The 57,671-nt window shown below is 33.0% G+C and carries 46 protein-coding genes and 1 tRNA gene (1 of these 47 cut by a window edge); 30 read left to right on the forward strand and 17 right to left on the reverse strand.

Annotated features, from left to right (window positions below; genetic code table 11):
- The 3 genes in view from infB to rimP are tightly spaced (at most 44 nt apart) and all read right to left on the reverse strand, a layout consistent with a single transcriptional unit that may run on beyond the window.
- Positions 1-943: the 5' portion of a translation initiation factor IF-2 gene (gene infB, locus ABD816_RS10570; RefSeq protein WP_344927166.1), read on the reverse strand. It extends 1,835 nt beyond the left edge of the window; 943 of the gene's 2,778 nt are visible here — the first part of the coding sequence; the start codon lies at positions 941-943; the stop codon falls past the left edge of the window.
- A 44-nt stretch (positions 944-987) separates the two neighbouring features.
- On the reverse strand, positions 988-2,220 hold the full coding sequence (nusA, locus tag ABD816_RS10575) for a transcription termination factor NusA (RefSeq protein WP_344927167.1): 1,233 nt from the start codon (positions 2,218-2,220) through the stop codon (positions 988-990).
- Positions 2,221-2,232: 12 nt separating this feature from the next.
- Positions 2,233-2,697 (reverse strand): ribosome assembly cofactor RimP, encoded by a 465-nt coding sequence (rimP, locus tag ABD816_RS10580; protein ID WP_344927169.1) that lies wholly within the window; start codon positions 2,695-2,697, stop codon positions 2,233-2,235.
- Positions 2,698-2,888: 191 nt separating this feature from the next.
- Here rimP and ABD816_RS10585 point away from each other — a divergent pair, with 191 nt between their 5' ends.
- Positions 2,889-3,722: a universal stress protein gene (locus tag ABD816_RS10585; protein ID WP_344927171.1), complete on the forward strand. Its 834-nt coding sequence runs from the start codon at positions 2,889-2,891 to the stop codon at positions 3,720-3,722.
- 62 nt (positions 3,723-3,784) lie between these two features.
- Here ABD816_RS10585 and ABD816_RS10590 read toward each other — a convergent pair.
- Positions 3,785-3,857 (reverse strand) — tRNA-Gln (locus tag ABD816_RS10590).
- 241 nt (positions 3,858-4,098) lie between these two features.
- On the opposite strand from ABD816_RS10590, the gene ABD816_RS10595 reads away from it, so the two are divergent.
- Together ABD816_RS10595 and ABD816_RS10600 are read left to right on the forward strand one after the other, a co-directional pair.
- The gene (locus ABD816_RS10595) at positions 4,099-7,725 is read left to right on the forward strand and encodes a glycosyltransferase family 117 protein (protein ID WP_344927173.1); all 3,627 of its coding nucleotides are present in this window, start codon (positions 4,099-4,101) and stop codon (positions 7,723-7,725) included.
- 15 nt (positions 7,726-7,740) lie between these two features.
- Positions 7,741-8,379 (forward strand): polysaccharide deacetylase family protein, encoded by a 639-nt coding sequence (locus ABD816_RS10600; protein WP_344927174.1) that lies wholly within the window; start codon positions 7,741-7,743, stop codon positions 8,377-8,379.
- A gap of 74 nt (positions 8,380-8,453) precedes the next feature.
- On the opposite strand, the gene ABD816_RS10605 is transcribed toward ABD816_RS10600, so the two are convergent.
- Together ABD816_RS10605 and ABD816_RS10610 are read right to left on the reverse strand one after the other, a co-directional pair.
- A complete protein-coding gene (locus ABD816_RS10605; RefSeq protein WP_344927176.1) occupies positions 8,454-8,750 on the reverse strand; it encodes a thioredoxin family protein in 297 nt (98 codons plus the stop codon).
- A 79-nt stretch (positions 8,751-8,829) separates the two neighbouring features.
- Complete coding sequence (locus tag ABD816_RS10610; RefSeq protein ID WP_344927177.1) at positions 8,830-10,068, reverse strand: metallophosphoesterase; 1,239 nt, start codon at positions 10,066-10,068, stop codon at positions 8,830-8,832.
- A gap of 373 nt (positions 10,069-10,441) precedes the next feature.
- On the opposite strand from ABD816_RS10610, the gene polA reads away from it, so the two are divergent.
- From polA to ABD816_RS10625, 3 genes are all read left to right on the forward strand, one after another.
- Positions 10,442-13,276: a DNA polymerase I gene (gene polA / locus ABD816_RS10615; RefSeq protein WP_344927179.1), complete on the forward strand. Its 2,835-nt coding sequence runs from the start codon at positions 10,442-10,444 to the stop codon at positions 13,274-13,276.
- A gap of 47 nt (positions 13,277-13,323) precedes the next feature.
- Positions 13,324-14,154, forward strand: coding sequence for a TerC family protein (locus tag ABD816_RS10620; protein ID WP_344927180.1), 831 nt, complete (start codon positions 13,324-13,326; stop codon positions 14,152-14,154).
- 226 nt (positions 14,155-14,380) lie between these two features.
- Positions 14,381-16,741 (forward strand): T9SS type A sorting domain-containing protein, encoded by a 2,361-nt coding sequence (locus ABD816_RS10625; protein ID WP_344927182.1) that lies wholly within the window; start codon positions 14,381-14,383, stop codon positions 16,739-16,741.
- 69 nt (positions 16,742-16,810) lie between these two features.
- Here ABD816_RS10625 and ABD816_RS10630 read toward each other — a convergent pair whose 3' ends face one another.
- A complete protein-coding gene (locus ABD816_RS10630; RefSeq protein ID WP_344927184.1) occupies positions 16,811-18,007 on the reverse strand; it encodes a serine hydrolase domain-containing protein in 1,197 nt (398 codons plus the stop codon).
- 97 nt (positions 18,008-18,104) lie between these two features.
- Complete coding sequence (locus ABD816_RS10635; protein WP_344927186.1) at positions 18,105-20,834, reverse strand: DUF5916 domain-containing protein; 2,730 nt, start codon at positions 20,832-20,834, stop codon at positions 18,105-18,107.
- Positions 20,835-21,165: 331 nt separating this feature from the next.
- On the opposite strand from ABD816_RS10635, the gene rplM reads away from it, so the two are divergent.
- The 9 genes from rplM (at position 21,166) to asnS (ending at position 33,040) form a co-directional block, all read left to right on the forward strand.
- Positions 21,166-21,621, forward strand: a complete 456-nt coding sequence (gene rplM / locus ABD816_RS10640; RefSeq protein WP_344927188.1) for a 50S ribosomal protein L13 — start codon at positions 21,166-21,168, stop codon at positions 21,619-21,621.
- Positions 21,622-22,008, forward strand: a complete 387-nt coding sequence (gene rpsI, locus ABD816_RS10645) for a 30S ribosomal protein S9 (protein ID WP_344927189.1) — start codon at positions 21,622-21,624, stop codon at positions 22,006-22,008.
- Between the two features lie 129 nt (positions 22,009-22,137).
- Positions 22,138-22,995 (forward strand): 30S ribosomal protein S2, encoded by an 858-nt coding sequence (gene rpsB / locus ABD816_RS10650; protein WP_344927190.1) that lies wholly within the window; start codon positions 22,138-22,140, stop codon positions 22,993-22,995.
- Between the two features lie 176 nt (positions 22,996-23,171).
- Positions 23,172-24,140 (forward strand): translation elongation factor Ts, encoded by a 969-nt coding sequence (tsf, locus tag ABD816_RS10655; protein WP_344927191.1) that lies wholly within the window; start codon positions 23,172-23,174, stop codon positions 24,138-24,140.
- 479 nt (positions 24,141-24,619) lie between these two features.
- Positions 24,620-25,327, forward strand: a complete 708-nt coding sequence (pyrH, locus tag ABD816_RS10660; protein WP_344927193.1) for a UMP kinase — start codon at positions 24,620-24,622, stop codon at positions 25,325-25,327.
- Between the two features lie 46 nt (positions 25,328-25,373).
- The gene (frr, locus tag ABD816_RS10665; protein WP_344927195.1) at positions 25,374-25,937 is read left to right on the forward strand and encodes a ribosome recycling factor; all 564 of its coding nucleotides are present in this window, start codon (positions 25,374-25,376) and stop codon (positions 25,935-25,937) included.
- A gap of 87 nt (positions 25,938-26,024) precedes the next feature.
- Positions 26,025-28,448, forward strand: coding sequence for a DUF5686 family protein (locus tag ABD816_RS10670; RefSeq protein ID WP_344927198.1), 2,424 nt, complete (start codon positions 26,025-26,027; stop codon positions 28,446-28,448).
- A gap of 84 nt (positions 28,449-28,532) precedes the next feature.
- Positions 28,533-30,932 carry an efflux RND transporter permease subunit gene (locus ABD816_RS10675; RefSeq protein ID WP_344927200.1) on the forward strand — a complete coding sequence of 800 codons (2,400 nt, stop codon included), beginning with the start codon at positions 28,533-28,535 and terminating at the stop codon, positions 30,930-30,932.
- A 665-nt stretch (positions 30,933-31,597) separates the two neighbouring features.
- On the forward strand, positions 31,598-33,040 hold the full coding sequence (gene asnS / locus ABD816_RS10680; RefSeq protein WP_344927201.1) for an asparagine--tRNA ligase: 1,443 nt from the start codon (positions 31,598-31,600) through the stop codon (positions 33,038-33,040).
- A gap of 6 nt (positions 33,041-33,046) precedes the next feature.
- On the opposite strand, the gene ABD816_RS10685 is transcribed toward asnS, so the two are convergent.
- The 3 genes from ABD816_RS10685 to ABD816_RS10695 all read right to left on the reverse strand — a co-directional run bounded on the left by ABD816_RS10685 (position 33,047) and on the right by ABD816_RS10695 (position 35,015).
- Entirely contained in the window at positions 33,047-33,628 is a 582-nt protein-coding gene (locus tag ABD816_RS10685; RefSeq protein ID WP_344927203.1) for a hypothetical protein, read from the reverse strand.
- The gene (locus ABD816_RS10690; RefSeq protein ID WP_344927205.1) at positions 33,625-34,092 is read right to left on the reverse strand and encodes an ankyrin repeat domain-containing protein; all 468 of its coding nucleotides are present in this window, start codon (positions 34,090-34,092) and stop codon (positions 33,625-33,627) included. Before ABD816_RS10690 ends, ABD816_RS10685 begins: the two co-directional genes overlap by 4 nt.
- Positions 34,093-34,256: 164 nt before the next feature.
- On the reverse strand, positions 34,257-35,015 hold the full coding sequence (locus ABD816_RS10695; RefSeq protein ID WP_344927206.1) for a helix-turn-helix domain-containing protein: 759 nt from the start codon (positions 35,013-35,015) through the stop codon (positions 34,257-34,259).
- A 343-nt stretch (positions 35,016-35,358) separates the two neighbouring features.
- On the opposite strand from ABD816_RS10695, the gene ABD816_RS10700 reads away from it, so the two are divergent.
- The 15 genes from ABD816_RS10700 (at position 35,359) to ABD816_RS10770 (ending at position 53,408) form a co-directional block, all read left to right on the forward strand.
- Positions 35,359-35,754 carry a type III secretion system chaperone family protein gene (locus ABD816_RS10700; RefSeq protein WP_344927207.1) on the forward strand — a complete coding sequence of 132 codons (396 nt, stop codon included), beginning with the start codon at positions 35,359-35,361 and terminating at the stop codon, positions 35,752-35,754.
- Between the two features lie 3 nt (positions 35,755-35,757).
- Positions 35,758-36,465: a PspA/IM30 family protein gene (locus ABD816_RS10705; RefSeq protein WP_344927209.1), complete on the forward strand. Its 708-nt coding sequence runs from the start codon at positions 35,758-35,760 to the stop codon at positions 36,463-36,465.
- A 132-nt stretch (positions 36,466-36,597) separates the two neighbouring features.
- The gene (locus ABD816_RS10710) at positions 36,598-37,296 is read left to right on the forward strand and encodes a hypothetical protein (protein ID WP_344927210.1); all 699 of its coding nucleotides are present in this window, start codon (positions 36,598-36,600) and stop codon (positions 37,294-37,296) included.
- A 26-nt stretch (positions 37,297-37,322) separates the two neighbouring features.
- Complete coding sequence (locus tag ABD816_RS10715; protein WP_425549114.1) at positions 37,323-39,410, forward strand: flotillin family protein; 2,088 nt, start codon at positions 37,323-37,325, stop codon at positions 39,408-39,410.
- Positions 39,411-39,647: 237 nt separating this feature from the next.
- The gene (locus ABD816_RS10720) at positions 39,648-39,887 is read left to right on the forward strand and encodes a hypothetical protein (RefSeq protein WP_344927212.1); all 240 of its coding nucleotides are present in this window, start codon (positions 39,648-39,650) and stop codon (positions 39,885-39,887) included.
- 148 nt (positions 39,888-40,035) lie between these two features.
- A complete protein-coding gene (locus tag ABD816_RS10725; protein WP_344927214.1) occupies positions 40,036-45,021 on the forward strand; it encodes a DNA repair ATPase in 4,986 nt (1,661 codons plus the stop codon).
- A 3-nt stretch (positions 45,022-45,024) separates the two neighbouring features.
- Positions 45,025-45,597, forward strand: a complete 573-nt coding sequence (locus ABD816_RS10730) for a hypothetical protein (protein WP_344927216.1) — start codon at positions 45,025-45,027, stop codon at positions 45,595-45,597.
- Between the two features lie 152 nt (positions 45,598-45,749).
- Positions 45,750-46,232: a MarR family transcriptional regulator gene (locus ABD816_RS10735; protein WP_344927218.1), complete on the forward strand. Its 483-nt coding sequence runs from the start codon at positions 45,750-45,752 to the stop codon at positions 46,230-46,232.
- A 7-nt stretch (positions 46,233-46,239) separates the two neighbouring features.
- Entirely contained in the window at positions 46,240-46,713 is a 474-nt protein-coding gene (locus ABD816_RS10740) for a GNAT family N-acetyltransferase (RefSeq protein WP_344927219.1), read from the forward strand.
- A gap of 466 nt (positions 46,714-47,179) precedes the next feature.
- Complete coding sequence (locus tag ABD816_RS10745) at positions 47,180-47,551, forward strand: endonuclease domain-containing protein (protein ID WP_344927221.1); 372 nt, start codon at positions 47,180-47,182, stop codon at positions 47,549-47,551.
- Positions 47,552-48,038: 487 nt separating this feature from the next.
- Positions 48,039-48,740 (forward strand): hypothetical protein, encoded by a 702-nt coding sequence (locus ABD816_RS10750; protein ID WP_344927223.1) that lies wholly within the window; start codon positions 48,039-48,041, stop codon positions 48,738-48,740.
- A 632-nt stretch (positions 48,741-49,372) separates the two neighbouring features.
- Entirely contained in the window at positions 49,373-50,155 is a 783-nt protein-coding gene (locus ABD816_RS10755) for a sensor histidine kinase (protein ID WP_344927224.1), read from the forward strand.
- A 55-nt stretch (positions 50,156-50,210) separates the two neighbouring features.
- Entirely contained in the window at positions 50,211-50,849 is a 639-nt protein-coding gene (locus ABD816_RS10760; RefSeq protein WP_344927225.1) for a response regulator transcription factor, read from the forward strand.
- A gap of 493 nt (positions 50,850-51,342) precedes the next feature.
- Positions 51,343-52,803, forward strand: coding sequence for an RNA polymerase factor sigma-54 (gene rpoN / locus ABD816_RS10765; RefSeq protein ID WP_344927226.1), 1,461 nt, complete (start codon positions 51,343-51,345; stop codon positions 52,801-52,803).
- Positions 52,803-53,408, forward strand: a complete 606-nt coding sequence (locus tag ABD816_RS10770) for a hypothetical protein (RefSeq protein ID WP_344927228.1) — start codon at positions 52,803-52,805, stop codon at positions 53,406-53,408. Before rpoN ends, ABD816_RS10770 begins: the two co-directional genes overlap by 1 nt.
- On the opposite strand, the gene ABD816_RS10775 is transcribed toward ABD816_RS10770, so the two are convergent.
- The 6 genes from ABD816_RS10775 to ABD816_RS10800 form a co-directional block, all read right to left on the reverse strand.
- Positions 53,403-54,113: a porin family protein gene (locus tag ABD816_RS10775; protein ID WP_344927230.1), complete on the reverse strand. Its 711-nt coding sequence runs from the start codon at positions 54,111-54,113 to the stop codon at positions 53,403-53,405. The genes ABD816_RS10770 and ABD816_RS10775 overlap by 6 nt on opposite strands.
- Before the next feature lie 154 nt (positions 54,114-54,267).
- The gene (locus ABD816_RS10780) at positions 54,268-54,750 is read right to left on the reverse strand and encodes an ExbD/TolR family protein (RefSeq protein WP_344927231.1); all 483 of its coding nucleotides are present in this window, start codon (positions 54,748-54,750) and stop codon (positions 54,268-54,270) included.
- Positions 54,751-54,753: 3 nt separating this feature from the next.
- Positions 54,754-55,377 carry an ExbD/TolR family protein gene (locus ABD816_RS10785; protein ID WP_344927232.1) on the reverse strand — a complete coding sequence of 208 codons (624 nt, stop codon included), beginning with the start codon at positions 55,375-55,377 and terminating at the stop codon, positions 54,754-54,756.
- A 603-nt stretch (positions 55,378-55,980) separates the two neighbouring features.
- Positions 55,981-56,463, reverse strand: a complete 483-nt coding sequence (locus ABD816_RS10790; protein ID WP_344927233.1) for an ExbD/TolR family protein — start codon at positions 56,461-56,463, stop codon at positions 55,981-55,983.
- Positions 56,464-56,484: 21 nt separating this feature from the next.
- Entirely contained in the window at positions 56,485-57,093 is a 609-nt protein-coding gene (locus tag ABD816_RS10795; protein WP_344927235.1) for an ExbD/TolR family protein, read from the reverse strand.
- Positions 57,094-57,097: 4 nt separating this feature from the next.
- Positions 57,098-57,589 carry a hypothetical protein gene (locus tag ABD816_RS10800; protein WP_344927236.1) on the reverse strand — a complete coding sequence of 164 codons (492 nt, stop codon included), beginning with the start codon at positions 57,587-57,589 and terminating at the stop codon, positions 57,098-57,100.
- Between the last annotated feature and the right edge of the window lie 82 nt (positions 57,590-57,671).

Here is a 57,671-nt window from a genome sequence, read left to right on the forward strand (position 1 = left end):
ATTTACTAGACTTTCCTTGTAGTTTTTCTAGTGTTTCTCTTACTTGTTTTTGTACTTCTTCTTCGCTAGGCTCTTCCTTCACAACTGCAGCAGGTCTTCTTCCCTTTGCAGATCCACGTCCTCCGCCCTTATTACCAGGGCCTCGGTTTCCTCCAGGTCCTCTAGAGTTCCTATTGGCTGTTGTTCCGGGCTTGGTACCTTCTTTACTGATTCTGCGACGACGTTTCTTAGGATCTCCTGTCTTGTCGTCTTTCTTTTTAACTGGCTTTTTAAACTTAGTTAAATCTATTTTTTGTCCTGTGAAATTAGGACCATCTAATTTTTTATATTGCGTTTCAACCTTAACAGGTTCTGCAGGCGCTTCAGGCTCTTGCGATGTAGCTTGCGTTTCCTCTTTAGCAGCAGATGCAGATTGTTCCTGTGATTTCGCTTTTTTCTGCTCTAAATCGATAGGAGCTACTTTAGATATCTTAATTCCTTTTTTAACAGGTCTGTTTGAAACCACCTCTGGTTCAGGATTTTTCGCAACCTCTTTTACAGGAGGCGTCTCCTTTTCTTCCTTTGGTTTTTCCTCTTTGACAACAGGTTTTTTATCTAAATCGATTTTACCTACCTGTTTAGGACCACTTAATTGCGTTTTTGCTTTTATGACTTCACGAGCCTCAATACGCTTACGCTTTTCCTCCTGCTCTGTCTCAATCTGCACACGCAATGCTTCTTTTTCCTTTTTCTTCTCTTCACCCACCTCTTTTGAAGCGACCTTTTTACTCTTATCTGTTTGGAACTCGTCAAACAAGAGTTGATAAATCTCTGAAGAAATTTTTGTGGTAGGGCGTGAATCGATCTCATGACCTTTTGAATTCAAAAAGTCAACAGCCCGATCCAACGATATGTTAAATTCACGCAATACCTTATTTAATCTCATTGTTTTTGCTTCAGCCATAAATGCCTCTTATTTTGTGCTCAAATATAAATTAATTGAAGTTATTAATCCTCAAATTCTGATTTTAATATCTTCATAACATCACTTACAGTCTCTTCTTCAAGATCTGTTCTTTTTACTAAATCTCCGATTTCCTGCTCTAAAATACTCTTTGCAGTATCTAATCCAATCTTAGCAAACTCTTCTATAACCCAAGATTCTATCTCATCTGAAAACTCAGATAACTCTACATCCTCTTCTACTCCTTCTCTAAATACATCAATCTCATAACCAGTTAACTGACCTGCCAATCTAATATTGTGACCACCACGACCAATTGCTTTAGAAACCTCTTCTGGCTTTAACATTACTTCTGCGCGACTTTTCTCCTCATCAATCTTGATCGAAGTTACCTTTGCAGGACTTAACGCTCTGGTTATAAACAACTGTAGATTATTTGTGTAATTAATCACGTCAATGTTTTCATTACCTAATTCTCTCACAATTCCATGGATTCTAGAACCTTTCATTCCGACACAAGCACCCACAGGATCAATCCTATCGTCATAAGAATCAACCGCAACCTTAGCTTTCTCACCAGGTATTCTAACAACTTTCTTAACAGTAATTAAACCATCAAACACTTCAGGAATCTCTGATTCAAATAATTTCTCCAAAAATAAAGGAGAAGTTCTAGACATTATAATCGCAGGCTTATTACCTTTTAATTCCACTGATTCTATAATTCCACGTACATTTTCTCCTTTTCTAAAAAAATCAGTTGGAATTTGTCTTTCTTTTGGAAGAATAACTTCATTCCCTTCATCATCTAACAATATAATAGCTCTGTGTCTAATATGATGTACTTCTGCTGTATATATTTCTCCCTCTAATTCTTTAAATTGCTTATATATATTAGTGTTATCGTGCTCATGAATTTTAGAAATCAAATTTTGACGTAACGCCAAGATTGAACGTCTTCCCAAATGAATTAACTTAACCTCCTCAGACACATCCTCTCCGACTTCAAAATCCGGTTCTATTTTTCTAGCCTGTGTTATGGAAATCTCTTGATTATCATCTTCTACCTCACCATCACCAACTACGACACGATTTCTCCATATCTCTAAATCACCCTTATCTGGATTTATAATAATATCAAAATTATCGTCACTTCCGAACTTTTTCTTTAATGCATTTCTAAATACATCCTCTAAGATCGCCATTAGTGTCACACGATCGATTAACTTGTCATCTTTAAATTCTGAAAATGATTCTATTAAAGCGATATTTTCCATATCAATTTATAATTAAAATGTTATCATAACTTTTGCTTCTTCTATATCATCATATGAAATAGAAGCTTCTTTGGTTACTGTTATTTTTCCTTTTCCTATTGGTTTTGGCTCTCTGGCTTTCCACACCAAATTAATATCTTTATCCGTTACAGAAATTAATTTACCTTCTATTACTTCATCTTTTGTATGAACCTTTAACGTTCTACCTACATTTTTTTTGTATTGCCTCCTATGTCGTAAACCTTCAGAAACGCCTGCTGACATAACTTCGAGCGCAAAATCTTCTTCTTCTCGATCTAAATTGTGCTCTACAGCCCGACTAACCGCAATACAATCTTCCACAGTCACTCCCGCATCACCATCAATGACAATCTCTATCCGATTACCAGGGAAAACAGTATAATCGATAAGAAACAATGATTCCCTCTCTTCTAATGCGGCTTCTAATAAACTATGTGCTTTTTCTTTTAACGACATACCTAGATAAAAAGAGGGGACTTTAACGTCCCCTCAATTTGGTTTTTTAATTTCAACGGTGCAAAGATAGTAATAATATCTTATATTCAAAACGTTGATAAGAATGATTTTATTTGTAACTTTAAGTAGTTCAAAAAAATAATCTCTATTTTATCATAACTACACAACCTCTTTAAAAAACACAAATCACCATGGCAAAAAAAATTTTAGTTCCAACTGACTTCTCTCATCAAGCAGAAAGCGCATTAAAAGTAGCAGCACAGATAGCTAAAAAAAATGACAGTCAAATATACCTGCTTCATATCATAGAACTCCCAGTGCATTTAGTTGATTTAATGTCTTCTAACCGAACTCCTCCGGGTCCCGAGGCTGTATTATTTATGAAACAAACTCATAAAAAGTTTGAAGAAATCATGGCAAGCGATTACCTAGATGGTATTGAAGTTATTGAGACTGTAAGTTTTGAAAATGTACTCGATGGAATTATGAATTCTTGTGAGAAAAACAATATTGACATGATCATAATGGGATCTCACGGATCCTCAGGTTTTGAAGAATTATTTATAGGGTCTAATGCAGAAAAAGTCGTACGAACAGCTAAGCAGCCTGTACTTGTGATAAAAGAAGATTGTGATATTTTTGCTGTAGATGACATTGTCTACGCTACAAATTTTGATGACGAAGACAAGCCTTCTTTAATCAATGCACATGAGTTTGCTAAGCAATTAAATGCAAAACTTCATCTCGTATGGATTAATACTTCAAACAATTTTAAAACAACGACACAGACTGAGGTAAAAATGAACGCAATGCTATCAGGTCTTACAATTGAAAATTATACACTCAATATCTATAATGACATCAACGTAGAAAAGGGGATATTTAATTTCTCTAATTCAGTTAAAGCTGGCATTATAGGAATCAGTACTCATGGAAGGAAAGGAATATCTCATTTTATTAACGGAAGCCTGGGTGAGGATGTAGTAAATCATGCAAAAAGACCGGTATTAACCTTCAAAATTTAACAAAAACACATCATTATAAAAACAATAACCCCTTAATCAAAGTAGAATAAGGGGTTATTAAGTTGGTCTACTAGGGCTCGAACCTAGACTCTTCTGTACCAAAAACAGACGTGTTGCCAGTTACACCATAGACCAATACGCGTTAGCGGATGCAAATTTAAAACTTTCTTTTACGTATACAAACATTTTCTTTACTTTTTTAATCACTATTTAAAAAAAGTCCCGAGTTTTGATTTCCGAAATCAGTTCTATGATCTCTTAATACAATTTTAAAAGATCATAAAATATAAACTTCTGTTAAGCGTTTGCTAAAAAAACTAAAGAGAACGTATTTTTATTACTAAATTCGCCACACTTTATATAACAGAAAGATTTTATGAGTTCATTCAACTTCACTAAGTGGAATAAGATATTAGGATGGGTAGTTTTTGGAATTGCCCTTTGCGTATACGCACTCACTGTAGAACCCACAGCTAGTTTTTGGGATGCTGGTGAATATATAGCAACTTCCTCAAAACTTCAGGTAGGGCATCCACCAGGTGCTCCTTTATTCCAGATGATCGGTGCATTTGCTTCTATTTTTGCATCTGATCCTACTCAAATTGCCCTTGTAGTTAATATGACCTCAGCTTTTGCCAGCGCATTAACTATTCTTTTTATGTTTTGGTCTATTACCATTTTGATTAGAAAACTAATTCTTCAAGACGAAAAATTAACCGAAGGAAAAGCAATAGCGGTTTTAGGTAGTGCTTTTGTCGGCTCATTGGCCTTTACATTTACCGATAGTTTCTGGTTTAATGCAGTAGAGGCAGAAGTATATGCTATGGCTACTTGTATCCTATCTGTTTTATTTTACCTAGGTCTTCTATGGGAAAGAGATATGCATAAACCCAGAGGGAATAGATGGCTCATCTTAATTGCTTTTGTTGCCGGACTTTCTTTTGGAATTCACTTTATGGGGTTATTATCAATTCCTGCTATAGGACTCCTTTATTATTTCAAAAATTATAAGAAAATAACATTTCTGAATTTTATTATTGCTAATGTCGTTGTTGTAGCTATTCTACTGTTTATTTTTAAATTACTACTTCCTTCTACTTTAAAACTTTTTGGAAATGCTGAAGTTTTCTTTGTAAATAGCTTGAATCTTCCATTTAATTCAGGTACAATTATTGTCGGGCTTGCTATTGCCGCCGCATTTTATTTTGGAATTAGAAGAACAAGAAGAACAGGAGAGGCAAGAATGCATATAGCTACAATTCAGCTTCTATTAGCCCTGATATCTATAAAAATTATAATTTATGACATTATATATGGATTATTGATTTTGAACGATTTTAGTATTCCTTATTTATTCTCAATGTCTATCCTTATTGTTATTGCAACTATTACTTTTAAATTTCCTTTATGGAATAAAGAAATTAAGGATTCTACACTTATCATAAATATACTTTTTATCGCACTAGGTTTACATTTTAACTGGACACTTATATTATTAGCCATAATAGTCATTACCATATCATTTATTTTTGATAAGTACGGCTTTCGTATTAAATTCTCACAATTAAATACACTACTTCTTTGCGTTACGTTTATTCTAATTGGCTTTTCTTGTTGGATTATGCTGCCAATCCGAGCCAATGCAGGTACAGTGATTAATGAGAACAATCCTAACAATGCCAGAGAACTTCTGGCATACTACAACCTGGAACAATATCCTGAAACTCACCTGTTCTATGGTCCTCAATTTACAGAAATATACGCTGGCCTCGATAAAGATGATCCTTATGATGATGATAAGAAGAAATATGAAAAGGATGTTGAAGCTGGAAAATATATCGTCGTTAACGACTGGAAAAATGCAAAACAGAATATTGACAAAAACCATAGAGCAATATTACCCAGAATGTGGAGCACAGAACACATTGCTAATTATATGGACTTTACCGGGCCTATTAAATTTACTATTAAACCAGAATTTAGTGATGAACCAGAATTGCTAGAAGCAGTGACCCAATTTAGAAGAGAATATGCTGTTGGAAAACTAGATAATGATGATTATAACAAATTCTTAAAATCATTTGGTGATTATATTGATGTTCAGAAACCTTCACTAGCATCCAATCTTTCTTATTTATTCGAATATCAAATGGGCTATATGTACTGGCGTTATTTTATGTGGAATTTTACCGGGAGACAAGATGACAATCAAGGTCAATACACCAATCTGGAAGGAAATTGGTTAAGTGGAATTAAGTTTATCGATGAGATGCACTTAGGCTCACAAGATAATTTACCATCGGATGTAACAAAAAATAAAGCTCGTAATACCTATTACTTCTTACCCCTACTACTTGGGCTTATAGGCTTTGTTTTTCAAATGCAACGGGATAAGAAAAACTTCTGGGTATTGTTAGTATTCTTTTTATTTACCGGATTAGCATTAAAAATCTATCTTAATGAAAGACCTTTTGAACCTAGAGAACGTGACTATGCATTAGTGGGCTCTTTCTATATTTTTGCTATATGGATAGGATTTGGTGTCTATGCTCTGTTTGATATGTTAAAAACTTATCTAAAGCCTAAAATATTGGCACCTATGATCACGGCAATATGCTTTTTAGCAGTTCCAATGCTATTAGCAGCAGAAAATTGGGATGACCATGACCGCTCCAATAGATATACGGCACAAGCTATGGCAAAAATGTATCTCCAATCCTGTCAGGAAGATGCTATTTTATTTACTATCGGTGATAATGACACCTTTGCCCTATGGTATGCACAAGAGATTGAAGAATACCGTACAGATGTGCGTACTGTTAATACGAGTCTTTTTGCTACAGATTGGTATATAGACCAGATGAAGAAGGCTGCTTATAATGGAAAACCTATTCCATCACAATTGACACACGATTTTTATCGTTTTGGCAATAATGACGCCATTTATTATAAGCCAGTCACTAATGACACTATGCTCATTAAAAACTGGATGCGCTGGATAGAATCGAGCGACAACAGAACCAAAGGTGATTTATCTAATGGAAAGAAGGTGAATACATTTCCAACCAAACACATCAGAATACCTGTTGATAAGGAGGCAGTATTAAGAAATGGTATCGTACCTAAAGAAGACGCAGATCTTATTGTGCCTTATATAGACATACATCTCAAAGGAGATTTAGTATTTAAAAATCGTCTTTTAATGCTGGATATTATTGCTAATAATAATTGGGAACGACCCATATACTTTACCGGAGGTAGTTTTGGTGATGACGATTATTTATGGATGAAGGATTACCTTCAATTAGATGGTGTAACTTATAAATTGGTTCCTATACGAACTCCGATAGATAAACAAAATCCATATGAAATGGGTAGAATAGATACGGATGTTATGTATAAAAATGTAACTAGTTGGGACTGGGGTAATAGCGAAGACCCTAATATCTACCACGATCCAGAAACACGTAAAAATTCGATTACCTATAGAAGTAATTTAGCGAGACTGGTTAACACATTAATTGAAGAAAGAAAATTAGTTAAAGCCAAAGAAATTCTAGATTTAGGTATGGAAAAAATGCCCATAGAATACTATGAGTTCTATACGTTATTAGAACCCTATGTGAGCGGATACTATCAAGTGGGAGAAAAAGAAAAAGCCAGAAATTTATGGAATAAAATAGCCGAAAAATATCAAGAACAACTCACTTATTTTGGTAGTTTAAGTTTAAAAGAGCAACGAGATTATGCAAGCGAAATATATAGTAATGCAGAACGTTACCGAAGTATTGTAAATTTATTACTTATCAATGGAGACCGAGAAATTATTGAAGAAAAAGCAGATGAATTCAATAGATATCTTCGATTATTTACTGACCTATACTCTAAGGATGAAGAGTATGACAAGAACGAAAACAATGACACCTTAGAAAATAATTTGCCAGAGGAAATTCTAGACAATATAAAAGTACAGGATAGTTTTGATAGTGTTCCTAAACTATAAATTGATTACATCATTTTGAAATTAATCCCCACCAAAACACCTAGATTACTTAAAACGTGGTATCAAGGTTATCGGTGGGATTTTTATGAAACAAATGAAAAAGCAATTTATCTTACTTTTGATGATGGTCCTATACCTGATGTTACAGAATTTGTATTAGATCAGCTCAAAAAGTTTAATGCATTAGCTACATTCTTTTGTATCGGCGATAACATTAAAAAGCACCCTAATATCTTTAATAAAGTAGTTTCTGATGGCCATGCTATAGGAAACCACACTATGAATCACCTAAAGGCTTGGAAAAATAGTCAAGAACAATACCTGAACAATATTATTGAATGTGATAGGGAAATATCTAAACATATTGATGTACATCATAAAATTTTCAGACCACCTTATGGACAAATAAGCCAATCCAAATTAAAAGCCACAAAAGAACTAGGATACGAAATAATATTATGGGATATATTAGCAAAAGATTGGAGTAAAAAAACCACTCCAGTAGAATGTCATCATAACGTGATTAATTACACTAAAAATGGAAGTATTGTAGTTTTACATGACAGCATCAAAGCTTCAGAAAACCTCAAATACTCATTACCAAAAATATTAAGTCATTTTACAAAAAAAGGATATGTATTTAATAAAATATAAAATTAAAACCAGAGGAAAGACACACAACTTATTTAATGCAGTAATTGATTTATGACTTTAAACAGTGATTGTTACTAAATATATTCTTTAATAATACCAATCAAGGTGTTAGCATCTTGCTCCCCACTTTGTCTCCAGACCATTTCTCCTTTCTTATAGATCATTAAAGTCGGTAAACCCTTAACGCGTAATGCTGTAGCTAATTCCTCATTTTTATCAACATCAATTTTTATTACCTTAGCTTTATCTCCAAGAGCTGCCGCAACATCTCTTAACACAGGATGCATTGATGCTGATGGCTCATTCCAATCTGTATAAAAATCTAACAAAACCGGAACTTCAATACCTATTAATTCCCCAAACTTTGACATTTTCTAAAAATTTTATGATGTATACCTATATTGTAACATACAACCTTTAAGTAATTGTAAATATAACATTTTCTTCTAATTATGTTTGCCTAGACCCTTTTCTCAGTTCAATGACACTAATTTCAGGCCAGATTCCTACTCTACCAGGAAAGGCATGAAAACCAAAACCTCTATTTACATTCAGATACTTTCCCATATTCTCATAAATACCCGCCCATTGCTTATAAACGTATTGCACGGGACTCCATTGTATAAAACCAGGGATTTCTATACCAAACTGAAAACCATGTGTGTGACCGCTTAGTGTAAGGTGATAATGATGATCATTATTTTTAACTTCATACTCCCAGTGGGAAGGATCATGACTCAATAAAATCTTAAAATCTTTTTTATCAACACTTTGAGAAGCCTTATTGAGATCTCCGGCTTTCTTAAAATTATGCCCCCAATTTTCTACCCCTATTAATGCGATTCGTTCTCCATCTTTTTCAATAAAGACATGTTCATTTAATAACAAATCGAAATTAATTTTAGAATGAACTTCTTTTATTGCGCGAAAATTAGCTTCTTTTTCGTGCTGATTATTCCAGGTGACATACTCACCATAATCATGATTCCCTAAAATAGAATACTTACCATAAACAGGTGTTTTTAACTTTTTAAAAACAGGTATCCATTCATCCATTTCACTAGCCACCGTATTCACAATATCCCCAGTAAACACAAATAGATCTGTCTCTTGTTTATTAATTAAATCTACTGCATATTCAATTTTTGCTACTTCATCAAAACTACCAGAATGAATATCTGATATCTGTGTCAGGCGAAAACCATCAAATGCATTAGGTAAATCTTCAAAATATAGTACATGCTGTACAACTTTAAAATTATATTTCCCTCTAAAAATACCATGCAAAAGCCCTGTAAAAGGAATAGCAGCGACTCCTAATGCTAATTGACTTATAAATTTTCTGCGATCAGGTAAATATTGAGTAGCACTTTCATCGCAACAAGTATTAGTGATATAAATGTATCCTGCAATGCAAAGTCTTATGATATCTTCACCAAACATAAATAACACCAAAATTAATTTTGGCACTAGGGTGACAAGTAGCAAACCACTTGCTCTAAGTGTGTATTTTGTAGGACCAACACTTCTATCATAATTTGCAAATATATACACAGCATAGCAAATAACTGCTACCGAAATAATCCAGTAAACTATATGAATCCAATAATTTTTAAAAAGTGTTCTAAAAACCTGATATGCATATATCTCAATTAATACACTTATTAAAATAAGCAGTATCCATCTCATTTTCTAATTCTATTTTAATGATAAAACAAAGCTATTCTACCTTTTCATAATTTACTTAGGTTTAAGTAAACATTAACGTATAAAAGAACTCAATCCCCTGAAATCAACTGTACAAGAATCTGCAAACCCAATAACCCATAAATATTATTAATTCCTTTCCTAGGTAAATTTTTTATTCGTACATTCGTTTTTAGAATTTAATTATTATTTATAAGACAATATAACCGTATATAAAGTAATTGATAACATTGTTATCAATTTTATTTTGGGGCGAAATGCCGTCATTTTTGACGGCATTTCTTATTTCTAAAATTTGACGCTATTTTCACCAATCTTCTTTTTATATTGCATTTTTTAAAAACTAATTCCTGTTATGTCACAAAAACGTCTTTTCCTTCTAGATGCCTACGCTTTAATTTTTAGAGGTTATTATGCGCTCATAAAAAATCCAAGAATAAATTCTAAAGGACAAGATACCTCTGCCATTCTAGGATTTGTAAATTCTCTTTTTGATGTTATTAAAAGAGAAAAACCAGATCATCTTGCGGTGGCATTTGATAAAGAAGGGAGTAAAGATCGTTTAGAAATTTTCCCAGAATATAAAGCAAATCGGAACGAAACTCCAGAAGCTATCAAAATTGCAATACCAATTATTCAGGAGATTTTGAAAGCAATGCATATTCCCATTATTGAATTAGCAGGGGTTGAGGCAGATGATCTAATTGGAACTATTGCTAAGCAAGCTGAAAAAGAAAACTATAAAATATATATGGTGACTCCAGATAAGGATTATGCTCAATTGGTGTCAGAAAACATTTTCATGTACCGTCCTGCCAGAATGGGTAACGGTATAGAGATTTTAGGAATCCCAGAAGTACAAAAGAAGTTTGAAGTAGCACGACCAGAGCAGGTGATTGACTATCTCGGGATGATGGGAGATGCTGTTGATAATATTCCTGGATTGCCTGGTGTAGGGGATAAAACTGCTAAGAAATTCATTGCAGCTTATGGTTCTATGGAGGGTCTTCTTGATAATATAGATAAGCTAAAAGGTAAAATGAAAGAAAAAGTAGAAGCCAATGCAGCTCTAGGATTACTTTCTAAAAAATTAGCTACAATAATCACTGATTGTGATGTGACTTTTAACGCAAAAGACTATGAAATCTCTGAACCCAATAGCAAAGAGGTATACAAGATCTTTCAAGAGTTAGAGTTTAGAAGACTCACCGATCAATTTAATAAAATCTTCATTCCTTCTCATAGTAATGATTCAAAATCAAGCACAAGCTCCTCTTCATCTAAAAAACAAGAAAACGCAGCAGGTGCAGGTCAATTCTCATTATTTGGGAGTAATGAAAAAACTGCAACAACGGATGCAACTGATTTTTCTGGCAGAAATACTATTGAAAATACGGAGCATTTTTATCAGAGTATTGCTCCAGGAATGGCAATGAATCTTTTTTTTCAGAATCTGATGAAACAAGAACATGTATGTTTTGACACAGAAACTACGGGTCTGGATGCATTGACTGCAGAACTTGTAGGGATTGCTTTTTCCTGGGAAAAAGGAAAAGGATTTTATGTTCCATTTCCCGAAGATCGACAGGAAGCCCAGAAATTAATTGAACAACTAAGAGCATTTTTTGAATCAGAAAGTAATACTAAAATTGGTCAGAATTTAAAATACGACATTAAAGTATTGGCAAAATATGACATCGAAGTAAAAGGAACCTTATTCGATACCATGCTAGCGCATTACCTCATCAATCCCGATATGAGACATAATATGGATGTCCTTTCTGAAACTTACCTCAATTATACTCCGGTTTCTATTACAGAATTAATTGGAAAAAAGGGTAAAAATCAACTATCATTTAGACAAGTGCGCGCAGAAAAACAAACTGAATACGCTGTTGAAGATGCTGATATTACCTACCAATTAAAAGAACATTTTGCACCGGAGCTAAAAGAAGCAAAAACACTGTCGTTGTTTGAAGATATTGAAGTACCACTACTAAGAGTGCTTGCTGATATGGAAATAGAAGGTATTAATCTCGATGAAGAATTTTTACAATCTTTATCCAGTAACTTAGAAAATGACATTAAAACATTAGAAGAAAAAATATATACAAAGGCTGGAGAAGAATTTAATATAGCCTCACCTAAACAACTGGGAATTATCCTGTTTGAAAAAATGAAATTAGTAGACAAGCCTAAGAAAACTAAAACAGGGCAATATTCTACAGCAGAAGATGTGTTATCCTATTTAGCAAAAGATCACGAAATTATTCAGGACATTCTAGATTTTAGAGGTTTATCTAAGCTAAAGAGCACTTATGTAGATGCTCTACCCATGCAGGTAAACCCTGCAACCGGAAGAGTTCATACAGATTATATGCAAACTGTAGCTGCTACCGGACGACTTAGTTCTAATAATCCCAATCTGCAAAACATCCCTATACGTACAGAACGAGGGCGACAAGTAAGAAAAGCTTTTATTCCCAGAAATGAAGAATATACATTGCTTGCAGCCGATTACTCTCAGATAGAATTGAGAATCATAGCAGCTCTAAGTGAAGAAGATACTATGATCAGTGCTTTTAAAAACGGAGAAGATATTCACGCATCTACCGCTGCAAAAGTTTTTGACGTACCGCTAGAGGAAGTGACAAGAGAACAACGAAGTAATGCTAAGACTGTCAATTTCGGAATTATTTATGGGGTTTCAGCATTTGGTTTAAGCAATCAAACCGATCTTTCACGTAGTGAAGCTAAAGAACTAATTGACACCTATTATAAAACATATCCTAAATTACGTAATTATATGAGTGAACTGGTTGATTTTGCCAGAGATCATGGATATGTACAAACCGTTTTGGGCAGACGACGTTATTTAAAAGATATCAACTCTGCCAATGCTGTTGTACGCGGTGCAGCAGAACGAAATGCAGTAAATGCTCCGATTCAGGGTAGTGCAGCTGATATTATCAAAATTGCTATGATCAATATTCATAAAAAGCTAAAAGAAGGAAATTACAAAACCAAAATGCTACTACAAGTACACGATGAATTGGTTTTTGATGTTTTTAAACCTGAATTAGATGAAATAAAAATACTCATAAAATCCGCAATGGAAAATGCATATCAGTTAGCAGTTCCCCTAGATGTGGATATGGGAATTGGAAACAATTGGCTGGAAGCGCATTAATTAAAAAACGTATTAATCAACAAATACTAATCAAATATTTAAATTACATGGAACAACTTTTTACGCTCGATAGCCTCTTTACTTTATTGATGCTCGTTTTACTTCAAGCCGTTCTTGGTTTTGATAACCTATTATATATTTCATTGGAGTCAAAAAAGGCGCCAGCAGATAAACAAAGTTTTGTTCGTAAAATCGGAGTAGGACTGGCCATTATTTTACGAATTGTATTACTCTTTATATTAATGTCCCTTATTCAATATTTTCAGGATCCGTTTGTAAGTCTGCATGACAATAGTATTATAGAATTCGAATTTAACGTACATAGTATTATTGTATTAGTCGGAGGCATCTTTATAATATACACAGCGGTTAAGGAGATTTGGCATATGATGCTCATACACGAGCATGAGGCAGATCATCAGGCAGAAAAGAAAGGATCTACTAATAAAATAATCATATGGATCGTCATTATGAATCTCGTTTTTTCTTTTGATTCTATCCTTAGTGCCATGGCATTAACGAGTGATATGGATTACATCCCTCAATTGGTTCTGATGTCTATCGCTATTATCATTGGAGGTATTATCATGATTGTTCTGGCTGATAAAGTTTCTAATTTTCTACAGAAAAACAGAATGTATGAAGTACTGGGACTTTTCATCCTTTTTATAGTAGGTATCATGTTATTGTCTGAAGGTGGTCATTTAGCCCATTTACACCTTTTTGGCAATGTAATCACCCCGATGAGCAAGACTACATTTTATTTTGTGATTATAGTGCTTGTATTGATTGACATTGTGCAGGGACGCTATCAGAAGAATCTTCTAAACAAGAAAAAAGCTCAGGAAGTTTTGACTAAAAACAAAGGCAATAAATAAGGTTTCCAAAAAAAAGCTGCAAAAAGGTGTTTTCCTAATCTAGGGAAACACCTTTTTTGTGTATCAAAACCTATACAGAATAATTTTTCATTGATTTTGGTAACAAATCTATATATCAAGACACTAATATAAGAGATGGCACATGTGATATTAAGATAATAAAAAAGGGTATTAAAATTTTGTTGCTGTTTTATTAACTATTACAATCCAAATTTAAAAATCTAAAATGAAAAAAATCTACATAACATTTGTTTTTACTTTTTGTTGCACACTTATTCAGGCGCAACCAAATCTCATAGACAACCAGAGTTTTGAAAAGTGGGATAGTTCAGTTTTCTCACCTTTAGACTGGACAATTAACACTAGTTATGATATTTCAAGAAAAACTGATTCGACAGATGGAAATTATAGTATAGAATTAGAAACAACCTGCCATGGCTCCTGTAATGGAAATCTTCCCTTGATTTCCATGAGTAGCTCGGACTTCCGATTAGATGCTGAAAAAACATATACAGTATCTTTAGATTACAAAGTAAAAAGAGGGATCTTTAACACACTAAACATTGATCTTCAAATATTAAATGGTGAAATAGAGAAAATATTTTCTACTACAAACTTTTCCAACGAATGGCAGACTTTTGAATTTGAATTTTCACCTATTGAAGATCGATTCTTCTACATCACCCTGCACGCAGATTCTAATGATACTGGCGAAATCATGTTATTCGATAACGTTAGTATAAAAGAGAATGTAGTTGATAAAGAACATTTAATTGCGATTTATAATGCTACAGATGGACCCAATTGGGACAACCCATGGGATCTCACTACAGATGTTTATACTTGGGAAGGAGTAACAATTAATGATCTAGGGAGAGTAACTGAACTAGAACTTAACTCAAATTTATCTGGCGAATTACCAGAAGAATTAGGGAATCTTACTGAGTTAGAGTTATTAGACATTAGCTTAAATTTAGAATTAGTAGGAAACCTACCCAATTCTATCACAAACCTACAAAAACTCAAAGAACTTACTATAGGTTACACTGGATTTACAGGGGGGATACCTGACGAAATAGGAAGTCTAACAGAACTTGAATATTTATATGTCGCATTTAATGCCGATTTAACAGGAACACTACCAAGTTCCATTGGAAATCTTAACAAACTTAAAAAACTTAATATCACGAGAAATGGGCTTACTGGCGAATTTCCAGACGCGCTTTTTACTTTAGACTCCTTAGAGCATTTAATAATTGTCAACAGCCTTTTTGAAGATGACCTAACCGGAATTAGCAATCTTAACAACCTCAAAATAATTGAATTCCGATCAAATGTTTTTAATGCAGTTCCTGATGAGCTTTGGAATATGACCAGTTTAGTTAATGTAGATATTTATAATCGGGATTATAATGATGGAAATATTGCATTTGACTATAAAATCCCTAGTACAGTAAATCAACTTATAAACTTAGAATATTTGATCATTAATGGGAATAATACCGAAGATTTACCTGATGAATTATGGGAAGTGCCGAATTTGAAAGAATTATGGCTTAGGGGGGCTTTAAGAGGTCCTCTGAAAGAAACAGTTGGAAATGCCTTACCATTAACATCTTTATTTTTAGACGGTGGTCTAACTGGGAACATCCCAAAAGAATTAGGTCTGCTTGAAAATTTAGTATTTTTAAGTTTAGGAAGTAATAATTTTATAGGTAGTATTCCCGAGGAGATTGGTACCCTTGACAAACTTTATAGTTTAACCCTATCAAATAATGAGTTATCCGGTGAAATACCAGAAAGTCTTGGAAATCTAAGCGAGACGTTCTGGCTCTCTCTCTCGTCTAATAATCTTACGGGACAAATACCTTCATCTTTTGAAAATCTAAATAACATCGAATTATTATATCTAAGAAATAATAATTTGTCAGGAGAGATACCGATAACATTAGCGAACCTTCCTAAGCTTAGTGGTTTAAGACTTGAAAATAATAATTACGTATTTGAAGATTTAGAACCAGTTTATGACACCTTTGAGAATTCTATATCTTTTTTTTCTTACGAAAATCAAAAACATATAGATGATGAAGAAACGATTATATATCAAGAAGGAGAATACATTACTTTATCTGTAGAAGCTACTCAAAGTGATAATAACAGCTATCAATGGCAGAAAGACGGAGTCGATATCGATGGTGCAACCGAACGAATATACACTATTCCAAGTGCAACTTCCGCTGATCTAGGTGAATATGAATGTGCTGTAATCAATAATATAGTGGCAGACTTAATTTTGTATAGAAATAAAATAACAATTACCACAACATTGGGATCTGATGATTTTACTTCAGCAGGGATTAAAGCATATCCGAATCCTACTATTGATAAAATTATACTCTCATTAGGGTCATTAAAACATGGCGAAGTTACCGCTTCAGTTTATGGAATACTCGGAAATCAAGTTTTTGAACAAAAACAGGTTATCAATAACCAAGCTTTAGATTTTTCTAATCTACCAACTGGAATCTATGTTCTTAAACTCAATATGAATACTCAAACATTCACATCAAGAATTGTAAAACAATAAAAAACTGCATATTAAGAAGCCTACGTTATTGACTCAGGCTTGTTTTTATTGAATCTCCCAAACCGATTCCTAACCCTTAGAAACCTCCATAAAAAAATCATAATAACTTAAAAAAGTTGGCATTACGGGACCATTAAATGTATTAGGGGCATTAAACAAGGCGCAAATTGCTATTTTATTTTCTACATCTACCAGAAGCTGAGCTTTATACTGATTTACATTTCCGCCGTGATAGATAATAGTTCTTCCTCTGTAATCCAGCACTCGCCAACCCTTAGCATAATAAGAACCTGTAACACCGTCCCATAGATTCACATAAGTATTGTTGTCAGCTGTACTAATCATAGGGGTAAAAATCTCTTGTAAACTTTTTTTGGAAATAATATGAGGACGATTCCCTAATAACACCTGTAAATATTCTCCCATATCAGATATAGAGGCATTAATGCCTCCCGCAGCTGCCACATTATAGTAATTCTTATGAATACTTTTAAGACTGTATTTTTTAGAGTAATGATTCCAGGAATGCGGTAACGCGACGTTAGTATTCATCTTTATTTTAGCATATGAGCTTGATGCATTTATCATATTTGCTGGAGTAAACAATCGCTGTTGTAATAAGGATTCAAAGGATGTCCCTGTCGCCTTTTCCATTACCTTTTCGATGACAGAAAAAATAGCGTTCTGATATTCGTAAGCTGTACCTTCTTTAGCAACTACTCCACTATTTTTCAGCCCGGTAATGATTGTTGATAACGGCAATCCTTTTTGAATTAATTTAGAACCTGAATATTTATATAAGCCAGACGTATGAGATAATATATGATTTACAGTAAGCCTATCTGCTTGTGCGTGATCTTTTAAATCAAAATTATGAATTGCCTCCTTTATTTTTTGGTTCCAATCTAGTTCATTGCGATCTGCAAGGTTTCCAGCAAGTACAGTTGTAAAACCCTTTGATAAACTTGCAATTCTAAATACGGTATTGACATCCACAGAATCTTGTGTGTTAATTTTTTTTACTCCAAACCCTTTTTTATAAACTATCGTAGTGTCTTTTACAATAACCACTGCTGCACCTGGACATTCAGACACATTAAAATTAGTTTTGAAAAATCTATCATAATGCTCTAAAAAAAATGATAAAGAATCTGTTTTTTTAGCTTTAGGCAATACCGATATAGCTTCGGTATTTTGCTCGGTGGTCTGAGAGGTTGTACAACCAGTTAAAAACACAGCAACCAAGAACATATAGAGATACTTCATATTATAGTAGTTTTAAGAACTGCAAAATACAAGAACTACTGTAAAATTTCTATTTCTCAGCTAAGATTTTATAAATAAAAATACTCTTGATATATCTTTATAATACAAATCTATAGGTTGCTTTTATCAAAAAAGTATTTTCAGGTTGTTGTCCAAAAATTTGATTATTCAGACTTCGAAATAAATGATCTGAAGTATTCCCATCTCCCGTAATACCCTGGGACCAAACCAAAAATATTTCAGATCCAGGAATATATTCCCAACGAACGACTAAATTAGATCGAAATTGTACAAAAGCAAAATCGGGTGTATCTATAGTGTAATCTACTTCACCATCTCGATTTTCATCAATAGCATATTCATCATCAGCGAATGAAATCTGATTGGCATCATATAATGTGATACGTTCTTTAAGATTCTTTGCTGTAGCATTATTGACAAAATTAAAATCAGAATAAACCCCTCTGGAAATAAAAGGTTGTCCATAATATTGTATAGTAAGATTAGGGTTCACATTATAATTTAATCTGATACTAGCACTTAACGTCTGCTGATCAATATTTCCCGTTATATACTTAGGCGTTCCATTAAAATCAGCTTCTGTAACATATTGTGTTTTATCGAGATTCTTGCGAAACTCTGGATCAATAGACATGCTAAAAGCATCAAAAGGCTGATAATTTAAACGTACTACATACCGTTCAAAGGAAAAATTATTTTGTTTAGCGAGTGAATTGACATAACCTACAGTAAAACGAAACTTTTTTCTACTATCGGATCCAAAAAATAAATATGCAAAATTTTCTTCTGAAAAACGAAAACGAGGACCTCCTCTTAAAGCGGCATTAATAAATATGCGAGGTTTATGACCCGCTCCTATCTCTGTCCACCAATTATTTTTATAATTAACATATCCATTAAACTCATATTCAATACGATTATAATTACCTTCAAAATCAAATGTTGATACTTCTTCCACACCAAAATTAGCACGTCTAAACCATTTTGTTGGTTTTAAGAATTGATATCTTAGATTCACAAATTGCTTGATTTCATCAGCTCTTCTTAAAAAACCTATATCGTTTAATTCTAACTCTGGCGATCGCCAGAACACGCCCCCCTCATATCTCCAGTTGCCACCTCCAGATTTGCCACCAGTAATTTTACCTCCTGTTCCCGTAAGTGATGTGCGGTTAGGGTCTACTGTAAGGTGGCTTGCATCTACACGCTGAAACAAATGAGTAAGAAGCTCTTGTGTTTTTGTAATAGCTTCTTTAGACCCTTCTACGTGGCTGGCTACCATATTACCTTCTACAAAGAACTTTCTGTCTTTCCAATTGTGTCGAAAGTCTATTCCACCAGTATAAGCTGATTTTCTAAGAAAATTAAGATTATTTTCTCGCACTTCTGTTAATTCTGAAGTCTCATCTGTATCTGGATTCTCATAATCAATATTATATGCATCGCCTAAATCACGACTGGTTGCTGTAAAAATACCTCCTATAAACGTATTGCGTTCATTAAAATCTTTTTGAATTCGACTCACAAAATAATTGGTAAGAGGTTCTACAACTGCTTCCCTTCTATGACCATTTGCATCCTCTATCTTTGCTATTTCTCTGGAAGTTACACTTTCTAAAATCCCTACAGACCATCCATTTTTTGTTTTTCCACTAAACTTCGCAGCACCCAGAATAACCGTATTTGCAGGAGCATCTATAAACTCTTCATTTAGCGGACCACTATCGTTAATAGGACTAGCACCAGCAATACCTTGGGGATTTCTACCAATCCTACGAGAATAAAATAAATTATCAGATCCATTTGCAAACTGATAATCAAAAATATTTTTATTCTCTACAAAAAATGGTCTTTGTTCTTCAAAAAATATCTGAAAACCATCTAATGCAATCTGTGCAGGGTCTGCTTCTACTTGTCCAAAATCTGGATTCACGGTCAAATCTAACGTTAGATCGTTAGTTATCCCGATTTTAGCATCTAACCCCCCATTAAGTTTAAACTCCTGTCCTTCTCTAAAAGGGTTTCCTTCCTCTTCTGGATATGTATCATATTGTGTGACTGTAAAAGGCTGAATTTCTAACTGTTTTTGAGGTTTAATATCGAGAAGCCCATGTAACTCTCCAAACTCACTAATATATCCGGGCGCATCTGCAGGTATACGTTGCCAAGCAGAGCGCTCGTCCTTTCTAAAAAACAAACGTGAAATCTGCAAGCCCCATATTTGCTCTTTGCTCTTACCGAATTTCAATTGACTCAACGGAATTTTTATTTCAGCAGTCCATCCTTCAGCATCAATCCTGCTGGCTGCATACCAAATAGGATTCCAGCTTGGATCCCAATTATCACCATTTTGACTCACAAACTCATCACCTTTTACTCCAGCAGCAGTAATGGTAAAAGAGAAAGCAGTTCGTTTATCGTGATAAGTATCTAGTACTAGTGTAATTCTATCCCCCGCAAAACCATCTCTTCTTGATAATCTCTTTTCTATTAGATCAGGTTCTGTATCATAGCATCGATATGCAACATATAAAAAATTCTGATCATATATTATCTTAAATTTAGTTTGCTGACTAGGTGGCGTATTTTCATCGGGTTGCCGTTCTATAAAATCTCCAGACCATTTTACAATATCCCATTCTACCTCATCAATTATACCATTGATAACAGGTACCTTAGATGTGGCCAATGGTTTTGTAATGTAAGTCCGCTTTGACACAATAGCAGTAGTATTTTCTTCCTGAGCTTGCATTAGGAATGAAACAAGAAAACATCCTATAATTAAGAGAACTAATTTCAGCTTCATATTATTATTTTTTGATCAACTGATATGAATAGGGATTTAAGGTAAAAAAGTTTGCTACAGTTATCTTCTACATTTAACAAAAATTAACAGCAATTACAGAATATAGTTATCAATTCCAGAAATTATATCCAACTCTGATATGATACAATATCAATACTCAAAATAAGATAGGTACATAAAAAACATTAAATAATTGATCTGTCTGAAAACCAATGATTCAGGTTTATGAAATAATATCCAATAGCAGTTTGCTATATAAATATATAATTGTACATTTGCACCCCTATTTTATATAGGAAAAGGAATGTTTAATTAGTAAAATTTAGTTAGTGTGGACACATTAAGTTACAAAACAGTATCTGCGAACAAAGCAACCGTTTCTAAAGAATGGCTGCATGTAGATGCTGAAGGACAGACTTTAGGACGTCTATCTTCTGTAGTAGCATTGCTACTTAGAGGAAAACGTAAACCTAACTTTACCCCACACGTTGATTGCGGTGACAATGTAATTATTACAAATGCCGAAAAAATCAACTTGACAGGAAAAAAGTGGACAGATAAATCATATATCCGTCATACTGGTTATCCTGGAGGGCAAAGAAGTCTTACTGCTCAGGAGTTATTTGACAAAAACCCAGAGCGTTTAATTGAAAAAGCGGTAAAAGGAATGCTTCCTAAAAACAAATTAGGTGCTGCAATTTTCCGTAATTTAAAAGTTTATTCAGGTGCAGAGCATGATCAGGAAGCTCAACAGCCTAAAACTATTAACTTAAAAGAATTTAAGTAGATGGAAGTTATTCACAAAATTGGTCGTAGAAAAACGGCTGTAGCTAGAATCTACCTTAAAGATGGTTCTGGTCAGATTACGATCAACAAAAAAGATCTAAAAGACTACTTTCCTTCAGCTACTTTACAGTACAAAGTAAACCAACCTCTTGCCTTAACGGAAAATGAGGAAAAGTTTGACATTAATGTAAATGTATATGGAGGAGGAATTACTGGTCAAGCAGAAGCTATTCGTCTAGCATTATCAAGAGCAATGTGCGAACTTGATGCTGAACACAGATTAGTACTTAAACCAGAAGGATTATTGACAAGAGATCCAAGAATGGTTGAACGTAAGAAATTCGGACAGAAGAAAGCTCGTAAGAAATTCCAGTTCTCTAAACGTTAATTTATTAAAACAGTATTTGTTGTTATCCCTAAAATGGGAGTTAGTTTAGCATCTAAATGTTCAAGGCCATATCAAAAGATAGCCACTTGATCATTGCTAATTCAACAGGAACGTAAACTATTACAAAGAATGGCAAACAATATCGAAGTAAAAGAATTACTTGATGCAGGTGTACACTTTGGTCACCTCACAAGAAGATGGGATCCTAATATGGCACCATATATCTATATGGAGCGTAATGGTATTCACATCATTAATCTATATAAAACTGCTGCAAAAATCGAAGAAGCTGGTGAGGCTTTAAAAAAGATTGCAGCTTCTGGTAGAAAAATCCTTTTTGTTGCTACCAAAAAACAAGCAAAAGAAATCGTAGCTGATAAAGCAGCTAAAGCAAACCAACCTTACATTACTGAAAGATGGCCAGGAGGTATGTTGACTAACTTTGTTACTATCCGTAAAGCTGTGAAAAAAATGGCTACCATTGATAGAATGAAGAAAGACGGTACTTTTATGACTTTATCTAAAAAAGAACGTTTACAAGTAGATCGATTAAGAGCTAAGTTAGAAAAGAACTTAGGTTCTATCTCTGATATGACTCGTCTACCTGGAGCATTATTCGTTGTAGATATTACTCGTGAACATATCGCGGTAAAAGAAGCTCAGAAATTAAACATTCCTATTTTTGCAATGGTAGATACCAACTCTGATCCACGTCAGGTAGAGTATGTAATCCCTGCAAATGATGATGCTTCTAAATCTATTGACAAAGTAATGACATACGTAAGCGATGCTGTCATAGAAGGTCTAAGCGAAAGAAAAGCAGCAAAAGAAGCGCCAGCCGACAAAGCAGCAAAGACAAAAGAAAAAGAAGCTAAAGAAGCACCAGCTGCTGCGCCAGCAAAAGCAACTCCTGCAGTTGCAGAAGCGCCAGCAAAAACTGAAAAAGCTCCTGTAGCTTCTGAAACTGCTAAGCAAGAGGAAGAATAAACAGGTATTGATTGATAACAATCATTAAAAAAGGGTATGTTTTTAATAAATTCTTTTAGAATTACGTAACAAACATAACCTTAATATAATACTAATGAGTCGTTTGGTTCTTTACTTTTGAGGTATCGACTAAGCGACTTATTTTTTTAACACAAAAACATTAAACACTAAAGGATATGGCAAAGATTACAGCCGCAGATGTAAGTAAATTACGTAAAGCTACAGGTGCCGGAATGATGGATTGCAAAAAAGCACTTGTTCAAGCAGAAGGAGATTTTGATAGTGCTATTAAAATCTTAAGAGAAAAAGGACAAAAAATTGCAGACAAAAGAGCTGATAGAGATTCTGCAGAGGGTGCTGTTATAGCATTAGTAAACGATTCTAAAAACAGAGGAATCATTGTTTCTCTTAATTGTGAAACTGATTTTGTTGGAAAAAATGATTCTTTTATTTCTTTAGCAAGAGAATTAGCACAAGTAGCTATGGATGCATCTTCTAAAGAAGAATTATTAGCTGCTGATTTTAACGGGATGACAGTTCAGGAAAAATTAGTTGAGCAAACCGGAGTAATAGGAGAAAAAATAGAAATTGGTGATTTTAAAGTTTTAGAAGCCCCTTTTGTTGGTTCTTATATCCATAACAATAAAATTGGAGCATTAACTGGTTTATCTGCTGCTGTAGATGGTGCAGAAACATTAGCTAAAGATATTTCTATGCAGGTAGCATCTATGGGTGCAACTACCCTTTCTTACAAAGATTTTGATCCTGCATTTGTAGAAGAAGAAACAAAATCAAGAATTGCTGCAATCGAAAAAGATAATATCGAATTAGGTAGACTAGGAAAGACACAAAAGAATGTTCCGCAATTTATTTCCAGAGCTCAATTAAGTGATGCAATCATCACAAAAGCGCAAGAAGATCTCAAAGCTGAATTAAAAGCAGAAGGAAAACCAGAACAAATCTGGGACAAAATTCTTCCAGGAAAACTAGAGCGATTCATCTCTGATAATACAACACTAGATCAGGAAAAAGCATTACTTGATCAAAATTTTATCAAAGATGAAAAGAAAAAAGTTGCTGATTATGTAAAATCAATAGGCAACGTAGAAGTGGTTGGTTTTGAAAGAGCTTCTATCGGAGGTTAATCAAAAAAGTCATGTATATTAAAAAACCGCTTCTTAATCGAAGCGGTTTTTCTATTATATCCTTTGTCATTATAACCTTCTATTTTTTAAACATTTTGGACTCCTCCAAAATGCTACCCCTAAAAGACTAATCCCCCAATTAGCCTAGAAAAGCATTTGATATTACTATCAACACACACATTATAAAAAATGATTTGTTATAAATTCAAAAAATATTCCTCTTACCTTTCTTGTTTTCCTTTTACAAACATATAACATAATCTAAAACACACCAATACTTCTTACAGGGGCAAACAACCCTTTTTTATATAGTCGAATTCATGGAACTACAATAGCAGCTAAAACAAGATAAATGCATATGCAAATATTACTTTTATAAATGGTTTTATATGATACTATGTTTTGCATTACATAAAGAGTATGAAACTATTTTATGAATTAAGAATATTATTATATTTGCATCACAGTTTACAAACATTATGAAATACAAAAGAATATTACTAAAACTATCTGGTGAAGCTTTAATGGGGGAACGCCAATACGGTATAGATCCTAAAATATTATCCGAATACGCAAACGAAGTAAAGCAAATCATTAGTAAAGGTGTAGAAGTAGCCATTGTTATTGGTGGCGGTAATATTTTTAGAGGAGTTGCTGGAGCTAGTAAGGGAATGGATAGAGTACAGGCTGACCATATGGGAATGCTTGCTACCGTTATTAATGGACTAGCATTACAGAGTGCATTTGATGATGCAGGATTACCTACGAGACTTCAATCAGCTATAAAAATCAACGAAGTTGCAGAACCTTTTATCCGTAGAAGAGCGATCAGACATTTAGAAAAAGGCAGAGTTGTTATTTTTGGAGGTGGTACAGGAAACCCTTACTTCACGACAGACTCTGCCGCGGTGTTAAGAGCTATTGAAATTGATGCAGAAGTCATATTAAAAGGTACACGTGTAGATGGAATATATACAGCAGACCCGGAAAAAGATGATCAAGCTACTAAATTTGAATTCATTTCCTTTGATGATGTATTAAGAAAAGGATTAAAAGTTATGGATACTACTGCTTTTACCCTCAGTCAGGAAAACGAATTACCAATCATAGTTTTTGATATGAATAAAAAAGGGAATTTACTAAAAGTAGTTTCTGGTGAAGCTATCGGAACAAAAGTAAACCTTTAACACACGTGTGAATCATTATTTGATTACCTAAAAGAAAAAACTTACCATGAACGAAGAATTAGATTTTATCCTAGACTCAACCAAAGAATTAATGCAAGGTGCTATTGCTCATTTAGAAAAACAATTAATTGTAATACGAGCAGGAAAAGCAACACCAGCAATGCTTAGTGGAGTTATGGTAGAATATTATGGATCTCCTACACCGCTCAGTCAAGTTGGAAATGTAAATACTCCAGACGCAAGAACAATCACGATTCAACCTTTTGAGAAATCACTCATGCAGGAAATAGAAAAAGCAATACTTGCTGCTAACTTAGGGTTTAATCCCATGAATAACGGAGAAAGCGTTATTATAAGCGTACCTCCATTAACAGAAGAACGTCGTAGAGATTTAGTAAAGCAAGCAAAAGCAGAATCTGAAGACTCTAAGGTCGGTGTACGTAACGATCGTAAAAATGCTAATAACGAAATTAAAAAATTAGAAAAAGAAGGACTGTCTGAAGATGCAGCGAAGGGTGCAGAAGAAGAAGTTCAAAAACTTACTGACACCTTCATTAAAAAGATTGATGAAATGTTAGCAATAAAAGAAAAAGAAATTATGACTGTATAATTTTTTACCTTAAAAAACACTACCTGAAAGCGCTCTCTTAGGAAAGCGCTTTTTTCGTATATTCGCTTCAATGAATCAATTCTGATAATGCAAAAGATTGTTTGTTTACTTTTTTTTATTCCTTCTTTTTTACTCTCTCAAATCAGTCTATCTGGTAAAGTTATCGATGAAGAAACTAGAACCGCTTTACCCTTTGTTACCATACAAACAGATTGTACATCATCAACCTTAACATCAATAGCAGGTGATTTTAAAATATCTTGTGATGACTTTCCGATACAGTTAACTGTAAAGTATGCAGGGTATAAAACAAAAAACTTCTCTGTTACATCAAAAGAAGTTGTAAAAATAGTGGTCCGACTGACACCTAAGTCTGAAGAACTCAAACAATCAAAAGTAATAGCATCAGAACTCATTAAAAATGCTATTAAAAACAAAGAACTAAACGATCCTAATAAAGTACTTTCTGGATATACCTATAAAAGTTATAACAAATTCAAAATCACTAAAGATAGTCTCCTGACGCTCACTGCAAGAGATACTAATCTTGTGGGGATGGAGCGAATCATCAATAACAGTCACTCCTTTCTCTCTGAAAAAACAAGTATTTATCAAAATAAAAAAAGATACGAAGAAAAGGAAACAATATTAGCAACCAGAATGACCGGGTTTGAAAAACCCATATACAATACATTAGGAATTGAACTACAATCCAATTCCTTATATCAGGATGATTATGTAGTTTTTAACACTAAATATGCCAGCCCATTATCCAACAAAGCCCTTAAAAATTATGAATACAAAATCATAGATACTACCCAAAGCGAAAGACCAGCCTATGTAGTAGTATTTCAGCCAAAGAGATCTAAAAAAGTAGCAAGTTTAGAAGGACTATTGTATATAGACAAAGAAACGCTCGCAGCACAAAAAATGATTGCTGAATTAAGAGGAGAACTTAATGTGATGGTAACACACAATCTTCAATATAATACTGAAGAAAAATTATGGTTTTTATCTGATCAAGAAGTAATTATACGACCTGGTTTTGGCAAAGAAAAAATAACTCTTTTTGGAGGCAAAATATCTGTAGGAAGTTTAGATACAAAAAATAAGAAACAAAATAGTAATAATAATTTTCTTGTTTCTAAAACAGATTTCTTTGATTTAAACACGAACACAGATCCGCTTATAAACTGGCAACAAGCAGCAATAGAAATAGATCCTCAATCAACCAATAGAGATGAGCAATATTGGAATCAATACCGAACCAGCTCTATTACAGAAAAGGACTTAAATTCATTTCCGATTGTAGATAGCATTGTTAAAGCACAAAATATAGAACGTAGAATTAGTGTCATACAGAGTTTTAATACAGGGTACTATCCCGTTGGTTTCTTCGATTTCGATCTCACCTACCCTATAAAATATAATAATTACGAAGGTGTTCGTTTAGGATTAGGAGGTGTTACTAATCAAAAATTTTCAAATACATTTAGACTAGAGGGGTATTTAGTCTATGGTTTTATTGATCGTCGTTTCAAATATGGAGTCGGAGGAGGCGTATCACTAAATAAAAAAACAGGATCGTGGTTAAATGTCAATTACACAGATGACCTTAAAGAAATAGGAAGTTTCTTTTATCTAACTGATAGACGTGTGTATTCATTATTCGAACCCCGATTAGTTAATATTGACTCTTACTACAGACACAAAACCTGGACAACAAGTTTACAACATAGAATTCTACCCAGATTATTATCAGAAACACAAGTATCGATTAGTGATATCGATCAAACTCAACAATATAGTTATCTATATGATGGAGAATTATTATCCTCATATAAAATGGCAGAAGCTACTATAGCATTGAGATGGAGTCCTTTTAGTAAGTTCTTAAGTACACCTAATGGATTTAAAGAAATAAGAGATGGCTACCCTAAAATAACTGCTCAATATACACAAGGACTCAAAGATGTTTTTGATAGTGATTTTAATTATAACAAAATTGGAATTAAAGCAGAATACACAATAAACAGGCTAAATCAATCCAGCACCAGTTTTTTATTAGAAGGTGATCTTGCTAATGGTGATATTCCTCTTACTCACTTACTTCATGCTTATCCCAATTCACCAACAAAAGAAACTGTCTTACAACGTTTTTCTGTTGCGGGTCGTAGAAGTTTTGAAACTATGTTTTTTAGTGAATTTTTTAGTGATAAATTAGCAACGCTACAAGTAAGACATCGTTTGAGACCATTTAAAATAGCAAACTGGTTGAAACCAGAATTGGTATTAATTACTAGACATGCTATAGGAGATATAAGTAATATATCAAATCACCAAGGAATTAGTTTTAAATCTTTACAGCAAGGATATCAGGAGTCAGGATTAGAAATCAACAAAATATTCGCCGGTTTTGGTTTAAGTTTTGCCTATCGATATGGCGCATACCATTTGCCCGTATTCGAAGACAATATTGCTTTTAAATTTACTTTTTATCTTAAGCTCTAATCGATTTGAACTAATAAATTTCTTTTGATGAATTTGTTAAAAATAAAACCTCAAATCCTTACATTTGTGCCAGGAAAATAAAAAATGGCAAAGTTACTGACTTTCGGCTTTTGGAATACCTTAGCCGGGATTATACTCCGAAATAGAGCAATTATATTTATCACCATCATTGGTATCACCGTTTTTCTCGGTTTTCAATGGAAACACATGCGATTTTCATTTTCTGAAGCCAACCTGCTACCTGATGATCATGAAGTAAATCTTAAATATCAAGAGTTTCTTAAAAAATTTGGTGATGAAGGCAATCTCATTGTAATAGCGATTCAGGATAGCACCCTGTTTACACCAAAGAAACTAAAAGCCTGGAATGACTTCAATAACTCTTTTAAAAAGTATAGCGAGATTGATCTTGTCATCTCTATCAATGATCTTAAAAAATTAAAAAAGGAAGAAAATCCGCAAAGATTTGAACTCATATCTTTTATTAATGACACACTGTATACAAAAGAAAATGTAGATCAATATGAGCATGAGTTATTTAATAAACTTCCATTCTATGAAGGGTTGATTTATAGTAACAAATCTAAAACCATTCAGAGTGCGTTATATCTAAATAAAGATATTGTCAATACAATTGTTAGAAAAAAGTTTATTGAAAATGTACTAAATCCTAGAATAAAAGAATTCGAAGAAACTTATAAAATGGATTTAAAAGTATCTGGTATGCCGTATATCAGAACTATGAATTCTCAAAGCATTATGGATGAAATCCAGATATTTATTCTGGCAGCATTATTGGTCACCTCTTTCATATTCTTTTTCTTCTTTAGATCTTTTAGAGCAACATTAATTTCAATGACAGCTGTTATTATAGGTGTTATGTGGGCTTTTGGTTTATTAGGTCTCTTAAAATATGAAATCACAGTACTAACCGCAATTATACCACCTCTGGTTATTGTCATCGGAATTCCTAATTGTATTTTTCTAATTAATAAATACCAACAGGAAATAAAAAAACACGGTAATAAAGCTAAATCTTTACAGCGGGTAATTACTAAAGTGGGGAATGCTACTTTAATGACCAACATCACTACCGCAGCAGGATTTGCAACTTTTGCCTTAACAGAAAGTAAACTACTTAAAGAATTTGGTATTGTTGCTGCGTTAAATATTGTAGCATTATTTATTTTATGCCTATTGGTTATAACTATTATATACAGTTATATGCCTCAACCTAAAGAAAGGCATTTAAAACACCTAGGTAAAACCTGGGTTGAAAAACTAGTTGATTGGATGGAACAAATGGTAAAAAATCGTAGGATTACCATTTATATCGCATCTGTTGTTATTCTTGTCACTAGTATCATTGGTATTTATACTATTAAAGTTTCTGGCAGTTTACTGGAAGACATGCCAAAATCAACAGGGTTTTATAAAGATATTGAGTTTTTTGAAGAGGAGTTTGATGGTATTATGCCTTTAGAAATATTAATAGATACAAAACGAAAACAAGGTGTGTTAAAGCTACCTACACTGCGCAGAATGGAGCAGCTAGGAGAACTTCTTGAAGAAACACCAGAGTTATCAAAACCAATCTCCATTCTTAATTTAGTAAAATACGCAAAACAAACATATTATAACGGTAATCCAAAATACTATCAACTGCCTACTAGTCAGGAACGCAATTTTATATTACCATATGCTAAAAGCTTTGAATCAGAAGCTGGTGTCATGAAAAGCTATGTAGACTCTACTGGACAATATGCAAGAATCACTACCTTTATGAAAGATGTAGGTACTGAAGAAATGGAGCGAATAGAGGCTAATTTAGCTCCTAAACTAGAAAAGATATTTCCAAAAGAACGATATGAAGTCACCTTTACTGGTAAAGCTTTAATTTTTCAAAAAGGCACAAACTATTTGGTATGGAATCTTATTTTTTCATTGGGACTTGCCATCGTTTTAATAGCATTATTTATGGCATGGATGTTCAGGTCATTTAAAATGATCATCATATCCTTAATTCCTAACTTACTTCCATTATTAATGACAGCTGGCTTGATGGGATATCTGGGCGTTCCTATAAAACCATCAACCATATTAGTGTTTAGTATAGCATTTGGAATTTCTGTTGATGATACTATTCACTTTCTAGCTAAGTATCGTCAAGAACTAAAATCCAATAATTGGCGTATAAAAAAATCAGTTTTTGCAGCACTCAGAGAAACCGGAGTTAGTATGTTTTACACGTCTACAGTATTGTTTTTTGGGTTTTCTGTATTTATGTTATCGAGTTTTGGTGGTACAAAAGCATTAGGTGGTTTAATTTCTGCGACTTTGTTATTCGCTATGCTAGCAAATCTTCTATTACTCCCCTCTTTATTACTTTCATTAGAAAAAAGTATTGCCAATAAGAAAACATTAAAAGAACCTGCACTAAAGATTATTGCGAGCGATGAAGAACTGCCGGATAATGAAGAGTAAAATCAAATCCATTATAGAACAAAAAAGCCTCATCAGTAAAACTGACGAGACTTCTGTAAGATAGATTACCCCAAAACCTATCAAACTAAACTTAACGTAAACACAATTGTCATAATTGTGAATGCAATATACATTGACTTCTTTAATCCCAAAACCCTATCAAGGGGGGAAAAGTACCCTTCCTGCAAAAAAAGTGAATAATTTATCTCAATCACATCTAAAAAAAATAAATTCAGTCATAAAAAACTGATTACAAAATAGTTACAATACAAGCATTTGTTTCCATTTTTCACTTTCAATCAACAAAAAAAAATTTTCTCCCTTTAAACGTTCGTTTTTAACATAATTTTATAGAATTGACTTTTCAAAAAACGTCAGATTTGAAACTTATGCTAAACTGAACAAATCACCAATTACAAAGATTAATATAAAATAAATATCAGCACTCGTTTTTGGATCATTAGATTATTGATCAATTAGATTAAAAAATTATCTTTGCAACCTCTAAATTTGAGACTCCTTTTTACAGAAAGCAGAAATATTCTGTAATCAGGTATGAATACTAAAAAAAATAAGCATTACATAAGTGAACCAGTACTTATAAACATGAAGTATTAATTTTACCTTTGAGTAACACACTGGTGAGCATAAAATAAAAAGCGCAAATGAAACAGACAAGAGTAGTAGATGTACTAGAGAGTGATAAACTATCATTGCCCGTAACCGTAAATGGATGGGTTCGTTCTTTTCGTAACGATCGATTTATAGCTTTAAACGATGGCTCTACCATAAAAAGTGTTCAATGTGTGCTTGAAGATGGCACTATTGACAAAACTATAACAGATCATATTAACGTTGGTGCAGCACTTTCTGTTACGGGTACTTTAGAAGAAAGCGAAGGAAAAGGACAACGTGTAGAAATCAAAGTGACTTCAATTAAGATAGAAGGAAGCGCAGATCCCGAGAAATTAAAGAAAACAATACTTTCTCCTAAACGTCATAGTCTGGAGACATTAAGAGAACAAGCACATTTAAGAATACGAACTAATACCTTTGGTGCCATTATGCGATTGCGCTCCAAATTATCGTTTGCTATTCATGAGTATTTTCAAAAAAACGATTTTTATTATGTCCATACACCTATAGTTACCGGAAGTGATGCAGAAGGTGCGGGAGAAGCCTTTAAAGTTACCAATTTTGATCTAAATAATGTTCCAAAGAATGAAACGGGAGACATTGATTTTAGTAAAGACTTTTTTGGAAGAGAAACAAATCTAACTGTTTCAGGTCAATTAGAAGGTGAGACATATGCTATGGGCTTAGGGCAGATTTATACATTTGGACCAACTTTTAGAGCAGAAAATTCCAATACTTCTCGTCATCTTGCAGAATTCTGGATGGTAGAACCAGAGATCGCTTTTTGTGATCTGGATGGGAACATGGATCTGGCAGAAGACTTTATTAAGTATGTTATCCAATTTGCACTGGATAATTGTGCAGATGACTTGGCGTTTCTTGAAAACCGTTTAATTGAAGAAGACAAGAAAAAACCGCAAGCACAACGAGCGGAAATGACATTACGAGATAAATTAAAATTTGTCTTAGAGAATAATTTTAAGAGAGTAAGTTATACTGAAGCTATAGAAATTCTAAAAAACTCTAAACCCAATAAGAAAAAGAAATTTAAATACCTTATTGAAGAATGGGGAGCAGATTTGCAAAGTGAGCATGAACGCTATCTAGTAGAAAAACACTTTAAGTGCCCTGTTATCTTATTTGATTATCCTGCAGATATTAAGTCTTTTTATATGCGTTTAAATGAAGATGGAAAGACAGTAAGAGCGATGGATATTCTTTTTCCGGGTATTGGAGAAATTGTAGGTGGATCACAACGTGAAGAACGATTAGAGGTCTTACAAGAAAAAATGGCAGCACTCAATATTCCAGAAGAAGAATTATGGTGGTATCTAGACACACGTCGTTTTGGCACTTGTACTCATAGTGGATTTGGACTGGGGTTTGAGCGATTAGTATTATTTGTAACCGGAATGAGTAATATCAGAGATGTCATTCCTTTTCCAAGAACGCCATTGAATGCAGAATTTTAATGTAAATTAATTTTGATGTTTTTTTAATAAAATCTCAGAAATCAAATTCTTAATGACATTTTCGTCATTGTTTGATTCCTGAGATTTATCTTTTGTTTTACTTATTTTTTCATAATGAGGAACCTTACCTGTAGAAGCTAATAATCGCATAGCAGACTCAAAAAAGTGATTTAAAATTGGCATAATGTATTGACTATCTACATGGTTTTCTCTGAGATGTATGAACTTTTTAGTATAAGCCAGGAAGATCTGTGGATATTGAGCAAACGTTAGGAAAGCCTCGCAGAAACTCTGATAAACCAGCGCCTTGCTTCCATGATTTCTAAACCGCAATTTTGCAACATCAATATGTTTTGAGGTATGTAGTAAAATACTCTCTTTAATTAAATAACTATAATCTTTAGAAGAAGCATAATACACCTCCATACCAATATTAGTATTAAGTATCAACACCTCTGTATCAATATTTATTTTGAGATACGATTCTAGTTTTTTTACCGCAGAAGCAGGTAAAATAAGACGTCGTTTGATCTCAATAGATCTAACGTTAACAGATTTTATATTTTCTATGTCATCATAAACATTCACTGAACTACCTGAAATAACTCTAAAAAATCCAGTCCTTGGTTTTTAGCATGCATTTCTGCCGTTAATCCTTTATTATCCGTTGCAGATGTATCCGCACCATTTTTTATCAATAGCTTTATCATTTCCTTTTGGGCAAAGGTAGCCGCAAAAATTAGTGCAGAAGCCTTGTTATAGTTTTGTATGTTTACATCGGCACCAGCATTTATAAGTAACTGCGCAATTCCTGTATATCCCTTAAAAGAAACACCCATCAATGCAGTATTACCTGAACCATCCTGTGCATTAACATCGGGATTATAAGTTAAAATCAACTTACTAATTTCCTCTAATCCATAATAAGTAGCTAATAATAATGGAGTAGAACCTCTACTATCTAAAGAAGTACAAAGACTTGCATCCATATTCAAAAAATGTTGCACAGCATTTAAATTTTTTGCTCTAATAGCGTCAAAAATTGTATCCATACTAAATCAATTACAATTATTAGTTTAAAATCAGACTATGAAGTGTATCATATAAAATTAAAGCATACAATTTCACAAAAATCTAATTTTGAATATATTAAAAAAAAGCGCTACAACATATAATTTAGTAAAAATTTATGCCAAATATTTTAGATCTAAAAGAATTACCCCAGTTTTTCTTTCATTTTCATAAGTTCCTGTTCAATCATTAATAGCTTATCCTCCATTCCATCCGCAAAATCCGGAATACGTTTACAGAACACATATCGCACTCTCCACATTTCTTTAATTTCAGAAATAGGGTACTCTTCATCTTCTATATTTTTATGATCAGCTCTTAGGATTACATTACCCTTTGTACTATACAATCTTCTAAAAATCAAATTAGACTCGGTTAATGCTAAAACAAGTGTTCCATTGTTTAATTTCTTTATTACGTCTACAGGTACTTTTTCACCAATAACAACATCCTTGGGATAAAATCCCTTATCATGATTCGTCATTTCCAGATTAGATACTGTATACCCCCTAAAAATCTTAGAAGGGTTGATGGGAACTTGCAATGTAGGTAACTCTTTAATATAACTCTCCTTATTATAGAGCATTATATATTCACTAATGGTACTCTCTGTAACACAAGGAATGACAGCAAATTGCTCTCTTTTGACATCCTGCGCATATGTTGTAAGATCACCTTTGAACTTCAAAAGTTCATTAACAGTTAATTCATTTGTCAAAAGATCATCAATCTGAATGCTAAAATGATTAGCTATTTTTATAATCGTGTCAATTTTGGGCTCACTTCTACCCTCTTCATAGGCTCCCAAAGTACCTCTTTTTAAGTCAAATAGCTCAGCAAACGATTGCTGACTTAGACTTTTAACACTTCTTATTTTTTTAATATTTTTTCCAAAAAATGACATTTTTTGCTAATTTTATTTGCAATTATATAATTTTATTGTACATTTACCCTAACAATATTAGCTAATATATTTTAAAACTGCTAATTTTAGTAGAGATAGTTTTAATCAAACACTTGATTTTTGGGGAAAACCAAGTACTTACTAAAAATAATAGCAAAAACTAATTCATCAATTCTAAAAACAACACACTATGATAGTCATCGTATATTATGTAGTCAATTTATCAATAGATATTGTGGAAAAATTATGTAGCTTTTTGTAATATTGATACAGCGTCAAAAACTTGAAATAAAACACTAATTATCAATCCACCTAGTCATCAGACAGGTCAAAAAACCTTCATATGCAAGAGCATTTTCAATTAGTCAAAGACTATTTATTACAACTTAATTTTAACATCATTCATGAAGACAAAAAAGAAGGCATCATAATGATTAGCAAAGAAAATGACGGTATTAAAAACCTCATTCTAGGTGTAGCACCTCCAATCCTGATCATTGAACAACATATTTTCAATATTAAAAATAAAAACGAATCAGTATATCGTAGTTTACTTCAAAAAAACAGAGACATCGTTCATGGAGCTTTTGTTCTGGACGAATCTGGCGAAAAAGTAATCTTTAGAGATACCTTACAAGTAGAAAACCTGGACCTTAATGAATTAGAAGGAACTTTAAACTCATTAGGTCTATTATTAAGCGAATACTCAGAACAAATTATAAATTTCTCAAAATATTAAACTATGAACATTTTTAAAAGATTATTTAAAATCGGAGAAGCAGAAACACATGCAGCCATTGACAAGATGGAAGACCCGATTAAACTTACAGAGCAAGGGATACGAGATATGAAAAAAGATCTTGACAAAAGTTTAGAATCATTAGCACAAGTCAAAGCATTAGCGATCAGAGCCAAAAATGACACTGAAGAATATGCTGCAAAAGCTAATGATTACCAACAAAAAGCAATGTTAATCCTTAAAAAAGCGCAAAATGGAGATATGGATGCTGCCAATGCTGATCGATTAGCAAGAGAAGCATTAATTAAAAAAGAAGAAGCTTCAGGACAACAAACACGTAGTCAGGAAGAATCTGAAAAATTTAATGAGTCTGTCTCTCAATTGGATAAAAACATTCAGGAAATTAAGCAGAATATTAGCAAATGGGAGAATGAATTAAAAACATTAAAAGCGAGAGTTAAAGTTTCTAACGCTACTAAAAACCTAAACAAGCAGATGGCTCAAATCGATGGATCAAGTACAGTTTCCATGCTAGAGCGAATGAAAGATAAAGTAAATCAGGAAGAAGCATTAGCAGAGGCTTATGGTGATATCGCAAATTCTTCTAAATCAATTGATGAAGAATTAGATAAAGCAGTAGATACCTCTAAAGCTTCTGCAGACGATGATTTAGCAAAATTAAAAGAACAATTAGGAATGCAGGATTCTTAATCAAGAATTAAAAAAATCACTGGAAACAGGGTAACAAATATGGACAATAAGGTACTAACTTGTAACAGTGATTTTTTATATCGTAAAAGCATTACATTCTAAAAACAAAAAACCTCATTAAAAACTATACTATTGAAAGAATTATTAGACATAGCATTTTCTCCGGTAAACGCATTTTTTTCAATCATGTGTATCGTATTATTGTTGTACTGGATTCTTACCATCTTAACCGGATTTGATCTAGATTTCTTTGATGTAGATTTTGAAGCTTCCACAGATTTTGACTTAGACATTGATGCTGATGCTGATATGGATAACTACAATCCAGATGTAGACCTACCGCAAAAGGATCTTCAAGCAGATATAAAAGCAGAAGGAGTAGGCATACAATTTTTACGTTATTTCAATTTTGATGAGCTACCCATTATGTTTATGCTAACCATATTATTTTTTTCGATCTGGTTTATATCCATTAATGTTACGCATTCTTTTGGATGGCAATCCAATTGGCTAGGCTTTGTTATGCTTATTCCTAATCTGATAATTAGTCTATTTGTAACTAAACTCCTAACCAAGCCTATTGCTAAAATCTATAGAATGGTCAATCACAAAGGCGAAGAAGAAATTGATTTTCTAGGGCGCAGATGCATTGTTAAATCATCAGTTTCTGGTGAAAAATTAGGCCAGGTAGAAGTCTTAGTTAAAGGAGATCCTATTAGGATACAAGCTAAAGGTTTTAAAGGAGTAGCCATTGCTTCTGGAGAAGAAGCTTTTATTGTCAATGAATCAAAAGATAAAAAATACTTTTTAATAGAGAAGTTCGAATCATAAACTAACCCAACTAAATTTAAATCAATATGCTAGGAACATCATCAATAATAATTATTGCAGCCATTGTCATTGTAGGCTTTGGACTCCTTATGTGGATTGTATCCATGTACAAGAAAATAATTCAGGGAAAAGTCCTTGTAAGAACAGGTATGGGTGGAACCAAAGTATTTTTTAATGCAGGTTTAGTCGTTCCCGTTTTACATAAAATGGAAATCATGGATATTTCTGTTAAAAAACTGGAGATCGAACGAACGGCTATTAATGGGTTAATTTGTAAAGACAATATTAGAGCAGATATCAAAGTAGCATTCTTTGTTAGAGTAAATAAATCTACTGCAGATATTATTAATGTTGCACAAACTATTGGTTGTGAAAGAGCATCAGAAATTGATGTACTGCGAAATTTATTTGATGCTAAATTCTCAGAAGCATTAAAATCTGTTGGTAAACAATTCGAGTTTGTAGAATTATATGAAGCAAGAAGAGAATTCAGGGATAAAATTGTAGACATTATAGGCACTGATCTTAATGGCTATATTCTTGATGACTGTGCCATCGATGATTTAGAACAAACATCTTTAAGTGTACTAAAACCTGATAATATTCTGGATGCTGAAGGGATCAAAAAGATTACCGAATTAACAGCAGCGCAAAACATGAAATCTAACTTCATCAAAAGAGATGAAGAGAAAGTAATCCGCAAGCAAGATGTAGAAGCTCGGGAAGCTATTCTGGAATTAGACAAGCAATTAGCAGAGAAAGAAGAGCAACAAAAAAGAGAAATCTCTAATATAAAATCAAGAGAAGAAGCAGAAACATTAAAAGTCGCTGAAGAGGAACGTCTAAAATCTGAAACTGCTCGCATTGCTACAGAAGAAAAAGTAAAGGTTGCAGAAGAAAATATGCAACGCCAGATTATTGTAGCTGAAAAAAATAAACAGCGTACTGATGCTGTAGAGACAGAAAGAGTAGAAAAAGATAGAATGCTGGAAGCTACAGAGCGGGAACGTATCGTAACATTGGCACAGATAGAGAAAGAAAAAGTTGTAGAAGTAGAGAAGAAAAATATTCAGGATGTAATTCGGGATCGCGTGACTTTAGAAAAAGGAGTGGTAGAAGAGCAAGAGAATATGAAAGATATTCAGGCTTTTAAAACCGCAGATCGAGATAAGCAAGTTAAAATAACCACTGCCGAAGCAAATGCAGAAGAAGCCTTAATTTCAACTATAAAAGCTGCAGAGGCACAAAAAGAAGCCGCTAAACAAAAAGCGGAAGAGATAAATATTGAAGCGCTGGCTCATAAAGAAGCAAGTGAAAAAGAAGCAGCCGCTCGTAAAACATTAGCAGAGGCAACTGCAAAAGAAGAAGCTACCATAGGTTTGTCTGAAGCACAAGTAATGCAAGCAAAAGCAGAGGCTCATGAAAGACAAGGAATTGTAGAAGCTTCTATTATTGAGAAAAAGGCAAAAGCAGAAGCAGCTGGAATATCTGCAAAAGCAGTAGCACTTAAAGAAGAAGGAATCGCAGAGGCAGAAATTATTAAAGAAAAAGCACTGGCTCAAGCTGTAGGAGATAAAGAAATAGCATTAGCAGAGGCTGCTGGTATCGAAGAAAAAGCCGAAGCCATGAAAAAATTAGATGGTGTAGGAAAAGAACACGAAGAATTTAAACTGCGTCTTGATAAAGAATTACAAGTAGATTTAGCACATGTAAATGTTCAAAAAGAAATCGCGTATGCACAAGCTGACGTCATCGGTGCTGCATTAAAAGCAGCCAATATCGACATTGTAGGAGGAGAAACTATGTTCTTTGAACAAATTGTAGGTCAAATCACTAAAGCTAAAGGAATTGACAGATTGGTAAAACACTCTGATAACATTCAGGATATAAAAGATGCGATCTTAGGAAGTGATGATGTTAAAGGAAATCTTTTAGGAAAAATAAAAGAATTTGCTACTAAATACGGAATCTCATCAGAAGATATCAAAAACCTGACGATTGCCAATCTATTAATGGATCTGAAACAAAAATCTACAGACCCATCAGAAAGTGATTTGTTTAGCAACTTATCGAATTTAGCTAAAGGATTAGGATTATCTGATAAGAAGCTATAAACCCTTTGCTCTTGTTCTCAAGACAATATTAAAATATACTCCTCCTATAATAAGGAGGAGTATCATAAAAAATGCATCTGGTAAAAAAGAGTGAATGAATATTCACTTCACAATATATGAATACTATTATCATCTTATTTTTAGCCCCATAAGTGCTCACCCTTAAAAGCTGTAGACGCTCTCAGGTATTTAGCACAAACTACCATGGGATTTGTTTAACTTTTAAAAAATGTACATATGGCAATTGCAGCAATGATTGCTTCGATAAGATTTAATGATCGAAGAAACAAAAGAGAAGCTTTTAATGGATGGGGCAATTCTGGCAAAAAAAGTAAGGGAATCAAAATAGAACCCGTTTCTGAAGAAGTATTAGTAGAAATTCGAAATAAAATCCAGAGACAAAATCGTATAACCCGGATCAAAATTATGCTTGTTATTGCGATTAGTATTTTAATAATGACTTGGCTATTATTTTAAAGGTCATTGATATAAAAATTTTCATTATGGGAGGATTTGGAGGGGTTGTGATGGCTGTGATCACATTTTGATGTGTCTCTGATATATTACCTCTTCAAAAATGAGAGGAATACATTAGAAACTCTGATTAAAACCAGCGTAACAAACTATGGAAGAAACAAATACGAACCAACATACCCAATTAGATGGGGGAACTTATGAGATTATTCAGAAACGTTTGCAAAAACAGAAGAATGAACTTCAGAATCGTCTAACTGCATTAAATGATGCACGTAAAGAAGTTTTTGGTAGTGTAGAAACCAAACTTATTGCCAACAATCGTATTAATACAGAAAATAGTTGCATCGCTACAGACATTGTAACCGTTGGAAATTTTTGTCTTTTTGGATATAATGTACATTTTGGATTACGTACAGAAATTAAATTGAATGATGTATTTAGTCTATATACTTACGAGAAGGATCATTTTGCTAATAAGTCGTTAGAGATATTACAAGACGCTCAGTTTATTGATGATTTTACAAATTTATATAAATATTACAGAAACACCGTTTTTACAAAATTTGCCGTTGTAGGGAATTACCTGCACATGGTTTTTCAGTTAAGTGAAAGTGTAACTGATATCAAAACGTTTAAATGGTTAATTAATGAAGACACTTTAGCCTATGTAGATAATCGCAGTGAACACGAGTTTCGATTTCCTAAACAATACGATTTTGATTGGGTAGAAGTGACTCGTGAAATGCATCGTTACGGTACGCACCCTCATATCTCTATACTAGATAAGGTATTTGTAGAAACTGTAGGTGGAGATCTCACAATCAAAATTGAAGATAATACGGATGAAGGAAAAGGGATTCTGGATGAAGCAGTAGAACATGGAGATCAGACGTTGGATGATGGACAATATCGTTTTGCAGAATTAGGCAATTTAATTGCTTTAGAGATTAAACCTTTTCAGGAACCACATCGCTATTTTGTCTATAATCATAAAATCCAGGAGGTCAAAAAAATTGAATCTATTAAGGATTCTTGTATTTTACTCCCAGACGACCAGGGAATCATTTTCTCTAATGGATATTACCTTCAATCCGGAGATTTTAAATTATTTACTAATGAAGTCTCTAATGTTAAATTTCAAGAAAAAATAAGCTCTCCTAATGGAGAAGATTTTTTATATGTCTTTTATCAGAGTGAAAAAGGGCTCTATACCTTGATGTCATACAACGTCATTGAACAAGAAGTAAAGACACCTATTGTATGTAATGGATTCACTATTCTTAAAAATGGTGAACTATGCTATTTTAAAACAGAAAACGAACAAACCAAACACCACGTCATCCAGATTTGGCAAACTCCTTTTATAAAAGGAAACGTGCTACCTTCTGAGCATACAGATACCTTACTCTACAAGATAGGGAATAAAGATATTGTAAAAGCAATGGCAGAGAGCAATGCACTCATCACATTGCTCAATAAAGAAGATAATTATGATGGTTTATATGATGATCTGGCAAAATTCTCTACTGATATTATAGATAGCTATTATTGGATTCGTGAAGAAGATACTTGTAGATTAGATATTCCGCTGGGAGAAATCAATAATGCCGCTAATGCAGCCATTGATGAGTTCGAAAAGGTAGTGCAGTTAAGAAAAACTGCAGCCAATGTAACTCAAGAAACTCAAGAAAAAGCAAACACTATTTTCGGGAAGATAAAAAGTAGTTCTTTTGGGTCAATTGATGATTTTGTTTCTGTATTATCTCAATTAAGAACATTACGTGGAGAAGTTATCGGATTGAATGATATCCGTTATGTTGACACGGTATTCATTACTAATCTGGAAACTGAAATTGTAGCACAAACAGATATAATTTCGCAGCGTTGTGTTCAGTTTTTATTAGATGATAAGGCACTACTCCCCTATCACAAACGTGTAGAGGAAAAACAAGTGCAATTAGAAAGTATTAAAAAAGTAATTAATGCAAAAAAACTAGAAGAAGAGGTCAATCAGATCGCTAAAGATTTGGAAATGCTGATTGATATTGTCTCTAACTTACAGATTGAAGACACTTCGCATTCTACTAAAATTATTGATAATATTTCTTTAATTTTTGCTACGATTAATCAATTAAAGTCTGGGATCAAGAATACTATTAAATCTCTGGGTAGCACAGAGGCTAGTGCAGAATTTGCAGCGCAGCTTAAATTAGTAGATCAAAGTATTATAAATTACCTGGATATTGCTACAACTCCAGAAAAAACAGAAGAATTACTAAATAAAGTTTCTGTTCAACTAGAAGATCTGGAAGGGCGTTTTGCAGATTTTGGAGAATTTATCACACTTATTATAGAAAAACGCGAGGAGGTCTACAATGCCTTCGAAGCCCGAAAAAGTAGTCTGATAGAAGCCCGAAATAAAAAAGCAGTTGCCTTAGAAAATGCTGCAAATAGAATTCTAAAAGGTGTTACAAAAAAGGCACTTAGTTTTGATTCTGTAATAGAAATTAATGGATATTTTGCTTCTGATTTAATGATCAACAAACTCCGTGATATTATTACAAATCTAAAAGAGCTTGATGATGGTGGAAAGGCTGAAAACATAGAAACAACATTAAAAGTTGCTAAAGAAGATGCTACCAGAAAGCTAAAAGACAAACAAGATTTGTATGAGGATGGCGAGAATATCATTAAACTTGGCAAACATAAGTTTGGTGTTAATAAACAACCTCTCGACCTTACGATCGTATATAAAGATCAAACACTGCAATATCATCTTACAGGAACTGATTTTTATCAGGAAATTGAAAACGAAATCCTGTTAAAGTCAAAAAAATACTGGGATCAGGAACTAATTTCGGAAAATCAAGAAATATATCGTTCTGCGTATTTAGCATATAAAATATTCAAAAGGTATAACAAAAACGGACTTGAACAAGATCAATCCAATACACAAGATACGGACCCTAATATACTAAAGAGTCATTTAAATGACCTTAACGAAGCATCCTTATTAGAACTTATAAAATCAGAAAGCAGTAAAAATTATGCAGAAGGATACGTAAAGGGTGTTCATGATATAGATGCAGCAAAAATTTTGAAAGTACTGATCAGCAAAGACCACGAATTAGGATTACTTCGCTATAATGCTACCATACGATCATTTGCACAATACTTTTGGCATCAATTGGATGTTGAAAAACAATCCTACTGGAACGACACTATTAAAGCATCAGGAGCCGTTTTATCGGTTTTTCCGGAAAGCAAAGAATATCAAACAGTGATTTCTAACTTAGCAAAAGAGATTCAGGATTCGCTGGTAATACATACTGTATCCAATTGTATAGTTGCTACAAATGAAGTAGTAGACATTAATAATGCTGTTATCAGCACTGATGAATCCATGCAAATCGCAGATTATCTATTCTCAGAATTACAAATTGACACTACTTTTTGTATTAGTCAAACAGCAAATGAACTTTATGATAATTTTGTATCAGCCCTAAAAGTAAAAAAAGCATATACCAATTTACAAAAAGAATTAGCAAAGGATCATATGACCGCCCGCGGGTATAATGACAAAATATTATTAGCACTTCAATGGGTGACATCCTTTCTTAAAACTCATCATAAAGACAAAATAGTATATGCACACGAGGTTGTTTGCGCATTATTATACAAAAATAAATCCACATCAAACATCATATTGGTCAACCCTTCTCAGATGATCGATGGGTTAACGGGGAGTCATAGCACTATTACAGATGGTGCTTTTAATTTTAATTATCATTCATTTATTACAACATTATCGTCATTTACTGCGGTAGAAGTTCCTGCCTTTGATGCATATCGAAACGCAAAGCACGAAGTAACCGAAAACTTAAAAGAATCACTTAAGTTAGAAGAATTTAAGCCTAGAGTACTTTCATCTTTTGTACGAAATAAGTTAATTGACCAATTATACTTACCATTAATTGGAGATAATCTTTCTAAGCAACTAGGTAGTGTGGGAGATAATAAGCGTACAGATCGCATGGGAATGTTATTATTGATTTCGCCTCCGGGATATGGTAAGACAACCTTAATGGAATATATGGCAAACCGCTTAGGTCTGGTGTTTATGAAAATTAACGGCCCGGCTATCGGGCATGAAGTAACCTCAGTAGATCCTATGGCTGCTAATAACTCAGCAGCAAGAGAAGAACTAAAAAAACTGAATCTTGCATTAGAAATGGGCAACAATGTGATGTTGTATCTAGATGATATTCAGCATTGTAATCCTGAGTTTCTACAAAAATTTATTTCTCTATCCGATGGGACACGTAAGATTGAGGGCGTGTATAATGGTCAGCCTAAAACCTATGATCTGCGCAGTAAAAAATTCTGTGTGATTATGGCAGGAAACCCATATACAGAGAGTGGAGATAAGTTCCAAATCCCAGACATGTTAGCAAATCGATCTGACATCTATAACTTAGGAGATATTATAGGGGATACCGCAGATTTATTTAAACTAAGTCTGATTGAAAATGCAATGACTTCTAATCCAATCTTGCATCAATTAAATGGAGCTTATTTTGAAGATATCTATCCACTTATTCAAATGGTTGAAACCGGGACACAGGAAAATATTGAATTAAAAGGTAACCATACTAAGCAGGAGGTTCAGGATTATCTGGCCGTCTTAGACAAAGTAATTACTATTCGTGATACCGTAATGAAGGTAAATGCTACCTATATAAAATCTGCAGCTATGGAAGATTCTTATCGTACAGAACCTTCATTTAAGCTACAAGGATCGTATCGTGATATGAGTAAGCTGGTCGCTAAAGTAGTTCCCATTATGAATGAAAAGGAATTGCAAACCTTACTTCTTTCTCATTATGAAAATGAATCTCAGACATTAACCAGCTCTGCAGAAGCAAATCTTTTAAAATATAAAGAGTTGACCGCTACGATTAATCCAGAAGAGATAAAACGGTGGGGGACAATTAAAGAAACATTTATCAAAAATAATAAGTTAAAAGGTTTTGGAGACAAAAACGAAATGGCTCAGGTATTAGCACAGATGATGCAATTTAGTGATCATTTATCAGGTATTCAGAAAGTATTGAAGAAAGGATTGGAAAAGTAAATTATGAATCTAAAAAAATATCTCGTTGTTACCCTATCTTCTATTAGTCTTTTCTCGTGTTCTAATTTGAAAAACAAGGGTAATGATATAGAATTAGTACAGAAATATTACAATGAATTAAATAATAGTAATTATTCTAAAATCTCACAACTCGTTGGAGATAGTATTACACTAAGTGAAGGTGGTTACTATATGAATTTCTCTGAAAATGACTATTACCGATTTTTTCAATGGGATTCTGTATTTTCTCCAACGTATAAAGTATTAGAAATCAATCAAAAAAATAATACTATTGAGGTAACTATTTCCAAACTATGCGACAGAATTCAATTCCTTAATGAAAAACCAACAACAGCTAAAGAAATTTTTGAGATTAGAGAACATCAAATAACCACTATCACAACCACGGAGCTAAACTTTGATTATAAGCTTTGGGATCTAAAGAAAAATAAGATCATTTCCTGGATCAAATTGAATCATCCAGAATTAGATGGTTTTATATATGATCAAACCAAAAATGGAGCACAAAAATATCTAAAAGCAATCGCTCTTTATAATAAATTCAATAAATTATAATACTATCTTTTTGTATAGAAGGAATAGGTATAGCCTTTTAAATCCTAAGGCATGACTCTTCTTTGGGTTACTTTTTTAGTATAATTGTGCTAAAATCTATTCAAAATTATAAAAAAACATTTATTTTTACATAAGTACTTATATAAACACTTATGAAAGATGCTTTGCAAGACTTTGCTGAATTAGGATTAGGTTCTCGATTAAATCGACTAAGTGAATTCGTGATGAAAGAAATTCAATTAGTATATGACACATTACAAATTGATTTTGATCCTTATCTCTTTCCTGTTTTTAAGATTATTATCAATCAAAAAACCACAACGACCTCTGTGATTCAAGAACAACTTCATTATACGCAGCCTGCAATTACACAAGCACTCAAAAAACTACTAGATAAAAAGCTAATTCGATATACCGACGACAAAAAGGATAAGCGAAAAAAGATAGTAAAACTAACACAGAAAGGAAAAAATACACATCAGGAAATGATCCCTTTATGGAATGTCATTGATAAACAAGTAAAATGGCTTACAGAAGGTAGCGCTATGAGTCTTACCCGTCATTTGACTCATTTTGAAAATCAACTCAGAGAAAAATCATTAAGCTCTAGAATTCTTGAGAATTACAAAAAATAAATATTGTATGCAATCCAATAAAAAAATAGCTATTATCCCTTTTGAGCCTCAATATGCCCAAGATTTTGCGGACCTCAATATTGCCTGGTTAGAAAAATATTTTTTTGTAGAACCCCACGATGTATTGCTTTTAGAACAATGCGAAAAAACAATCATCAATAAAGGAGGCTACATATTTTTTGCCAAAATCGATACTACTATCGTAGGAACATTTTCATTAATCAAAAAAAGTGAAAACATCTACGAATTAGGAAAAATGGCAGTTTCTCCAGAATTTCAAGGGCATAAAATCGGACAGCAACTCATGACATTCTGTATAGATTTTGCAGAGAAACAACAGTGGAAAAAGCTCATTTTATACTCTAATCGAATCTTAAAAAATGCTATTCACATTTACAAAAAAAATGGTTTTGTTGAAATTGAGCTAGAAAATGATAGTCCATATCAACGTAGTAATATCAAAATGGAGTTTATTTTATAAATAAAAATTAGAAATATAATTCAGACCGTATGCAGTTTATATCCACTTACATTATCTGTTCATTAATTATAATTTAAAATTACCCAAAAAACATCTCTCTAAATCCTTCTTGTACTTCGACGAAAAGCTCAATAATTGAAAGGACTTTCCTGAGTTACTTAATTTCAAAATAATAATTTTTTTAAAGCTCCCTTCCTTTGAAGGAAGGGCTGGGGATGGATGTTCTTTATAATATATAAAAACACTCCAAAAAAAACGTTTCTCTAAATCCCTCTTCCACCTCGACGAAAAGCTCAGTGAACTTAAGAGGTTGCCCTAAGATACTTAATTTCAAAATAATAATTTTTTTAAAGCTCCCTTCCTTTGAAGGAAGGGCTGGGGATGGATGTTCTTTGATGAAATCATAAAATATAAGTTTAATTACCGTTATTATTTATATTTTACAACAAATTGTTACACTTCAAAAATGGCTTTACAAAACATTCTACCTTATACTCCAGAAGCCAGACAGCTATCAAAAGCTCTTCGGAAAAACATGACCGAAAATGAAAAGATCATTTGGAAAAGCTTAAGAAAAAAACAATTAGGTGTTCAATTTTTTAGACAGTTTCCTATTTTAGAGTATGTGGTTGATTTTTATTGTAAAGAAATTGGTCTTGCCATTGAAATCGATGGGAGTTCTCATCAAAATCGTTTTTTAGAAGATAGTCATCGTCAAGCAAGAATTGAAGCGCTTGGAGTACGTTTTATAAGGTTTTCCAATGAACAGGTTTCAAATAATCTTAATGCCGTATTAATGGAACTAACAGCTACTATTAAAATACTAAATGAAGAATAAAAAACTTTTTATTGATTATACCTCTTTAAAAACATCTCCCTAAATGACTCCTCAAAAAGGGAACGTTGACTATTATATTTCAAAAGAAAACCATTTATATTGAGCCCCCTTCCTTCGAAGGAAGGGTTGGGGATGGATGTTCTAAGAAACTACTAAACCCGAAAGTCAACCAAAGCAATGAAAAGGATATTATCAGATATAATTAAATAAATACATCCAAGAGAAAAACCATACAACAGGTATTTCACTTTTTATAAAAGGGGTCTTTGCCCCTTTTATAATTATTTCTAAAACTTTTCTGCGTTACCAAAACCTATACACACTACTGTTAACCAGTATTTTAAAAACAAAACAATTCTTTATCTCACACGTTAATTTTTTTAAACTATTAAAAATGGTATTTTTAACTACAATGTTGTTTGAACATAAAAAGTTATCACTAATAACGATCAGAATCACGCAAACACTTAATAAACTATCATAAAAAATGAAAAATCTAACTAACCTTATCAAACCCTATTTAGTTATTGCATTTGCATTAATTTTAGCAACCTCTTGTAAGGAGGCTGGACAAACCACTACCATTTCACCAGAATTAGACGAATACAAGAAAAAAATTGAAGGATATGAAAAAGAAATTACAGAGCTAAAAGAACTATTGGATCTAGAAAAAAACAGAAAAGAACCTACTAATATTATTCAATCTGATTTTGCAAAAGAAATTTATCATCAATATGACGAGCGAGCAGCATTAATCAATAAAGTGGTAGGTACTGATGGTAATGGAAACCCCTTTAACGCCACCCGATATCTATCATATGATCTTGACCAGCTAAAAAGCTATATTAAATATATAGAAAGTAAATCACGAAAAGCAGGAGTTAAACCTACTGGTGTCAATTTCTATTTCGCATTGTATCCTAAAGATTACGTACGAGATGATAAAAAAGATTATGCAAAACGACAAACATTTTTTGTAGCTCCTACCTATAGCAAAACTGATGATGGAGAAACTGCACATATTGCGTATACACTAGACAACGATTTTAAAATAGTGGATCTACATAAGCTATTAGAAGTACGTATTGCTGCTCAAAAAGCAGGATTCTTTAGTAGTTCAGCAAGTTTAATAGAGGATAATAGTTTAGTAGGTAATGAATTGGGAGGCTCTCCACCTATGGATAAATAATAACAAATGAATATTGAGATTGAAACTTTAAAGCTACTAATGCATATAGGGTCATTTGTAGAATTATTAGCTGCATTATTTGGTACATTCTTTTTATATAAATATAAAAATACTACTCTAAAATATGTTTTAATCCTGTTATGGTATACGTTTATTAACGATTACATCGGAATATCTCATAGAGATTCATTTATTAAAAATGCCATATTATACAATATTTACAATGTTATTAACTTTACTTTTTTCTTTCTCTTATTTAGACATTATTTAAAAAAAAACAAAAAACTAGTCCTTTTTCTCTGTATAGTATATTTGACATCATTTGTTATTAATGGTTTTTTTGAAAATTACTTAGTAGAATTTCAAAGGTTTCCCTATATCATAGCTGCTTTTTCAATAATAATAACAGTAACGTTGTATTTTTTTGAAATATTAAACTCGGAAAAAGTTTTAAATACTAAGAGGAATCTTCTCTTTTGGATCAGTGTAGGACTCTTAATATATTTTGTTGGTAATCTACCATTTAGAATTTTAAGAAATTATTATCAACATTTAACAGATGCAACAATATCGTTTCTGGTGAATTTTACTCTAACAGTAATAATGAATACTTGTTTTATCATTGGTTTTATATGGAGCAACAAGAAACAGCAATATTAATAGCAACAGTAGTACTTGTAGTTATTATCGGAATGATGATATTTCTTTTTTTGATTTTCCAAAAAAGGAAAAACAGCCTTTTGCTACAACAAAAAGATGCCGAAAAAAAGTTTGAGCGTGCTATTGCAGAGACACAAATAGAGATAAGAGAAGAAACCTTACGAAATATAAGCTGGGAGTTGCACGATAACATTGGACAACTTCTTACATTAGCAAAAATACAGGTAGATGTAGCCAAAGATAAGCCAGAACGTCTTTCTGAGGCTACAGACACCATTACTAAAAGTCTTCAGGAATTAAGAGCTCTATCCAAACTCATCAATCCCGATGCTATCAAAGGATTGAGTCTTACAGAAGCTATTACTCTGGAAATCGAACGATTTAATAGACTACAATACATCGAAGCTTCTATTACCAGTAATGAAGAGGTGCAACTATTGGATGATAAAATAGAGATTATTATGTTTAGAATATTACAGGAGTTTTTTACTAATACTGTAAAGCATTCTAAAGCCTCTAAATTGACCGTTGATGTGCAGTATGATAAAGAAAAACTAGTCATTAATGCAAAAGATGATGGCGTTGGTTTTAATATCAAAGACCTAAACACCAAACAGGGTATTGGGCTCTGTAACATAAAGAGCAGAGGAAAATTGATTAATGCAGATGTAGAGCTCAGTTCAGAACGAGGTCAAGGAACTGCGATTATGGTTACCTATTTTTATAAAAAAAATCTCCCTGAAGATGTTTACTAATTATTGTATATACCAGACTAACTAATAAACCTACCACACAATAAAAAAAGAACTAATGAAATATTCAGTTGTCATTGTAGAGGACCACATCCTTTTATCTCAAGCGTTAGCAGGGTTAGTAAATGGATTTTCGAAATTCAAAATATTACATCTTTGCAAAAATGGAAGAGAACTACTCACCCGCTTTAAAGACCCTAAAAACATCCCAGATATTGTATTAATGGACATCAATATGCCCATTATGAACGGAATTGAAACTACAATAGCACTAAAGGAAGAATATCCCGATGTGAATGTATTAGCCCTTTCTGTAGAAGAAGATGAAAAAACGATTCTAAAAATGTTACGTGCAGGCGCCAAAGGATATTTATTAAAAGATACTGAAAAAAGTATCCTTGAGAATGCATTAATAGAAGTACAAGAGACTGGTTTTTATCACACTAAAGATGTAACCAATTTACTATTGGGATCTCTGAATCCTAAGAAAGAAAATAAAGTGCTTCTAAAAGAGCGCGAACTAGAATTTATTCAGCACGCATGCACAGAAAAAACATATAAAGCGATCGCCAGCGACATGTGTTTAAGCCCAAAAACAATAGAGGGATACAGAGATTCAATTTTTGAAAAACTAAATCTAAAAAACCGTACAGGATTAGTTATCTATGCTATCAAAAATAAATTATTTATTCCTTAGAAAAGTAATATTGATTAAGCTTCAACAAACTAAAGAATTAGCAAAATGCTTTTGGATTGGTTTTTTATATCAAAATCTGGATAACATACTGAATTCATATCACTAAAATGATATGTTAAAGTTACTTAAAGAATCCCTTTTTAAAATATTAATTCTAAACTTTTAAGTACTGAGTTTTGAATCAAAATAAAACAATTCTTAGTCTTTGTTTTTGTAAAGTTATTATACATCACAGCAACACTTTTTACACTAACTAACCCGCAACACCATACAAAATAGCCTATTCTGTCTACAGAACGTATTTCTACCTAATAAAAGGACAAACATTTTAAAAAGTATTAGATATGTTTTCTCTAAATATCAATCACTCTTAAAAACTGTTTTTTTTACCATATCAAACCTACATATATTTTCAAAAAACTAACCTTCAATATGCTATCGAAATACGCTGTATTTTGTTTATTTTTGTGAGGATAAGAACTTTGATACTTTTATGTTAAAACAACAATTAAATTTTAAACTTTCTCAAAAACTTTCTCCTCAGCAGATTCAGTTAATGAAATTGATTCAATTACCTACGCAAGCATTTGAACAGCGGCTTAAGCAGGAAATGGAAGAAAATCCTGCATTAGATACAGGTTCAGAAAAGATAGAGGAGTATGATAGTGATTTTAGCAATGAAAATACCGCAGATGAAGATTATGGGACAGAAAAGATAGAAGCGGATATTAATGTCGACGAATATCTCAGTGATGATGAAATTCCTAGTTATCGATTGAGTGCCAACAATTATAGTAGTGATGACGATGAAAAAAATGTACCCTTTGCATCAGGAACATCTTTTCATCAATACCTGACTACACAACTTAATACATATAGATTTTCACCAGAAGAACGTGAAATCGCAGAATTTCTGGTGGGTAGTATTGATGAAAGTGGGTATATAAGAAGATCATTATCTGATATTCTGGACGATCTTGCCTTTACTCAAAACATTTATACAACAGAAAATAAAATAGAAAATATACTTACTGTTATCCACCAATTAGATCCCGCTGGTGTAGGTGCAAGAGATCTTAGAGAATGCCTTTTAATTCAGTTAGAGCGCAAGGAACTTACAATACCTATTAAATTAGCGACCCTTATTATAAAAAAATCGTTTGAACATTTTAGTAAAAAGCATTATGATAAGTTGTTAGCAAAATTTGATATCACAGAAGATGATCTAAAGGATGCTATTGAAGAAATAGAACATCTTAATCCCAAACCCGGTGGTGCATATTCTGGAAGTAACAGGATGATAGAACATGTAGTTCCTGATTACACCATACAGATTGTTGATGGTGAGTTACAACTATCTCTAAATGGTCGTAATGCACCAGAATTGCATGTCTCTCGTGAATACAACAATATGCTTCAAGGATATAAAGCAAGCAAAGAAAAATCAAAATCACAAAAAGACGCAGTGATGTTTATTAAACAGAAACTGGATGCTGCAAAATGGTTTATAGAAGCGGTTAAGCAAAGACAGCAGACACTTTTTATTACCATGAGTTCAATCATGCACTATCAGGAAAGCTATTTCTTAACAGGAGATGAGCGTAATCTGAGACCTATGATTTTAAAAGATATTGCAGATCAAATCAATATGGATGTGAGTACCGTCTCCAGAGTAGCTAATAGCAAGTATGTAGATACTCCTTATGGAACAAAATTAATCAAAGAATTTTTCTCCGAATCCATGACGAATGATCAGGGTGAAGAAGTATCAACCAGAGAAATCAAAAAAATTCTGGAAATCACCATTGGAGAGGAAGACAAGAAAAAACCGCTTACTGATGATAAATTGGCTAAAATCTTAAAAGAAAAAGGATATCCAATCGCAAGAAGAACCGTGGCAAAATACAGGGAACAATTGGACATTCCGGTTGCCAGATTACGAAAAAAAATCTAATGAATCTTTTTCTCAAGAGCTTTTCATATATTTTTCACCCATTATTGATGCCAATTATGGGTGCAATTATATATTTTGCAACAGCACCCAGGTTTATACCTATAGAAATTATACGAGTAAAATTATTTGGACTTATGATCCTTACTGTTTTAATTCCTATCGTATTTTATTTCTTTCTCAAAACTTCTGGAATGATTAGCTCTTTTGATTTAAAAGATGTGAAAGAAAGGAAAATTCCACTGTTATTACAATCACTATTGTTTTTTGTAGTCATTAAAATGATTATTGATGTATATAACTATCCTGAGTTGTATTTTTTCTTTTTAGGAATTCTATTTTCTTCTTTAAGCGCCATATTTACAGTGCTATTCGGGTATAAGATTAGCTTGCATATGATTGCATCTGCAGCGGTAACTATGTTTACCATCACATTGAGCATTCATTTTAGCATTAATCTGACACTAATTATTGCTGCCATGTTTATTGTAAATGGTCTTGTGGCAACTTCCAGGTTACATTATAAAGCTCATACCAACCTGGAGCTTATTCTTGGGTTTGTAATAGGTATTCTTCCACAACTAACATTAGTAAGCTATTGGTTATAAAATATAGAACATTAAACCTATTTTAACCACATTTAACCCTACTTTTTCTTCTTCAATTAAGGCATCACTATTAAAAAATGGGTTGAGGCTGTAATAGAAATGAAAATTGAATGTATTCCATCCAAAAGTAAAAGTAGTACCGATTCTCCATCTATTTAACTCATCAATTTTACTTTGCTGCACATCATTATCCGATTGTTCAAAGTTAGAATTAAATGAATATAAATATCCAACTCTTAAACCCGTATAAATCCTCCAAAATTTATGAGTTTCCGGAATAGATGTACGCCACCTAAATTCTAGTGGTGATTCCAATAATTGTGTAGTGAATCTGTTTCTATCGTAATCAGCATCTTCTAAATTGGTAAATAAACTTTGACCTGTATTTTCATCCTCTCCTATAAACAAATTTTGTCCATACGTATTTACTGAGTATCCCAACCCTAATCCAATTGCCAAATTACGCCGTTTATTTATTGGCATATCTCTGGTATATCCAATATGTAATCCTCCAGAAAATCCTGATTGACTAATTTCTGCGGGCCTGTTCCATAAAAGATTAAAAGTTATTCCTACATAAAACTGATCTTCGCGGTACAAAGAATCTAATATTTTCTCTTCTTGAGAGGGAGCAGGAATCGTATCCTGTGCCAATATGATACCAGCGAAAAAGAATATGTTAAGAATTAAAAATGACCTTATCACTCTTTTGACTTTTAAAAATGGATTAGAAACTTATTATAATAAAACACTAAAGTAAATGTATTTCTTTAGAAAATCGAGGTACTTTATAAAAAACAGAGCATAACAAATGAAAAAACCCTGCATTCGCAGGGTTTTAAGAGAATATCAAAAAACGCTATTTTCTATTGTCTGTAGCATTTCCTTGTCTCGTGGTGTAATTAATTTTTAAAGCCTGAACTTCTCTAAGTTCTTTTTTAATATCACCTACAAGACCCATGTTAGTATCTCCGTCCACTTTTAAAGCAGTAATTAAAAATGGAATCTCTCCTTCTCTATGCGCATCTCGCTCTGCAAGAATAAAAGATTTGATATCTTTTACATCTGCAAACTTATCGTTTAATTGAACCTTAGCCTGTGTTCCAACGTTTTTTGCATATCTTGAACTGGGTTTTCCGGCATATATATTCATCACAAGGTTCTTCTTATCCAGTTTTTCTGTTTGATCAGCAATAGGTAAATTGTTTTCGATCTTTAATGTATCTTCTCTCATCACAGTAGCCACCATAAAGAAGAACAATAACATAAAAACGATATCCGGTAATGATGCTGTAGAAATTGCGGGCAATTCACTATTTTGTTTCTTTCTAAACTTTGACATATGCTATATATTTAAAGATTGTTCTTCATTGAGTGCCGCTTCCGATAATTGATCGGGATACATAGAGAGAATCTTATGTATCTGCTCTCTAAGCAATAATTTATCGCCAGAATAATTGACATCCTTTACATACTCTTTCATTTGTATAAAAGATACATTATATAATCGTATTGCTTCTCTGTTTCTCAATTCTGTATATGCCGCTACTAATTCATTTTGTACCGCAACATAGGTTGCATAACTAGTTTCCCTGCTATTAATAAGCGAAATAACTGCCTTAGTAGGATTGTCTGAAGACGTAGCTTCCTTTAATCCTCTACAATAACTACACGAGTCTTCTTTATCTCCTCCACCATTGTCCAAAAATGCTATGGCTGCAGCTCTTAATTCTTTTAGATCGATAGGTTTTTTTTCTACAAATAACCTATTCGCTTGATTGATTTCAATCTGAAAAAGATTTTTCTCTTTGATAAAGGTTTTGTCTTCTTGATTCTCAGGTGGCGGTAATTTTCTACTGATTCCATAATCCGTTTCGATTGTGGTACTTACCAAAAAAAAGATAAGTAATAAGAATGCGATATCCGCCATGGATCCCGCGTTCACTTCTGGTGCTAATCTTCTAGCCATAATAAAAATATTTAGTTACTAATTACGTACGACATCAAGAAACTGTAAATCTGAGACGATATTAGAACTAAAACAATGGCTTAACAAATAGTATCCAATCATGAATAAAACATGATAGTACATTAATTGACTAAAAAAGATAATAATTTTTGCATTTCTATTATTTCAATATCCTCGTTTTGGAAGGTTAGATATTGATCAGGTAAATAGATCACAGTTACGTATGTTCATTAACAATTGTTATGCCATAAGTAGTAAAATTCTCAACTGATTACACAAATCATGCAAAAAACATATCTTGATTCTAATTTTAATTAAGAAGAAAGCCTATAAGATAAGAAAGAAAACTATGTTCTAATTAACCTATAATTTCATACCCAAGTCACAGTGATTTTACACAATTAAAACAATGTAATTAAATGACTTCACTCTTGGCTAAAAATTATATAATATGACGATTTAGAATAAGAAAAAATCAAAACGCATTAATATAAAGTAATATAAACACAATAAACTTGATTACTATATCGCATTCAACGTAATTCATTCAACAAAAAAATCCTGCTAAAAGCAGGATTTAATCAATATATAAAGACTATATTTTTATTTCAAATTACCGGTAGCTTCGCCTTGTCTTGTGGTATAATTAATTTTCAGCGCTTGAACTTCTCTAAGTTCATTCTTAATATCACCCACTAGACCCATATTAGTATCACCATCTACTTTTAAAGCAGTAATCAAAAATGGAATCTCTTCTTCTCTTTTAGCATCTCTTTCTGCTAACACAAAAGATTTGATATCACTTACTTCCGCAAATTTATCATTTAATTGTACTCTTGCCTGCGTTCCTGCACTCGATGCATATCGAGAACTTGGTTTTCCAGCATAAATATACATTACCAAATTCTTCTTATCTAACTTTTCAGTTTGATCTGCCATTGGTAATTTATTTTCTATTTTTAAGTTATTCTCTCTCATGACCGTAGCAACCATAAAGAAGAATAATAACATAAATACGATATCTGGCAATGACGCTGTAGAAATTGCAGGTAATTCACCACCTTTTTTCTTTTTAAACTTGGACATAGTTACGTTTTTACGTTATACTTATTTCTTTGGTTCAGCTTCAGAAAGCTTTTCAGGAAACATCATTTGAATATTCTTGATTTGTTCTTTCAATCTATCTTTACTTCCTGAATATAAAACATCTTTTAATTCCTCTTCCATTTGGATAAAAGACTTTCCATAAAGACGTTGCGACTCTCTGTTTCGCAATTCATTATACGCAGCAACTAATTCATTCTGAACCGCTATATATGTAGAATAGCTTGTTTCACGATTATTGCGTAAAGATATAACTGCTTTTACAGGATTATCAGATGATGAAGGATCTTTTGCTCCCTGACAAAAATCACAAGCTTCTGATCCGACACCTCCTCCGTTATCCAAAAATTCAATCGCCGCAGCTCTTAAATCTTTTAACTCCATAGGAACTTCTTCTACTAACAGATCGTTATTCTTATTCACCTCTACCACAAACACATTTTTTTGTTTTATGATAGGCGGTTCAACTGTCTCATCTAATGGCGGTGGTAATTTACGACTAATTCCCCTATCCGTATCAATGGTTGTGGTAACCAGAAAGAATATAAGAAGTAAAAACGCAATATCCGCCATAGATCCTGCATTCACATCGGGTGCTGATCTTCTTGCCATAGTATTATTTTATTAATTTTTTCACTCCTGATAACACCATTAATCCTATCGCGACGATCGCCAGGATATAAAAAGCATAAATCCCAGCTCCGACTAATGCGGACCCGCTGTTTGACAGCACTTCACCATCTCGCATTTCGAATACTGAATCATCTGCTAAAGCATAAGATATACCAAGAATTACTAAAAAAGCAACTATACCAATAGCTGTATTTTTAAGTCCTCCAGGATTTTTTGCCAATGCAGAGAAAACCGCGATAAGTGTAGCTATAATGATAATTACTAAAATTACAAGAGTTAAGGCATACATAGGAGTTACCAAAGCCGTAGCATCAGTAAATGCCGCAGAAGTAGTATCTTTAACCAAATCCTTAGCCTCAGTAATACCGTAAGTATCCATCAGAGCATCAAAGTTATTGCTCATTAAGAACAATAAAATAGCTCCCACAACACCTATTGCCAGTACTACATATGATAAAATTTTTGAGATATTCATGTTACTAATTTTTTATTTGAATTGCCAAGGCAATTCCATATTTAATAATAATGAGATTCAATATGAACTCAACTTATATAAA

The organism is Aquimarina addita (assembly GCF_039539305.1).
Taxonomy (GTDB): Bacteria; Bacteroidota; Bacteroidia; order Flavobacteriales; family Flavobacteriaceae; genus Aquimarina; species Aquimarina addita.

What these genes read in the sequence shown, in the direction of transcription:
- ABD816_RS10675 (WP_344927200.1), top strand. Translation starts at nt 28,533, where the DNA reads ATGGCAAAGTTACTGACTTTCGGCTTTTGGAATACCTTAGCCGGGATT.
- ABD816_RS10720 (WP_344927212.1), top strand. Translation starts at nt 39,648, where the DNA reads ATGGCAATTGCAGCAATGATTGCTTCGATAAGATTTAATGATCGAAGA.
- ABD816_RS10610 (WP_344927177.1), bottom strand. Translation starts at nt 10,068, where the DNA reads ATGAGATGGATACTGCTTATTTTAATAAGTGTATTAATTGAGATATAT.
- tsf (WP_344927191.1), top strand. Translation starts at nt 23,172, where the DNA reads ATGGCAAAGATTACAGCCGCAGATGTAAGTAAATTACGTAAAGCTACA.
- ABD816_RS10745 (WP_344927221.1), top strand. Translation starts at nt 47,180, where the DNA reads ATGGCTTTACAAAACATTCTACCTTATACTCCAGAAGCCAGACAGCTA.
- ABD816_RS10730 (WP_344927216.1), top strand. Translation starts at nt 45,025, where the DNA reads ATGAATCTAAAAAAATATCTCGTTGTTACCCTATCTTCTATTAGTCTT.
- ABD816_RS10790 (WP_344927233.1), bottom strand. Translation starts at nt 56,463, where the DNA reads ATGTCCAAGTTTAAAAAGAAAAAAGGTGGTGAATTACCTGCAATTTCT.
- ABD816_RS10700 (WP_344927207.1), top strand. Translation starts at nt 35,359, where the DNA reads ATGCAAGAGCATTTTCAATTAGTCAAAGACTATTTATTACAACTTAAT.
- rimP (WP_344927169.1), bottom strand. Translation starts at nt 2,697, where the DNA reads ATGTCGTTAAAAGAAAAAGCACATAGTTTATTAGAAGCCGCATTAGAA.
- ABD816_RS10690 (WP_344927205.1), bottom strand. Translation starts at nt 34,092, where the DNA reads ATGGATACAATTTTTGACGCTATTAGAGCAAAAAATTTAAATGCTGTG.
- ABD816_RS10750 (WP_344927223.1), top strand. Translation starts at nt 48,039, where the DNA reads ATGAAAAATCTAACTAACCTTATCAAACCCTATTTAGTTATTGCATTT.
- ABD816_RS10795 (WP_344927235.1), bottom strand. Translation starts at nt 57,093, where the DNA reads ATGGCAAGAAGATCAGCACCCGATGTGAATGCAGGATCTATGGCGGAT.
- rpsI (WP_344927189.1), top strand. Translation starts at nt 21,622, where the DNA reads ATGGAAGTTATTCACAAAATTGGTCGTAGAAAAACGGCTGTAGCTAGA.
- ABD816_RS10605 (WP_344927176.1), bottom strand. Translation starts at nt 8,750, where the DNA reads ATGTCAAAGTTTGGGGAATTAATAGGTATTGAAGTTCCGGTTTTGTTA.
- rpsB (WP_344927190.1), top strand. Translation starts at nt 22,138, where the DNA reads ATGGCAAACAATATCGAAGTAAAAGAATTACTTGATGCAGGTGTACAC.
- ABD816_RS10770 (WP_344927228.1), top strand. Translation starts at nt 52,803, where the DNA reads ATGAATCTTTTTCTCAAGAGCTTTTCATATATTTTTCACCCATTATTG.
- ABD816_RS10670 (WP_344927198.1), top strand. Translation starts at nt 26,025, where the DNA reads ATGCAAAAGATTGTTTGTTTACTTTTTTTTATTCCTTCTTTTTTACTC.
- ABD816_RS10760 (WP_344927225.1), top strand. Translation starts at nt 50,211, where the DNA reads ATGAAATATTCAGTTGTCATTGTAGAGGACCACATCCTTTTATCTCAA.
- ABD816_RS10705 (WP_344927209.1), top strand. Translation starts at nt 35,758, where the DNA reads ATGAACATTTTTAAAAGATTATTTAAAATCGGAGAAGCAGAAACACAT.
- ABD816_RS10780 (WP_344927231.1), bottom strand. Translation starts at nt 54,750, where the DNA reads ATGTCAAAGTTTAGAAAGAAACAAAATAGTGAATTGCCCGCAATTTCT.
- ABD816_RS10595 (WP_344927173.1), top strand. Translation starts at nt 4,099, where the DNA reads ATGAGTTCATTCAACTTCACTAAGTGGAATAAGATATTAGGATGGGTA.
- ABD816_RS10620 (WP_344927180.1), top strand. Translation starts at nt 13,324, where the DNA reads ATGGAACAACTTTTTACGCTCGATAGCCTCTTTACTTTATTGATGCTC.
- ABD816_RS10635 (WP_344927186.1), bottom strand. Translation starts at nt 20,834, where the DNA reads ATGAAGCTGAAATTAGTTCTCTTAATTATAGGATGTTTTCTTGTTTCA.
- polA (WP_344927179.1), top strand. Translation starts at nt 10,442, where the DNA reads ATGTCACAAAAACGTCTTTTCCTTCTAGATGCCTACGCTTTAATTTTT.
- ABD816_RS10800 (WP_344927236.1), bottom strand. Translation starts at nt 57,589, where the DNA reads ATGAATATCTCAAAAATTTTATCATATGTAGTACTGGCAATAGGTGTT.
- ABD816_RS10625 (WP_344927182.1), top strand. Translation starts at nt 14,381, where the DNA reads ATGAAAAAAATCTACATAACATTTGTTTTTACTTTTTGTTGCACACTT.
- ABD816_RS10740 (WP_344927219.1), top strand. Translation starts at nt 46,240, where the DNA reads ATGCAATCCAATAAAAAAATAGCTATTATCCCTTTTGAGCCTCAATAT.
- pyrH (WP_344927193.1), top strand. Translation starts at nt 24,620, where the DNA reads ATGAAATACAAAAGAATATTACTAAAACTATCTGGTGAAGCTTTAATG.
- ABD816_RS10785 (WP_344927232.1), bottom strand. Translation starts at nt 55,377, where the DNA reads ATGGCTAGAAGATTAGCACCAGAAGTGAACGCGGGATCCATGGCGGAT.
- ABD816_RS10585 (WP_344927171.1), top strand. Translation starts at nt 2,889, where the DNA reads ATGGCAAAAAAAATTTTAGTTCCAACTGACTTCTCTCATCAAGCAGAA.
- ABD816_RS10755 (WP_344927224.1), top strand. Translation starts at nt 49,373, where the DNA reads ATGGAGCAACAAGAAACAGCAATATTAATAGCAACAGTAGTACTTGTA.
- ABD816_RS10735 (WP_344927218.1), top strand. Translation starts at nt 45,750, where the DNA reads ATGAAAGATGCTTTGCAAGACTTTGCTGAATTAGGATTAGGTTCTCGA.
- rpoN (WP_344927226.1), top strand. Translation starts at nt 51,343, where the DNA reads ATGTTAAAACAACAATTAAATTTTAAACTTTCTCAAAAACTTTCTCCT.
- ABD816_RS10725 (WP_344927214.1), top strand. Translation starts at nt 40,036, where the DNA reads ATGGAAGAAACAAATACGAACCAACATACCCAATTAGATGGGGGAACT.
- asnS (WP_344927201.1), top strand. Translation starts at nt 31,598, where the DNA reads ATGAAACAGACAAGAGTAGTAGATGTACTAGAGAGTGATAAACTATCA.
- ABD816_RS10715 (WP_425549114.1), top strand. Translation starts at nt 37,323, where the DNA reads ATGCTAGGAACATCATCAATAATAATTATTGCAGCCATTGTCATTGTA.
- ABD816_RS10695 (WP_344927206.1), bottom strand. Translation starts at nt 35,015, where the DNA reads ATGTCATTTTTTGGAAAAAATATTAAAAAAATAAGAAGTGTTAAAAGT.
- ABD816_RS10630 (WP_344927184.1), bottom strand. Translation starts at nt 18,007, where the DNA reads ATGAAGTATCTCTATATGTTCTTGGTTGCTGTGTTTTTAACTGGTTGT.
- frr (WP_344927195.1), top strand. Translation starts at nt 25,374, where the DNA reads ATGAACGAAGAATTAGATTTTATCCTAGACTCAACCAAAGAATTAATG.
- nusA (WP_344927167.1), bottom strand. Translation starts at nt 2,220, where the DNA reads ATGGAAAATATCGCTTTAATAGAATCATTTTCAGAATTTAAAGATGAC.